This window comes from Polynucleobacter sp. MG-28-Ekke-A2 (assembly GCF_035012985.1).
Taxonomy (GTDB): Bacteria; Pseudomonadota; Gammaproteobacteria; order Burkholderiales; family Burkholderiaceae; genus Polynucleobacter.
In genome coordinates this window covers 1-57,671 of sequence record NZ_JAYGQU010000011.1, presented here as the reverse complement: position 1 = coordinate 57,671, position 57,671 = coordinate 1, and the positions used below count along the sequence as shown (strand labels likewise).

Genomic DNA, 57,671 nt, shown 5'->3' with positions numbered 1-57,671 from the left:
TTGACTTAATGTTTCATCCGTAAGCGCCTTCCCTAGCAATAATTCTTCAGCCTTGGTTGCACGAATAGCAGTATCTGCAACATTGGTTAAACCAATGCGAACCATCGAAACCTTACCTTGACTCATCTGAAGTACGACAGCTGCTGCGGCCGTAGCCCAATCACCTGTTTTGCGCTTTAGTTTGACATACGCACAACCAGTATTTTTGGCTAAGGGAGCAAACTGAATTTCTGTCAGTATTTCATTGGCCGCCATATCAGTCATGTAGGTACCTTGGAAAAAGTCTACTGCTTTAACTTTTCGTTCACCCTCTGGACCATGAAGCACGAATGTCGCATCCAAAGCCATAGCTATTGCAGGATGATCATTAGCAGGATCACCATGAGCAATATCACCACCGATAGTTCCGCGGTTACGAACCTGGGGATCGGCAATCCATTTGACAGCCTTAGGCAATAAAGATGCCTTTTCTTTTAAAAGGTCTGAATCCAAGATAGCATTCTCTACCGTCATTGCGCCTATCTTGATTAGACCGGCCTCCTCACGAATACCCCTAAGCTGTGGAATGCGATTAAGGTCAACTAAATGAGCTGGCTCGGCAAATCGTAACTTCATCATCGGCAGAAGACTGTGTCCACCAGCCAAAATTTTTGCATCGTCACCCAACTGCGCAAGTAATGCAACCGCATCATTCAAAGTAGTGGGTGCATGGTAATCAAACTCTGGAGGAATCATTTTGTCTCCTGTTTAAAGTCTATTTATAAAAATGGTTTTAAATCAAGTATGTTTATAAACTAAAAAATAATTCTATGTTTTTTAATGCATTGCAGCATTAAAGTTAATCGAATTCTCATTACTAATAACCCTTATAAAACCTAGAGCAAGGTTTAATTTTTTGAAACATAATCCATCAGATATTAATTAAAAACTTGATCAATCTTGAAAAATACTCTTCTAGATAAAAATATCAACTTGTTAGTTGCTCTCGGCTTAGTGGTGGCCGTGGGAATTACTCTGATGTTGATCACCATTAATTCTGCAGAAAATATTTGGTCCTTGCAGTGGCTCTCTTTGATTGGCATAGCATTAGGGTGTCTGGCGCTATCCAAATTAAGGCCACAACGTCTTGGCCTTTCTCCGCCAAGCGTGATGCTCTCGCTGGGTTTTGGGGGGATGCTAATTGGCTTATTTATCGATACACGTGTGACACCCATCTACACAATTGCTACTATTTGCACATCGAGTCATAGTCTCTCAGCACTGTCTTCCCTTAAGTTCCATATGCTATTGATGCCCTATATGTATATTGGCATGTTATTAGGGGGAATGGCTGCCATTCCAAGTCTGAGATACTTAAGACCCCAATGTAGGAAGCTATGTTCAATGCTGACTCAAAATCTTCTATGTTCTGGTTGGATGTTGCTTGGAATGACTTTAGGTGCAGTCATCTTCACTCAGGCGTTACAAAGCAGTGATGTTATATCGCTCAACTTTAGCCTAATGCTTGCCGGCATGTTCACCGGCATGGTTTGGGGAATGGTTATTAGTGTGTATATATACCGCCAATATTTTAACTGGCGGGATCGTTTACAAACTATTCAAGTGGGGTCACAAGAGAGGCCTTAGACTAACTTAATGACATCACAGTTAAAGTACTAAATCTAGTTTTGGTAAAAATCTACCTCTTATCTAACTTTCGCTTATTGGCCGGTATCTGCCACTTCATCAAATCCTAAACTACCCTCTCAAAGTGCGGCACATCCACGAATCCCTTGAAATTTCCACCCCATCTATTCTTCGATCCTAGGCTTTCCCAGTATTCGCCCACTGTACGAATGAGTTCTTTATCCCAAACTAGCCTTCCATTCCAAAAGAAGTTCAGATCAACAGTGCAGCGCCTTAGATGATTGCTATTCATGGTCTTTGATCTACCACTTTTGAAATAGATCTCCTGCTGCTCTGGGGAGCGCCAAAGTTCCCCTCCTGTGACTACCCACCCTTCTGCTGCGGCAAACTGAATGAGACGACTGACATCGATTAAGAATGCTGCTTGCTCTGCAACCAAACCGCTCATTCTTGGGCTTCCTTTTGACGTGGCCCATGCATGCGCATCTCAAAGATCTTCTCGACTGATCTTCCGCCAAAGTAAGCCAGCATGACTAGTTGACCCCATTCGCCAAGAAGCCTTACATAGGCTTCATTAATATCTATACCCATGGCTGAAAGAAGTGCGAATAAAAGATAAGCAGTCAGAATATAAACGAGCGTTCCTGGTCTAATGTTCTTTGATAACTTGGAATCGCTACCCATATCGAATTGCCAGCGGTGTGTAGCATTCTCTTGGGATGCGCGACTCATCTCCGCTAGAAGTTTGGATTCCTCTATCTCTAGTTCCTTTTGCTTGAGTGTGTATTGCAACAGGAGTTGCTCTTGTTCGATCTCTAGTTGCTTGAGTTTGATGAGATCCTCATGACTGGGATTCTCCGGAATACGCGCACCAATCTTGCCTTCAATGAATTCCTTGCCTTTAGCTTGGACTGCGCCCGCAAGTAAGCCAAGGCCATTGACGGCCAAGGTTTGTACTAGAGAGGTGATGATTGGAAGCATGTCATTAGCTCTTTTCTTGATGCTTGGAATATGGAAGTCCACCGCCCCACTACCGCCTAGGCTTTTCTTTGGTGTTGGCAGTGGGGCGCAGTTAGTCGTGAATGCATCCCTGCGCACTACCGCCTCCACCTCTTTAATTTGGAAGTCGCTATGAATGAGTTCTTTATTTGTCATATGATCTTCCTTTATTGAATCGCCAATACCGCATGGGCATTGGCACGTGAGATGGATAAGGCGCAGCGTAGATTCACCATGGCGTACATCGCTAAGGTATCGTGCGGACGAATTGGGGCAACGATATCTAAATCATCGTCACGCAACTTCATAAAGCGCGTGTTGAGGAAATAGCAGCGCTTGCTCCACTCCACCGTACGATTAGCCATGGCATCTAACTCATCAAACTGCGGATCCCAGATGATCTCTACTCCTTTGAAGGCAAGGCTTCATTAAACGCCTTGCCTCTGAAAAAGATGGACGAGAACAGGAAATTCACCCTACCCCCAGCGCTGTAAAGATCAAAGTAGATCTCAATGCTGCTAGTGGCACAGTTACCAAACGCATGAAGAAGTTACTTGGAACCAATGAATTTGAATCAGTCGTAACGCAAATGAGGTCTATTACAACAGCCCTGAAGTAAGTATTGATTTGTGAGCTTTTTTATTTAAGTAATAGTTGCATAGCTAATTACTTTTAATCAACCAAGGAGAAAAATATGCCAATCTTGAACGTAAAGGTCAGCGGGCAAAAGAATGCTGCCACCACCAAAGCAATACATGAACTACTGTTAGACCTGACTAACCGGATTCTGGGCAAGAAGAAAGAAGTAACTGCCATTGCGATTGTCTATGTAGATCCTGAATGCTGGATGGTTGGCGGGAAGCTATTGAGCGATCAAAACATGAATAGCTTTTACTTTGATATCAAGATTACCGATGAAACCAATACCAAGGATGAGAAGGCTAGATACATCAAAGAGGCATTTGAGGGGTTGGCCCGTATCTTAGGTAATTTGCATGAGGAGAGTTACATCTATGTGCAAGATGTCAGAGCTGCAAGTTACGGCTATGGCGGGAAGACCCAGGAATACAGATACCACCAGTAAGCAATCACCCCTTCGCACTAGTCTTTATGCCCAATGTGTCATTGCGCCACATTGGGCATAAAAGAGCGTTTCTTTGGTCGTGGCCATCAAGGGTTCGCAAGCCACCCCGTTGGGGTGCCCTTGACGGAATGACGTTGTTATTTAAGCGAAAAACCCTCCTTTTTATAGCTATTTGATACTTATGGGCATCAATTAAGTGTATTAATTTATACCTATAGGTTACAATTAGACATATTAATTAATACCTATAGGTATCAATATGAACAAGAAATTTGCTAACTTACAACTCCATCAAATTGACTTGGCCCTTACCAAGCTTAGGGAAGTTCGTCCTCCAACCCGTCCAGCTAGCGGCTGGGTTAAGGCTATTCGCGAATCTTTGGGCATGTCAGCCTCTGCATTGGCTCGTAAACTCGGTGTTACGCCCGCCAGTATTACCAAGCTTGAAAAGGCTGAAGCCGATGAAAAGATCACTTTAGCTAGCCTACGTAAATTGGCTAGTGCCTTAGATTGTGAGTTGCAATACACCCTCGTGCCACGCAAATCTTTAGAGGAAATCTTGGAAGATCGCGCTACTTTAGTTGCGCGTGAAAGACTGCGCCCTATTTCTCATTCGATGAGTCTTGAGGATCAGTCTGTAAACAAGTCTGCCAGTGAAAAGCAACTTCAACTACTCGCAAAAGAGATTCTGGATGGCCCTAGAAGGAATCTATGGTGATGCATTTTGAATACGCACCAGGAGCTACTCCGATTGATCCGGATGAAGCTCTTGGTCTTATCCCCAAACACATTAGCACCCAAGCTGATTTAAACGCTTGGGAAGAGATGAATATTGTCGAGGGTGCAGATTGGATTGCGCGTCAAAAGATCATTCAAGGTTTGAATGAGGGATTGGTACGTGAATTGCATAACCGCATGTTTAATCAAACATGGCAATGGGCTGGCACATTCAGGAAGAGCGCCAAGAGTATCGGCATTGATTGGACTCAGATTGCCGTTGCCCTCAAGAATCTTTTAGATAACACTGCCTATCAAATTGAAAACAAGGCGATGCACATTGATGAGATTGTTGTGCGCTTTCATCATCAGCTAGTGTTGATTCATGCGTTTCCAAATGGCAATGGTCGTCATGCGCGCTTGATGGCTGATGCTTTGATTGTGAGCCTTGGTGGTAAAAGATTTTCTTGGGGCGGCAATACTTCAATCGCCACCCCGGGCACTACACGTCAAAACTACCTACTAGCCCTGCGCGCCGCAGATAAAGGCGATATCGCGCCCTTAATGTTATTTGCTAGGCAATAGACTAGATACCCATATTGCCTAGGTGTTGGGCTATACGATCCATGGGTTGCTCAGAGCTTGCAACAGGTGATCCCAAGGTCGCTGTTCTAGCTCTAATCGGTTGCGGTGCATGGCTCGTACCGTATCTGCATCGCTAATTTCTTTGATTAGATCATCGGATTGACTAGCAAGTACTTTTTGCTCACTAGTACGCTGCTCAGGCGGCGTAATGAACGCATTAAATTGCGCGCCATTTAAATGGGGTAGTGGATCCCTTACTAAATCGCGACTCACGATTTTCACGCTGGAATACGTTTTTTTAATACGCTCAAGCAGTTTATTAGACAACTGTCGTGATTGGCTGCTATCACCTTGTATGCTGCAATTAAGACACAGTACGTTATTCATATTTAAGCCTATTTATATAGCCCCATTATGCAATAACAGTAGTGGACTTTAACGGACTCATTGGCAATCTGGCTGAAGATCAAGGGCAAATTAGACCAATGGCATGAGCCCGACACTCTCATTCGCAAGCTCTGCTAGAAATATCTGCATAACTGCTTTTGGCATAGCAGGAGAGACGCAATAACTTGCTCTTTTTCCTGTGGCTTTCTTTGCAATCAACTTTACCTTTTCTAGCTTTTTTAGATGAAAGCTTAAAGTACCTGAGTCAACATCAAACTCCTTAATGATATGTTTGGGTGCAACACCCTCATTTCCGGATTGAATAATGAACTTAAATATTTTTAATCTAATCTCAAAACCTAGTGCCTCAAAAATGGCGCAATACTTATTGATATTCATAAATCCTCCAAACTAATGCAACTTAACAATCGAGTGGGTCCTACGATGAATTAATCGACTCAGAGTGTCTAAAGCCACTTTTACCCAACCATGAAGTGCTAATTGGTGCATCTTATAGAGGCTAATGTACATACATTTAGCGAATAGCCCCTCCACCATAAGGCTGCCACCAATGAGACCGCCCATCATGCTGCCGACACTGCTATACTCACCAAGAGAAACCAGAGATCCAAAATCTCGATACGCATAAGGTTTCAGGGGCTCCTGCCTCATGATCCGATTAACTTGTTTGTAAATATGCGTTGCCTGTTGGTGCGCCGCTTGAGCGCGTGGTGGCACAATACCCCCCTTGCCATTATTTGCTTCGGGCCATGGGCAGGCCGCACAATCTCCAATCGCAAAGATATTTTGGTCCAGAGTAGTTTGCAATGACGACAAGACTAACAATTGATTGACGTGATTAGTTTCTAGACCGCCAATACCCTTAAGAAAATCAGGTGCCTTCACTCCGGCTGCCCAGACAATTAATTCAGCAGGTATTTCAACGCCATCTGAAAGCAACACCTTATCCGGCAGTACTTTTTGCACCTTTGCGTTGGTTATGACTTCAACACCAAGATCTAGTAATAGTTTTTGAGCAGCGGTGGAGATCCGATCAGATAGTGCTGGCAATATTTTAGGGGCTGCTTCGATCAATATCACTTTTAGATCCTTTTCCGGATCCACTCTATCCATTCCAAAAGAAATGATTGCCCTAGTAGTTCTATGTAACTCTGCAGCAAGCTCGACTCCAGTTGCTCCTGCACCAATAATTGCAACTTTGAGCTGATGAGGAGCCAAAGGTTCGGACTGTGCTTGTGCTCTCAAACAGGCATTAACTAAACGCAAATGAAAGCGCTTAGCATCGGCTAGTGATTCTAGTCTTTGTGCATATTGTGCAACGCCTTCCGTTCCAAAATCGTTTGTCAAGCTTCCTATGGAAATAATCAGCGTGTCATATGGAATCGTTTGTATTGGAGTTACCAATTCACCCGCTTCATCAACAACAGGAGCAATTTGGATTTGCTTTCGCTCTCGATCAATACTGATTAGCTCGCCCAATCGAAATTTAAAATGGTGCCAATGCGCTTGAGCAATATAGTCTAACTCTTGATCTGCAAGGTCCATAGAGCCTGCAGCTACCTCATGGAGTTTTGGTTTCCAAATATGCGTTCTATTCTTATCAACAAGAGTAATACTTGTTTTATTAGATCCAGAGTCATCGCCTAACTTGGTTGCTAACTCAAGCCCGCCTGCGCCTCCACCCACTATGACGATTCGATGCGGGCTTGACATGTATACCCTTAAACTTTGACCAGCCTAAGATCGGCCGAACATTGACGGACCTTGGAGACTAGGGCTGCTACGTTTTCTGGCGGCGTAAATTGGCTAATACCATGGCCCAGATTAAATATATGCCCGTCTAATGGACTTCCCTCCACCGTAATGACGGTAGATAAATCTTCAAAGCATTTCTGAACTCTTTTTTCAATCTCTTCTGGATTGGATAGAAGGACGGATGGATCAAGATTCCCTTGTATAGCTATATGCCGGCTACTTACTTGATTAATCAACCCACGTGCCCTTGCCAAATTGATAGTCCAGTCTATGCCTAATACATCTGCTCCTGATTTAGCAATATCGCTTAACCAAATACCCCCTCCTTTGGTAAATAAGATGATAGGTACTGCATCGTATTTTGGATTGCTGCGGATGTCTTTAATAATCTTTGACATCGGCCCAAGAGAATATTGCAAATAATCCTCTGAAGTTAATAAACCACCCCAGGTATCAAAGATCATTACAGCCTGTGCACCTGCATCTATTTGTAAGCACAAATATTCACTAACCGATTGAATATTGATATCTAGGATTTTTTGCAAAAGATCGGGGCGTTCATATAACATCTTCTTGGCTAAGGAAAAGTCGCGAGAGCCTGAACCTTCAATCATGTAGCAAGCTAAGGTCCAAGGACTTCCAGAAAATCCAATCAAAGGTACTTGCTGCTTACCATTTGAAGTTAGCGCCTTTGCTATTGAGCTAACCGCATCAAATACATACTGCAACTGCTCCATGTCGGCGCTGCGCAATTGCTTCACCTCATGCTCAGAACTTAAGGGCTTGGCAAACCGAGGCCCATCGCCATTTTCAAACGATAACTCCAATCCCATGGCATCGGGAATTGTTAAGATGTCCGAAAATAAAATTGCAGCGTCCAAGTCAAAACGATCGATTGGCTGCAGCGTTACTTCGGTGGCAAAATCCGGATTTTTAGCGAGATCTAGGAAACTTCCCGCCTTAGATCTGGTCTTTCGATACTCGGGCAAATATCTACCAGCCTGACGCATCAGCCAAACAGGCGTTCTATCAGTTTCGCGACAAAAACAGGCTCTGATGAATAAATCGTTTTCTAACTGAACCGCCATAAATGTACATTAATAATTTAGCGTAATCGCTCAACATAAAAAGTAGCTTTTTCAAGCGCATCCTCAGCATCCATGCCAACCATATCTGCCCCAAGATCTTCTATCAGCTCAGGGAATTGATTAAATACAGGGCTGCCGATGATGACACCTACATTAGGATTTTTAGACTTAGCTTTAATACTCTTAATTAATTCTTTCAACTGCGGAAATTGCTCTCGAACACTAGCTGATAAACCGACAATGTCAAACCATTCGTTTGCAGCCATAGAAACAATATCTTCTTCAGTAGCAGCCAATTCACCCCATATTCGCCATCCAGCTTTTGCAAAAAACTCGGAGACCATAAAGAGACCTAAATTATGTTGTGAACCAGGCAATGGAACCAACATAATGCTAGAGCCGGTTTTACCCTGCTCAGCATATTGCTGGAAAACAGGGCTTAAGTCATACATTAGTTGCTTGATTCGCCAGAGTGCAATTGTGACCTCTGTAAAGCTAGATTGATCTTCATCCCACATTGCCCCTAATTTTCTAGCCACTGGAGTAAGCAGGAGTAAGTAAATATCTTCTAAAGCAGTTCCAGACGCATGCATTTCTTTTACGTAGTCAACAGAAATACGCGCATCTTCTTGCAATACCAATTTAGTTAAATCCTCAACAGCTTTTTGATCGATGATTTGCTTAGCCTGCAATTGCGCAGGAATAGATGAATCTAGGTGCTGCTCAATAAGATGGGGAAGAATGTTCCCTTCAATAGTTTTAACCAGTGATTCCAGGTACTCACCTTCTGTACAAGCTTTTTCTATTGGATGAGTATTTTTATTTTGCTGGAGAGATGATTTTGTAGGCGTATTAGATACTAAGCAATCCTCCCACATGTCATTAGAGGCCTTAGTCGCTTGTTGTTGATCCAACTTGAAATCGTCACGAGTAGATTTCTTTTTAAACCCCGCAATGCTCACCAGTTTGGATAAATTCATGAACATCACTTGATCAAGACACGGTCTCAAAAGAGTTTTTTTGAAAAATACCGTGGCTGCCTAAGAGCCTCTTTATTGGAATAATTACTTTATAAATTGATTTAGATCAAATCACAAAGACTTATTTGTAGGTGCTTTCCCTAGAGCCCTTTGTTTCATCATATTGAGGCTCTAAACCGTAGCTCTTCGTTAGCTTCCATATGTAGTCAGGGACCATATTTTTAATTTTGTGCGGTGCAGTATTCCGTAAATGAATAACAGATTCAATTGCCTTCATCTCAATTCTTGCTTTTGCAAACTCCAGGCCTCGAGGTCCAAACCTAGGCATTACCCAAGCAAATATTCCTCTTAAAAAATTCGGCATTCTTTGAAGCGGCAGCCCACCCGCAGCTAATTCCACATTCTTCATAAAACCCTTAACAGGACTTAAGCGATTGCCAGATGAAGATAAAGGCTCCAAAATGAGCTCCGCCGCAAGTAAGCTTGCTAAACCTTTTCCTTTTTCATTGCGAATAATCACCCACTGCTCACCTGTGCCCGCCATGTACCCAACTGTAATATCAGAAAGTGAATTGACATAGTCAACACAGGTCTTACAGGTTGTAGGGAAAAAATCTGCTGGCAAATTAGAGAGAGGCAGCTTTAAAAAGGGTATTTCTTGCTTTTGACCATTTTCAAAACGAATCTCAACGTGATAGTCAGCCCTAAATTCTAGATAAGAAATCGTTTCCGGCTTTTCAGAAAGCAGACTCAAGAACTGATGAAAATGCTCGGTAGTAGTGTTATCCGAACAGGGGGAGCCAATAATAAATAATTTCTCAAAGCCAAACTCTTGTTCTAGAGCTCTAGCGGCATAGACCTGACATGGAATACCCACCATAGCTACTTTTTTATACCCAAGATCTTTTGCTTGCTCAAGATATTGAATGATTGGGGCATAACCCATCTTCATTCCCCTGCATTGCGCCATATCCTGAGATCTTGTTACGATTATTGGAACAGGCTTCCATCGGTCATTAGCGTCAGAGCGCATAGTAATGACGGCATCTACAACGCCCTGCTCTAGTAACACCTCACAAAGTCTCGTGATGATTCCGGTCCACTGAGCACCTTTTAATGGAGCGCTTAATCTAGCCCTAAACATCTCTAAATAAGGTCCAAAAAAAACCTCATCAGATTGATCTATAGTACGCTCTCTGCCGTGAACTAATGTTTCAAATTTTGGGTAATTAGGCTGAATAAACTGACAGGCAGTTGCGCAACGTTTGGGCTGCGTAGTTCGAGATACTCCGCAATCGGTGCATAAATCACGAAATGGGGCAATCTTGATTGACTCCACTCTTTATCAAACCCTAAACAAAACGCTCTAAAACTCTTTGCTTAATCTTTTCCTTAGACAGTCCATACCTAGCTAAAAGCATACTAAGCTCACCATGCTCTACATACTCATCAGGCAGACCTAGCAATAAAGTTTGAATATGAATATTGTTATCTGACAGTACTTCTAAGCAAGCACTACCAGCACCGCCCTTAGAAGCACTATCTTCAACAAAAACTAACCCATCGTGACTATCAGCGATGTCTAAGAGTAATTTTTCATCTAAAGGCTTCACAAAGCGCATATCTACAACTGTGGCATTGATTTCATGGGCTACGGAAAGAGCGCTATAAAGCAATGGCCCAAAACAAACAAAAGCAATTTTTTTCTTTTGGAGTGCAGCTCTATCCATTGAGCGCACTACGAGCCCTTTACCTATTGGATATGGCTCTAATGGGGACCCCGATGTTTCCAGACCGATTCCAGCACCGCGTGGATAGCGCACAGCCGCAGGACCATCATGCCTAAAAGCAGTTGTTAGCATTGCTCTGCATTCCTGCTCATTTGATGGTGTCATCAACACTAAATTTGGTAAGCAGCGTAGAAAAGCAATGTCAAATACACCGGCATGTGTTGCCCCATCAGCACCGACCATACCAGCTCGATCAATAGCAAAAACGATTGGCAAATTTTGCAAGGTCACATCATGTATCAGCTGATCGTAGCCACGCTGCAAGAAGGTTGAATAAATCGCAACTACTGGCTTTAGCCCCTCGCAAGCAATTCCAGCCGCAAATGTAACCGCATGTTGCTCTGCTATTCCTACATCGTAATATCGATCAGGAAAGCGCCTTTCAAAATCCACCAGTCCCGAGCCCTCACGCATAGCAGGAGTAATCGCAATCAAGCGTTCATCTGCCTGAGCCATATCGCATAACCACTCTCCGAATACCTGGGTATAGGCCTTCTTAGACACGGGCTTTTCCTCAATGCCTACTATCGGATCAAATGCGCTAGGGCCATGATAGGCAATAGGATCAAGCTCTGCTAATGAATATCCCTTACCCTTTTTTGTAATAATATGAAGAAACTGAGGGCCCTCAGTTTGAGCAAGCGTTTTAACGTTTTCTAGAGTTGAAATTAGCACCTCTAAATTATGGCCATCTATTGGGCCGTAATAGTCAAACCCAAACTCCTCAAAAATCGTTGCAGGGCCGACCATTCCCTTTGCATGCCCTTCCAATCTTTTTGCAAATTCACGGATGGGTGGCGCTACAGAGAGTACTTTATCGATACCCCTTTTAGTAGCCGCATACATAGAACCAGAGATCAATTTCACTAAGTAGCGGTTGAGCGCTCCTACCGCCGGTGAAATTGACATCTCGTTATCGTTCAGAATCACAATTAGGGGTACTTTTTTATTCACGCCAGCGTTATTCATTGCCTCAAAAGCCATACCTGCACTCATTGCGCCATCGCCAATAATTGCCACTACATTGCGATTCTCATTTTTGGTTTTGGCAGCCACTGCCATTCCTAAGGCCGCTGAAATACTTGTAGATGAATGGGCTGTTCCAAACGCATCATATTCACTCTCACTGCGTTTAGGAAACCCTGAAATACCACCAAACTGTCTTAGACCAGACATCGCCTCCCTGCGTCCAGTGAGTATTTTATGAGCATAGCTTTGATGACCCACATCCCAGATCAGGCGATCATAAGGGGTATCAAAAACATAATGAAGTGCTATTGCGAGCTCTACTGTCCCCAGGTTTGAAGAAAGATGACCGCCCGTACTTGAAACAGAGCTCAATATAAAATTTCTAAGCTCTCTCGCTATTTGAGGGAGCTTAGAAATTTCATAGGCCCGTAATTCTTCTGGGTTTGATATGGTTTCGAGTAGGTTAGTCATTTTTAGCATAACCAACTCATTTAGAAGAATATATTTTAGAAATAATTTGTTTATATTCTTCCAGATTCGCATCGGAAGATTGCTTTAATGCATGAATTGGTGCGTGCATAAATTTATTAGCAAGTGCTATCGCCATATGTGAAAGGACAACCATAGGGTCATCACCGTTAGCAATCCTTCTACTTGCTTTTTCCAATTCAATCTTTTGATATTGCTCGCCTACGTTTTGAATTGACTTAATAATTGGTACAACGGCTCTTTTTTCTAAGGTTTCATAAAACTCTACGACACCTCTTTCGATAATCTTTTCAGCATCGCCAATAGAATCCAAACGATTTGCTTTTCCTGCGCTTACTATTTCACCGAGATCATCAATAGAGTAAAGATAGGCATTTTTAAGAGTCTTAATTTCCGGCTCAAAATCTCTTGGTACCGCTAAATCTATCAGAACAATGGGGCGTGATTGCCTAGCTTTAAGAGCTGTTTTAATCATTCCCATGCCAATGATTGGAAGCGAACTAGCAGTACAAGAAACAACAACATCGTATTCATGTAACTGCTTTGGTAGCTCAACTAAAGGGAATACATCCGTTCTTAAATTCTTATCGGAAAAAGTTTTAATTAACTCGCTACCCCGATCAACAGTTCTATTTGAAATTGCAATCTTTTTTGGGGCTTTATCTGCAAAATGATTAGCGCAAAGCCCGATCATCTCCCCAGCGCCAATAAATAAAATATTGCAATCACTGACTTGTCCAAAAATACGCTCAACCAACTTAATAGAGGCGCCCGCTATTGATATGGAGTGCGCTCCAATTTGGGTGTTGCCTCGAACAACTTTTGCCACTGAAAAAGTTTTATTAAATAAGGGCTTTAAGTAAGCTCCCAAAGTCCCAACCTGATTAGCATTCTCTATAGCTTTTTTCATTTGCCCTAGGATTTGTGTTTCTCCCAGAACCATTGAATCCAAACCACTTCCGACTCTAAATGCGTGTTTTACAGCATCGCTTTCTTTTGCTGAATAGATGTAAGGACGTAACTCATCTTTTTGGACATTATTTTGAGCTGCCAACCATTCAAAAGCCCGATCTTCCAAATGGTTCTCGGTATATTCAACATCATTTGCTGCACAATAAATTTCCATGCGATTACATGTAGACAATATAGCTACCTCTGGTTTATGTCCCGAGCTATTTCCCTGTAAATATTTACGTAAATCGATAAGTGAGTCCTGCAAAACCTCAGGCGAGACAGCAACACTTTCTCGAATGTCGACTGGCGCTGTGTGGTGATTAACACCGAGGTTTAAGAGCTTCATGCCTGACATACTTTTAATAGGCCCCTGGGTTTAAGACCATCGTTTCCCAATTCAAACGCATGGCGATGCTTACCCATATTAAGTATGGAACCATTAGTAATGCAGCTAACTTTCTAATCGGCCACATCACTAGAATAATTGCCAATACAGAGCCCCATAGGAAGCATGCTTCTATTAAGGACCAGTCTGGATGGTGCATCCTGAAATAGAAAATACTCCAAAGCACATTTAAAAAAAATCCATTCAAGAAAAATAAAGTAATAATTTTATTTTTCTGAGATGGAGATGGATTGCTATTAAATGCAATCATCCAGGCGATTGCTGATAAAACAAAAATAATGGTCCAGATGACACCAAAAGCCCAATCTGGCGGTTTCCAGCCCGGCTGCTTTAATGAAAAGTACCAAGGGCCTATTTCTGTTGCAAGACCTCCCATTATTGATGTGCCAACCATCCAAATGGCAATCAGCAAAAGGTACTTATGTTGAAAGAAAATTTTCATACCTTTGCTAGCCCTAGCAGATGTCCCATATCTTTAATAAAGATTTTGAAATGTGCAAGAGGTTTTTTGCGAACCAACTTTTTGTTCATGTAAGATTCAAAGGTGAGTCTTTGCACATCTTTGTCCTCACACATTTTTACAAAACTCTCGCGACGTTTATCAGTTGAATACCAAAAATATTGCATGATTCCAAGCACCAAAAACGTCATGCGATGCTCTTTCATAAATCTTTTTCTCGCGAGTTGCAGTTTTGCCGGGTTTTGCGTCTCTACAAATTCAGCAATTGCCTCGCCTGCTAATTGACCACCAAGCATGGCGTAATAAATCCCCTCACCAGATGCTGGGGCCACTACTCCTGCAGCATCACCAGCCAGTACAACCTGCTTTCCGTCATCCCACTTTTTTAAGGGCTTCATAGGCAGTGGTGCACCCTCATGTCGAACTAGCTCAGCATGCTCTAATCCAATATCCTTCCTCAATTTCCCTACTGCATTGCGGAGAGAGAAACCCTTATCAGCACTGCCAGTTCCAATACTGATCGTATCGCCATGGGGGAACACCCAACCATAAAAGTCAGGAGATACCGGTTGTTGATAGAGAACATCGCATCGACTTGCGTCAAATGAGCTTGGGCTGTCCTTAGGGGTTTTAATAATCTCGTGATAAGCAAATACATAATTTGCCTCTGCGCACCCCTTAACCCCGGCACTTCTACCTACTTGGGATTTTGCACCATCGGCGCCAATAACTGATTTGGCTAAAACGCTCTTTATAGAACCATGATCGCCATCACGGGCGCCCCTAGTTCGATAATGAATACGGACGTGAGAATTCTCCCTTGTCAGGGTTTCAAATAAACCATCTTCTCTTTCGGCGCCCGCATTTACGGCACGCTTTCTTAACCATTCATCAAATTGTGCTCGATCCACCATTCCTACAAAACCATTTTCAATCGGAATGTCTACTGATTTCCCACTAGGTGAAACCATGCGTGCTGATTTTGCTCGAGCAACCAGTAATTCATCAGGAATCTGAAAATCTTTAATTAATCTGGGGGGAATGGCGCCTCCACATGGCTTAATTCTTCCCCGTTTGTCCAGCAAGAGAACTTTCATCCCCTTTAGCGCTAGAGTATGTGCAGCGGTAGCGCCGGCTGGTCCACCACCAACAACTACTGCGTCATAAATCAATTCTGATGACATTGTTCACCCCGCCTTGAATTCATTAGTGGATTTGCGTTCAACCAAAGATGCCATGTAGGCAGAAGCAACAAATAAAATTGCCTCTATAAAAAATACACTTGCATAGGCCCAGGCAGGATTCGTGAATATTGAACGGGCTAGATCACTTGCGCCTGCCCCCAATAGGCCTCCAAGACCAAACGCTATTGCTTGAGCGCCACCCCAAAGGCCAATTCTGACCCCCTCTTTCCCGCCACCCCCAACTACTGCCAATCGCATCATTGATGCGATTGCCGCAATTGAAAACGCTCCATTAGCCAGACCCAAAACATATACATTGAGCTTTAGAGGCCATTCGCCTTCTAATATTCCGGCCATTACCAATCCAAACATTGCCAATGCTGATGCGAGGCAACCATAAATCATCCATGACCTTAAAGACCCAAAGTAGCGCCTCAATCTACTTGAGCCACAAACGGCAACTAACAGCATTCCAGTTAAAACGCCAGAATGTTGAATTCCTGAAAGACTAGTCGTTTCTCCAAGTGTGTACTTGAAAATGATTCCCGCAAAAGGCTCCAAAATTAAGTCTTGGGCACTAAAAGCAAGCATCGATAAAAAGATAAAAATGGTGAATCTTTTAGTATCAGGATCGGATAGGATCTCCCTAAGAGCGCTCTTGAAAGGGATTTTTTCTTTGGTCTTGGATATCTTATTTTCAAGGTCAGAGCCTTCTAGCCTGTATAGAGCTAATGATGTAAGTGCAATAGCAACTAGCGAGATGATCCCTGAAATGAGAATTATCTTTTCAGGAGCATAGGGATCTAAAAATTTCCCTGCTAATCCACTAGTCAATGCAAACCCAAAAATCATCATCAGCCAAACGGTTGTTGCTGCAGCCGCCCTACGATCGTCACTCACACCTTTTGCCAACAAGGCAAGCAATGATGTACCGCTCATACTGACGCCAATGCCAATTAAGAAGAAGGCTACTATTGCAGCCAAAATTCCGATAATTAAATTAACGCCCATCAATGTCGTAGCAATAGCCGCGCCAAATCCACCTAATGCTAGCAATGCAACACCGCCGATAATCCAAGGCGTTTTCTTCGAGCCACTATCGGATTCAAAACCCATCCGCGGCCTAATAACCTGCACGAAATAATGAATAGCAACCAAAAGCCCAGGAAGGCTAGCAGGTAAAGCCAATTCAACCACCATAATGCGGTTTAGTGTTGAGGTTGTCATGACGACAATGGCACCAATTGAAGCTTGGACAAGACCCAATCGCACAATACTGAGCCATCCAAATGTAGAGTGACGAGCGACAGCTTGAGCAATTGCAATACTCATGATCCCATCTCCATGCTGTTGACTGCAAATGCTGCGACCATCATCCCCGACACCAATAATGGAACACCAAAGCCACTATAAAAAAGTGCTTTTTGTATAGGTCTTTTTAGGAAATCAACTAATAGGAAAACCTGCCCTATCATTAATGCCCCAATAACGATGGCATAACCCTGCTTATCCCAATACGACAATAAGATCATTACCAAGATCTGTGGGATTAACATAAATGCTGCAGAAAATTGAGCTGCTCTTTTTGCTCCCAGCTGAACAGGTAATGAGCGCACGCCCATTTGTCTATCGCCCTCAATCGCCTTGAAATCATTCAGGGTCATAATGCCGTGGGCACTTGCGCTATATAAACCTGCGAGCAATAGCGATGGCTTATTTGGAATAGATCCACCTGATAACAATGTTGCGCCTGTTATCCAAGCCAAGCCTTCATAGCTCACTCCACAAGCAAGGTTTCCAATCCAACCATTATTTTTAAATCGTATCGGTGGCATGCTGTATAGCCATGCCAAGACTAAAGCTAAAACAGTCGCCAAAAATCCAATCACACCTAAGTAGCTAGCAGCATAAAGCGAAATCAGAGACCAAATAATGGCTATATATAATCCCCAACTTCCAGGAATTCTGCCTGATGGTATTGGTCTATCAGGCTCATTGATTGCATCAACATGACGGTCGTACCAGTCGTTTACAGCCTGACTTGAAGCGCAAACAAGGGGGCCAGTTAAAAGTAAACCCAAGAAAAATATTGGGAGATGTTGTTTGATTGTTTCACTGCCAGTGATGGAGCCGCAAGCAAACGCCCACATTGGAGGAAACCATGTGATCGGCTTCAAAAGCGTCAAAATTGCTCTAGGTTCTGGCAGATTCATGTAAATGATTTTGTCATTGACATTTTAAAGTGTCAATTAAATTTGACACTTTTATAGCCTGTTTTTACCAGTGAAAACCCTTATATATCAATAAGAAAGGCAATTTTAGGGGTTTATGCAGCCTGCAATAAGGCTTTTGGTAAAGAGAAATTGACGTTCTCTTCAATGCCGTCTAGAGCCAGTATTTTGGCCTGACAGATAACGCCAACCGCCTCAATAATTTTGGCGGTTAATGCCTCGGGAGCAGATGCGCCAGCGGTAATTCCAATATTCGCTACCCCTCTAAACCATTTATTTTGGATTTGGCTTGGTTCATCAACCAAATAAGCCGGGATATGCAAACTGGTAGCTAATTCTTGAAGTCGTTTGGAATTTGAACTATTTTGACTTCCGACAACAATAATTAAGTCGACTTGAGGTGCCATCGCCTTAACGGCATCCTGGCGGTTTTGTGTTGCATAACAAATGTCTTGTCGCTTAGGCGCGTGTATCTGCGGATATCTTCGAACTAATGCAGCAGTAATCTCATGAGTCTCATCAATGGATAAAGTAGTTTGAGTTACGTAAGCCAATAAATTACTCTCACTAAATTTTAATTTGGCTACATCAGATAAGCACTCAATAAGATGAATGGATGCATCAACTTGCCCCATAGTCCCCTCTACCTCAGGATGGCCATGGTGACCAATCATAATAATTTGATAACCACGCTCTTTTAAGCGGACTACTTCAGCGTGAACCTTGGCTACCAATGGGCAAGTAGCGTCAAAAACTGTAAGTTCATGCTCATCAGCCTCAAACCTCACTGCCTTAGATACACCATGCGCACTAAATATAAGAATAGCCCCCTTAGGGACGAGAGACAAGTCGTTTACAAAAACAACTCCCCTACTTTCAAAATCTTTTACTACATAAGCATTATGAATAATTTCATGCCTTACATAGATTGGGGCACCGAATCTCTTAAGGGCCTCCTCCACGATGAGGATTGCCCTTTCGACGCCTGCACAAAATCCTCGCGGTTGAGCAAGATAAATGGTTTTAGATGAGATCATATAAATTCTCTCTAGCGATTATTCTTATAGCCCCACTTCCATAACCACTCATTTGGAAATGGAAGTATGAGAAATAAATGCTCCAACAGACCAAGCCCTAATAAGGTCCCCAAAAGTGCAGAAGATGTTGTTTCAAATAGGGAAGATTCAGAGGCTGCATGAGACCAGATTGGAATAAGAATAAGCAAAGACACGAGAATAGAGAAAGGCATCAATAAATTCATAGCCCTACGTCTAAAGTATGTAATTAGATATTTCAAATGCTGAGGCAAAAATGCTTCATTGAAATTCAAGACTCCCAAAAAGATATTTACCTTAGTGCTCTGTCTCATCCCCCACAAAATAACGTAGGTCCAAAAGCCAGTTTGATTGGCAGAGTCAAGATTAATCAAAAATAGGGCGAGGCCCAAGCCCAATAGAGTTAGTTCGTGATAATTGATTGTTTGAAATGCGTACCATGCACGCTGTAAGCCACCTGAATCCTTAGGGCAATCTGATCGCCGTGATCCCGTGATGTAGCCGAGTAAAAATGCAAGCTCTTGCCAACCCCAAATAATAATGGCGCATGTAAATGAACAATAAGCCCCGGCAATAGTTGCTTCCCGACTAGATATTTGTAGGCCCCAAAATGCAAAAATCAGGGTCACAATCGAAATAACAAATATTGCTTTGTAAAAGCGTCTTGGAAGGCTATTAATTTTTAAAATAAGTCCTGTACTAAACCACCATATAAAAATGGTAAAAATTAAAGGGCTTATCCAAAAATACATGAGTAGTTACCAAACAGGGGCAAGACGAATGTCTTGAGGAAGCTCATTTGGAACAACAGGCATGGTATAAATTTTCACAAATGTAACCATTGCGCAGGCTGCTAGGTATCCACGCTTGATTAGGGACAAAGGCCCTCCTATTAGCTTTAACTCCTCAACCTCATCGGAAATCCTTCTTAATTTGTCGAATCCTTCCCAGAGTCGTGGATTGTCTAAATCAATAGTGAAAGGAAATACTTGCTTAGTAATATCTGAAGTAATTTGCAAGACTTTACGGTCATAGTCTGATGGGGAAACACCGAGCGCCTTATGAAACTCTGGACGGGAATGATCTCTAACATACATCGTGGCATATACCGCCAATAAGAAGAAACGAATCCAGAGCTTATTAACACCGCTTAGCAGATTTGGGTTTGAGCGCATCAGTAAAGCAAATGCTTCGCCATGGCGAAACTCGTCGTTACACCACTTTTCAAACCAGAGAAATATTGGATGAAAACGTAATTCAGGCTTGTTTTGAATTATTCGGTAAATCGTAATATATCTTGCATATCCGATCTTTTCCGATAGGTAGGTTGCATAGAAAATAAATTTCGGCTTAAAGAAGGTGTATTTTTTAGTTCTTGCCAAGAAACCCAAATCTACGCCAATACCGAAATCCTTCAGCCATTGGTTAATAAATCCAGCATGCCTACTTTCATCTCGAGCCATATAAGAAAAAAGACTTTTAAGATCTGGATTGTTAATCGATTTTTTAATCTCAGAATAAAGAACGCAACCTGAAAATTCGGATGTAATCGAGCTAATTAAGAAATCTAAAAATTCCTGATATAGGCCATCTGGCAAATGCGAATAATCCTTGGACATATCTTCAGGACGTTGAAAATGCGCCTGATTAATATCCTGATCAAATTCCTGCATTAATTTATCCCATTCAGGCTTTACAGAAGAAATGTCAAATCGATCCATTTCATCAAAATCAGTTGTATAAAAGCGTGGGCTAAGAATGGTATTTTCTAAGGCCCTATCAGTTGATTCATTAATTGGACGAACAGAATCCATGCTGGTAGTGGATGCGCTCATGCCTTTACTCCTTCTTGCAAAATTAATGGGCTAATTTCTTGCTTCTCGCTTGGCCTTGGGTATCTTTTGGCTTTACTGAATCGAGTTGTAGAAAAACTGACCTCGTACAACATAGTAATTTCTAGTCTTGCAGTAAGGTAGACCCACAGGCGCGAAAAAATCCCAGCCTTTGAAACCGTCGCTGTTCCGCTGTAGCTGAGAATTTCTCCATATTCAATATCCACGATTGGGTTATGTACTAAAACTGCATCGCCTGGCCCCACCTTGACACCATTAAGATCAACGTGTGCATACAAAAATTCAGATGTATTGGACATATCAATATGACAATTCACTAGCTGTTTTGACATCTCTACCTCGGACTATTTAAAAATGCAGCAAACTCAGCTGCGTTATCTTTTCCAAATGACTCTAAATCAATTCGATTCTGAGTAGCCGGATCTACTAAAGTTAGCCTACCGTCAGAGTGACTAATCAATAAAAAAGCTTCATCACTTGTAATTTGACGAATGCGGCGTTCACGCGCCATTGCCCTGAGAATCCCCCTCACAAATCCAGCTTGCCCTGTTACTTGCGCAATTACTTCTCCATTATTAGCTGAAATAACCCCAACCGATCCATCCGGTAGATCCCTAAAATAGAGATCTTTTTGAACCAATACACTAGCATCTGCCTGGCGCTCTAATGCTCCAGCCTTCATGAAACTTCCCACACCGATAACTACCATCACCAAAGCAGCAAAAATTACCAATCCAATGTAATTTTGTATGCGTGCAGTAGTCATCTGAAGAATCATGCTGTTTCAACCCCTGTGAAATGACGCTTTGACTCATCTGATATGTTATTGCTGATCTGAACAGAACGCGAAATCACATTATTTTGCACAGACCAGGCATCAACCAAAATTTGCGCAACTTCAGCACAATTCTTGATACACCTTAAGCTAGGTTGCGGAACAGCCCATTTAGTCGGTCTTGAATGGGGCCAAAGATGAAAAATAGCGATCTTAGTTCCCTTAATTAACTTCATGTAGATATCGCCACAACCATCTTTAGTAAGCCCGCAATCGGCTGACTCGATCTGTTTAAGTGGAAAGTTAAAAGTCATATTGAGCACAATCCCAATCCGCATCACCACCCTTTTATTAGTGATCGTATACACAGCTGTAGATGCCATGAGGTAGCCTAATAAGCCAATTAAGCCAAGCCCCAAACTTGAAAAAATAATTATTTGCAATATTGAGAGAAGCATGGGGTATAGGGCTTCACTATCTAGCACGCCACTAATAACTCGATAGGCTAGCAATAAACCAAAATATAGGACAAGTCCCTTCATATGAAAAACTTTTAGTAATAAAGTTTTCAGATCTGGAGAGCCTTGCCATAATACTTTCTCCCCTTCCGGCAGCTTTTCTGGAAGCCCTAGTTCCGGCTCAAACTCATGCTCCGGACTGCTGTGGATATTCAAACTCATATCAGCGGTTCCTGACGACCTGGAGTGGCATATAAAGTGCCCGCACCAAAGTAGGCCATGATTTTTTCTTCCTCTAGCAGAGTAACTTCTTCAGGATGCTTAGTCTTAGGGACCTGATTAAATTGTTCAGCAAGAATTGACTGAACTTTGATGTCCCTCTTGCCTATCCGTGAAAAATTGATTGGTAGCAGCGTCCTATTGCCAGCAACATCTACCTCTAGATAGCGAATCAACATTTCCATATGATCTACCCAGACATCCGTTACAGTTCCGGCTTTTTGGCCATCTGCCCCAATAACGCTTAAGCCAATTGGGTTGGTATCAATCTTAGATATTGAAATTTCGTGTAATTTTCGCAATGGACGGATACGCGCGTGGCCCTCTAAATCATAATCAACATGATCAGCTCTATTGGCATATGAACCAGGACCGACACCGGCCAGGAGAGGGTTTCCAACTGGTGCTAAGGGTGCACCATTCCATGGATGAATAGGCACTGCTGAAACTTTTTCAGTATCAGGAGGACTTGCCAATGGGGCTAGATAAGTCTCGCCAAATTCTGTAACAAACTTTTTAATACGCGGCATACCAAGAATTCCATACTCGCGACGAATCTTTCCAAAACGCTCCGTCTCCAATGGAAATCCTTCTCTTTTGCTTTCCAATGTTAGATAGACAACCAATCCAACAAAGAAAAACAAAAAAAGGTAAACCACAACTTGAGCTACATCAACATATTGTGTAATTGCACCTGTACCCATTTTTCTCTCCTTCTTTAAAAAAACTAGCCTGGAAAATCAGCTAGACCAAACTTACTCATTTTTGAACCAACCTTATTGGATCCTTTGTTTACCAACGGACCTAAAGCAATCAAAGTAATAAACAACAAATAAATTTCAATGTGATAGACGAAGCTATAGCCAGTTGCAGGACTTATTAGCGCAGAACCTATCACTCCATTCATCGCCAGATCGGCTACTACATCGCGCACCACACCACCCAATGACATGCCAATACCGGAACATGTTGCTGTAACAGCCCCCCAAGCGCCTATTACCATTCCACTCATATTTTCTTTATCCATGCTCATTGCAATGGTCAGCGTACTGATCGCAAATAAGCCGCCACTAAAGCCGATCAACAAAGCCCCTGCCCTGAATAAATTCGGCGAATCCATAGGTTCAGAAAAAATGACTAATGTGAATGCAATCAAACCTAGCAATAGACCAACAGAAGCTATTCTGTATGCGTTATATCCTCGACTTAACCATCGCGCAGAGAGAGAAAATGCTGTTAATGATCCACAGGCAATTAAAGCAGTTAGGAAACTAGTTGCAGATACATCGAGTTTTAAGATTTCACCGCCATAAGGCTCCAAAATGATGTCTTGCATACTAAAAGCAGTGGTACCTAGCCCCAACATAATTAAAAAACGGCGTACATTGGGTGCTTTAATAAAGTCTTGCCAACTTTGGCTAAATGTAGGCTGCGGAATGGAGGGGGATGTATTTTTTGGTTGCCTTGCCTCCTGCTTCCAAAGTGCGAAAATATTTAGCAATAAGGTAACTAAAGCTACACCCTGGATTACTTTAACAAGTTGTAATGGGCTAAACGGCTTCAGAAATACACTAAATAAAATTCCGCTTACTACCATACCCACTAGCAACATCACATACATCATTGCTACTACTCGGGGTCTATTTTTTTCATCGGCTAAATCCGTTGCAAGAGCCAAACCAGCTGTTTGAGTTGTCTGCATCCCAGCACCAACTAACAGAAAGGCAAATCCGGCTCCTAAATAACTAAACCAAATCGGCCAATGGGTATCCCCAGAGAGAATGATTAAGGCAAAAGGCATGATGGCAAGACCGCCAAATTGCAGCCAAGTTCCAATCCAAATATACGGAACTCTTCTCCAGCCTAATATTGACCGATGAACGTCGGACTTATGGCCAATCAGCGCTCTAAATGGGGCAAAAATGAGAGGGAGCGCTACCATCAAAGCAACTAGCCATGCCTCCATTCCTAATTCAACAATCATGACACGGTTCAAAGTACCAACCAATAATGAAGTGGCCATACCAACTGTGACCTGGAATAAAGACAGTCGAAAGAGTCTACTCAAAGGCAAATTAGGGGTGGCTACATCTGCAAAAGGCAAAAAGCGAGGATGAATCCTCGTCCAAGCTTTTACCAGTTTAGGCATGCTCATCATGATTGTTTTTGTAACTCCATGAGTTGTGATTTATAAAAACCACTGGATACTAAATGCGTAAAAGGTGTTTCCCAATCTACAAACCAAGGTGATTGATTGATCGCTTGATGTAACTTCGCATGACTAATAGGCTCAATGAATGGTGCTCGATCTTTTCTTGGGAACAGGCGACCAACTCGAATCATCACCTCAAGAGGCAAAGTACTAGGAGCAAAAGTAAAAAGTATTTTTTCACTTACCCGCGAAGATAACTTCTCCAATACAACCAACATATCTTTTGCGCAGTAATGAATCATCGAATCCATGCCGATGACGTAATCGAAGTCACCGTAAGCTTCATCCAGCATATCGCCAGAGTAGAACTCAATGTTGCGACGATCGCTCTCGGGAATCCTACTTTTAGCCAGCTCGATTAAATTTGGTGAGAGATCAACTGCAGTGACTAAAGCCCCTTTGTTAGCTAACTCCAAAGCTAGGGCGCCGGTACCACAACCTGCATCTAAAACTCTTTTACCAGAAAGTTGCTCTGGCAATCGACTAATGATGGTATTGCGCATTTGATCGCGCCCTGCTCTTACAGTTGCCCGGATACCGCTTACCGGAGCATCGGATGTTAATTTTGCCCAAGCATCGTTAGCAGTGCGATCAAAATAGTCCTGCAACTTACTGCGTCTATCCAAATAAGAAATCGCATCCATGATTAATCAAATCCTAGTAAGTCAAAGATTTCACGATCTTTTAGAGATTCCATCAACAATGGGTCATCATCTAAAAGCAAGCTTGCTGCCAAGCGGAGGTACTCTTCTTTTACTGCCTCAATTTCAGGCGTTGATTCCATTTCAAAAATGGTGCATTTCTTTAAACGGCTCTTACGAATAGCATCTAAGTCTGGAAAATGGGCCATTTTCTTCAAGCCAACTCGATCATTGAATTTATCGATCTGATCGGTATCTTGACTGCGATTAGCAATCACACCACCTAGACGGACGTTGTAATTTTTAGCTTTTGCACTAATCGCCTGAACAATTCGATTCATTGCAAAGATGGAATCAAAATCATTGGCAGCAACAATCAGGGCCCGGTCTGCATGCTGTAAGGGGGCTGCAAAACCGCCGCACACTACGTCGCCCAACACATCAAAAATCACGATGTCTGTATCTTCCAGCAAATGATGCTCTTTTAAGAGCTTCACTGTTTGACCTACCACATAGCCACCACAGCCAGTTCCTGCAGGAGGTCCGCCTGCTTCAACGCACATTACTCCGTTAAAGCCCTCATAAACAAAGTCTTCTACCCGCAACTCCTCGGAATGAAAATCTACTGACTCCAAAATATCAATCACTGTAGGCACTAGCTTCTTGGTTAAGGTAAACGTAGAGTCATGTTTAGGATCACAACCAATCTGAATAACTCGCTTACCTAAAAGAGAAAAGGCTGCAGATAGATTGGAAGAGGTTGTACTCTTTCCAATCCCCCCTTTGCCATATATAGCAAATACTTTGGCATTGCCAATTTTCTCGTTTGGATCAAGGTGAACTTGCAAGCTACCCTCACCATCTAACGGCTTAGTCCTAGAACTGATTGAAGCAATTGGTACGTTAACCGTTTCCATTAAATAGGTACTCCTTCATAAACACCTTCAAGTCGATCTTCAAAGTCATTGGCAACGCGACGCAATGTTTCCAATACCGATGGCTCTGGCTTCCAATAATTTCTTTCTGACGCCTCTAATAAGCGACTAGCCACTTTCGCTGATGACGCAGGGTTGAGACTCATTAAACGCTCGCGCATTTCGGGATCCAATATGAATGTTTGTGTAAGGTGCTGATATACCCATGGCTCAACTTGACCAGTGGTAGCAGACCAACCTACTGTATTTGTGAGGTGGCTCTCGAGTTGACGAACACCTTCATAACCATGCTTGAGCATGCCCTCATACCATTTAGGATTGAGCATGCGTGAGCGTGTTTCTAAGGAGACTTGCTCGTTTAAGGTTCTTACTACTGCATCACCCTTAGTTTGATCGCCAATGTAAACCGGTGCGGCTTTACCGCCTTTAGCTCTTCGCACGGCGCGGCTCACGCCACCTAAAGTATCAAAGTAAGTGTCAATCGTAGTTACTCCAAGCTCAACAGAATCGAGATTTTGGTAAGTGAGTTCAACATCACTCAAGATGTTATTGAGTAACTCACTTTGCAGTTTTGGTATACCAGTTCTTCCGTATGCAAAGCTTTTGCGACGGGTATATGTTTCAGCTAATTCGTTTTCATCTTTCCACAAGCCGTTATCAATCATTAAGTTGACATTGGCACCATAGGCACTCTCAGCATTGCCAAAGACGCGAAGTGCTGCAGTTTCAAGATCGCAAGCATTTTGTGCCTGATAGGCTAAGGTATGTTTTTTGATAAAGTTTTGATCTAGCGGCTCATCTGCGGAGGCCGCTAAGTAAGCTGCCTCTGCAAGCATACGAATCTGTAAGGGCATCAGATCTCTAAATATCCCTGAAATCGACACCATGACATCAATCCTAGGTCTACCCAACTCTTCCAAAGAAACTAGTTGGGCGCCAGCTAATCTGCCAAAGCTATCAAAGCGTGGCAACGCTCCCATGAGCGCTAAAATCTGAGCAATTGGCCCACCTTCAGTTTTTAGGTTGTCAGTACCCCACAACACCATCGCAATTGATTCCGGAAGAGGATTGCCATCAGCTTGGTATCTTTCCAAGATCATATTTGCCTGAGCCAAGCCATCCTTCATTGCAAATTTGCTTGGGATGCGGAATGGATCGAAACCATGAAGATTTCTTCCAGTCGGCAGGACCTGTGGATTTCTCAGTACATCGCCGCCAGGTGCAGGGCGGATATAGCGCCCTTCTAATGCCTTCAGAATACCCTGCATTTCACTATCAGTTTGTAACTCGTTATACATGGCAAGCAATTCTTCTAGCTCAGTACGCAGTGCTGGAGTCAGATTCAATTTCTGAGCTTTTGCAAACTGCTCTACACCATCACTATTAATTAGCTTTTCAATACCTACTCGACCAATATTTTTAAGCTCGCCATCTTGGACGGATAAAAAGCACATCAACATATCTAAGCTTTGCTCCATACTGAGCGGACTACCAAGAATATGAAGGCCATTAGGGATCAGTGTGTATTCCAACTCCAGAATTTTTTCACTCAGATCCAAAACAATTTGATTTACCTTGCTAGCGCTTAAGCCTTTCCAGACAGGCTCTATAGCAGAAAATTCCAGCTCAACTGCCTGAGCCTGCATCGAATCGAGTAGATCTTGCTCGCTTACACTCCAAGATTGTGCTGCTTCGTCTGGAACCAACTTACGCCAGTGATCAACCGCCTCTTTAAATTCCAGCAAACCTTGGTAAAGGCCAGACTGTGAAACAGGTGGTGTTAAGTAGCTAATTAAGGTTGCACCAGCACGACGCTTGGCAATCGCACCTTCTGATGGATTGTTTGAAGCATAAATATAGAGATTTGGTAAATCATGAATCAAGCGATCAGGCCAACAGGCACCTGACATACCCGATTGCTTGCCTGGCATGAACTCTAATGCGCCATGGGTCCCAAAATGCAATACAGCGGATGCTGCAAAGTCTTCACGAATGTAACGATAAAAGGCGGAGAAGGCATGAGTTGGTGCAAAACCCTTCTCATACAACAAGCGCATTGGATCGCCTTCGTAACCAAACCCAGGCTGCAGCGCTACAAATACATTGCCAAACTGTTTACCCAATACAAAGATAGATGATCCATTGCTCAGGAGATTTCCAGGTGCTGGGCCCCACTGCGCTTCAATTTCTTTTAACCAGGGCTCACGGCGAATATGGTCTGCCGCACTGATCTGGGCATGCACATTGGCATCTGTACCATGTTCTTTCGCATTACCAATCAGAATCATGTCCCGAAATTCATCTACTGATACTGGGACATCAACGCTATAACCCTCTGCTTTGAGGCCTTTTAAAGTATTAAAGGCGGATTCAAAAACGCTTAAGTAGGCTGCAGTACCAACTCTTCCCGCATTCGGCGGAAAGTTAAATATTACGAGAGCTACCTTACGGTCTGCGCGCTCAAACTTACGTAATGCAATCAATTTAGATACGCGCGCAGCTAGCATGGCTGTACGCTCGATGCAGGTATGCATATCATGACGATTGATACTAGCCTCAAATACGCAGCCCTTATGGCAACCTTTGCACTGCACATCTGCATCACCTGCTCTACCACCAAATACCATCGGGACAATCGCGCCATCGAGCTCAGGTATGGCGATCATCAGAGTGTTTTCTACTGGTAATAGTCCTCGGTCAGAGCTGCCCCAATCATTGAGGGTCTGAAACTCGAGAGGTTGTGCTGCTAGGTAAGGTACATCTAAAGAAGCGAGTACCTCTTCAGCCGCTTTTGCATCGTTATAGGCAGGCCCGCCTACCAAGGAGAAGCCAGTAAGCGATACAACAGCATCCACTACTTTCTCGCCATTCTGATAAAAGAATTGGTCAATTGCCGGTCTTGCATCCAAACCCACTGCGAATATGGGCAGAACTTGTAGTCCTTGCGCCTCAATTGCGGCGATAACTGAGTCATAGTGCAAAGTATTGCCAGCCAAAATATAGGATCTGAGCAACAGCAAACCAACGCGACCCTTAGATTTCTTATCAGAAACCAATTTAGGTAAATCGTTAATAGACTCACTCATGCGGCCTTTGAGCCGTGGATGATAAATACCGTTATCAGGGTAAATAACAGGCTCAACGAGCTTTTCTTTAGTCTTTAAAACTACTCTCTCACCAGCGGCATAGCGATTGACTAAATTGGTCACCATATGGAAGAGGTTCTCTTCGGAACCACCTAACCAATATTGCAGTGTTAAGAAATAGGCTCTGACATCTTGCGCATTTCCAGGAATAAATCGGAGAATTTTTGGCAGGCGGCGCAACATGCGCATTTGAGCTGCACCACCAGTTTGAGCTTTCTCTTTATTTCCACGCAAACGCTTTAACAAAGCCATCAGGCCAGTTGCTGGCTTACCCATATCAAACCCGCCCATGCGAGTCAGGGAAACTACTTCACCTGCTGACATTGCGCAAATCATGGCATCACAGTGATCACGGCGCGCTTTTAAGGCCTCAATCACTGGTTTGTAGTGATCTTCCATAAAGAGCATGGTCACAATCAGAATGTCTGCAGACTCAATATCGGTAATGCAGTTTTCTAGAGCTTTAGCATCCACAGTCCAACTAGAAGCCGCATGAATACTTAACTCAAGACTGGGTAGCTTTTTCTTGAGGGCATAACGAGCTCTCTCTGTCGCGCTACTCAAGTGCGTATCCATCGTAATGATAGAGACTCTCATGGGGATTTTTTTATCTGCCATAGTGAGCCTTTGCGTCGTAGAGCGTTTCAATAGTGATATGGCTAATGCCATGCTCAACTGCGAACTTCTCGGTATTGCGTCGTGCTTTACCTCTAACAAAGAATGGAATTTTTCCCAATTCTTTTTCCGCTTCTGCATCCCATAATTTTGCTGGCTCTGTACCACTAAATGTCTCAGCGTTTACCAGAGTGTGGCTAACTACTGGAGCGGCCTCATTGGATTGAGGCGCTGGTGAGTGCAAGTTTTCTTTAACAGCTGCTGAATGCCCTAGATGGGAAGGTGCAGCCTTAGCACTAAATTCAAAATCATCGCGGAACATCATAATCAGATGCTCTTCTAGACCCATCATCAGAGGATGAATCCAGGTATCAAATAAGACATTAGCGCCTTCAAAACCCATCTGAGGGGAATAGCGCGCAGGGAAATCTTGAACGTGTACTGGTGCAGAAATGACTGCGCAAGGAACTCCCAATCTCTTAGCGATATGACGCTCCATCTGAGTTCCCAAAACTAAGTCTGGGCTTAACTCAGCAACTTTTTGCTCAACCTCGAGGTAGTCATCAGTAATTAGCGCCTCTACATCGTAAGACTTGGCAGCCTCACGTACTTCACGCGCAAATTCGCGACTATAGGTTCCTAAACCAACCACCTTAAAGCCAATTTCTTCTGCGGCAACTTTAGCTGCAGCAATAGCATGGCTTCCATCACCGAAAATAAAGACCCGTTTGTCGGTTAAATAGGTTGAGTCAACTGATTTGGCATACCAGCGCGCCCGCTCTTCTTGCGCAGCCAAGATAGCTTCTGGATCAAGGCTGGCTAACTGCGCTACTTCACGAACAAAGGCCTTGGTGGCCTTAGTGCCAATTGGAATTGTTTTTGTAAATGGCTGGCCAAAAGTTTTATTCAACCAAGTACAAGTCAGTTGGCTAATCTCAGGATAGAGTGACACATTGAAATCAGCTGCTGGGATCTTAGCTAGATCAGATACTGATGCATTTAAAGGAGCCACTACTCTCACTTCAATACCCATAGATTCCAATAAGCCGGCAATCTCCTGGACATCATCACGATTTCTAAAACCTAAAGCTGTTGGTCCTAGAATATTGCAAGTAGGTTTCTGACCTTCTTGCTTACTAGCAGAGCGATTCTCTTGATACTGTTGTGCTGAAATAGATTTATCTACAGCCACCAAACCACGCACAATGTGATAAAAAGTTTCCGAGGCACCCCAGTTTTCTTTTTTCTGATACGAAGGTAACTCGAGAGCAATCACTGGGATCGGCAGAGTAAGTGCCCTAGCTAAGCCACCTGGATCATCCTGAATTAACTCGGCTGTACAAGACGCCCCAACAATCATCGCCTTAGGTTGAAAACGCTGATATGCGTTATTCACAGAATCCTGAAATAGCTGGGCAGTATCCCCTCCTAGATCTCTTGCCTGAAAGGTCGTATAGGTAACTGGAGGACGCTTACGAGACCTGCCAATCATCGTAAACAGTAAATCTGCGTAAGTATCTCCCTGGGGAGAATGCAAAACATAATGTAAGTCAGTCATTGATGCAGCAATTCGCATTGCACCAATATGTGGAGGGCCTTCATATGTCCATAGCGTTAGTTGCATAGCCCTATTCCTTATGCCGCTAACTTCATACTGCGATTTAAAGGACGCGCAAAAAGCTCTGCCAAATCAGCGGCCTGCTCATATCCATGCACGGGACTAAATACCAGCTCAATTGACCACTTTGTAGTAATTCCCTCTGCCTCTAAGGGATTGGCCAATCCCAAACCACAAACCACGATGTCTGGCTTATCTGCACGACATCTATCTAGTTGCTTTTCAACGTCCTGACCTTCAACAATGCGAGAGTTTTCAGGAAGCAAGTCCAACTCGACCTCCAAGTGCTGCTTATGTAGGTATGGAGTGCCTATTTCTAGGACTTTCATACCGCACTCTTGAGAAAGGAAGCGCGCCAATGGAATCTCTAGTTGGGAATCTGGGAAAAACGAGATGCGTTTGCTTTCTAACATTGGTATGTAACGTGCCAAGGCCTTCTGAGCTCGCTCAATTTTGGGCTGTGTTACCTCATCAAATTTCTGAGCGCTCACCCCCCATTGATTAGCCGCTGCTTTGAGCCAAGCGCTTGTGCCCTCAATGCCAAACGGGAATGGTGCTGAGATTCTTTTGGCGCCGCGCTCCTCAATCAGCCTTGCTGTTTCAGCTAAAAATGGTTGCGCAAGTAGATATTGGGTATTGCTATGAATTTCTATCTTTTGTTGAGAATTTTTTGGCGGGAAAAATGAAACTCGAGCAATCCCTAGCTCATTAAAGAGACGCTGAAATTGATCTTCAACCACATCTGGTAAACAACCCACAACCAGTAGATTTTTTTCCTCAGCCATCACTGGTTTAGGAATTTCATTTACTAATGAGGCAAGACAAGCATCCTCACCCTGGGTGAAGGTAGTTTCAATACCGCTTCCTGAATAACTCAAGATACGACATTGATTTAAAAATTCTTTATTTAATCTTTGTGCAGCTCTTGAAAGATCAAGCTTGATGACTTCTGAAGGGCATGAGCCAACCAAAAATAGCATTTTGATATCTGGGCGACGGGTCAGCAGTGATTTCACGACACGATCTAGCTCCTCATGCGCATCAGCAATCCCCGCAAGATCACGATCATCAATGATGGCAGTGGCAAAGCGTGGCTCTGCAAAGATCATCACGCCGGCAGCTGATTGGACCAAGTGGGCACAGGTGCGGGAGCCCACTACCAAGAAGAAGGCATCTTGAATTTTGCGATGCAGCCAAATAATGCCTGTTAGACCACAAAATACTTCTCTTTGGCCGCGCTCTTTATAGATAGGAATATTTTTCCCTACGCTACTGAGGTGATCTTTAGGTAAGTCTACGACGGCATTCATGCAGCCACCCCATTATTCATTTGCAGGCGGGCCATTCTGAGCTTGTAAATGAATTGCCCTGCATTGATAAAGTAAGAGGTGTAAGCAGCTAATGCAACATACATTAAGCCCTGCTTACTTATTCCTCCAACAATGAGGAAATACAGGTACAAAGTATGCAAAGAAATCACGAGCATACTAAATACATCCTCCCAAAAGAAGCTTTCAGCAAAGAGGTATTTACCAAAAACAACCTTCTCCCAAATACTCCCAGTCAACATGATCAGATAAAGGAAGATCGTTTTTATGATGACTGAGATAGTTGCTATTTCATATCCCTCGCCACTAATGAGGTAGCGGAGTACTAAAGAGAGGCTAATTAAGCAAACTAGGAATTGAATTGGCGCCAAGATTCCCTGAACCAAGGTCCACACAGTCGCATCGCGTTTTGCACGCTGCTCTTGGCTGTAAAGTGGCTTACTAATCTTCATTTTTTGGCGTTGCCTTATTGGCTTTGTGTAAACAAAACTTTACGCCAAATATGTCTTACTAGAACTAGTATTTACCCTTAATATGATAAGTAATTACCCTTAATTATCTAAAATAATTGCATTATTGAGGACATAAATGTAATATTTATTTTACATATAAGTAATGTTGATAAGCAACTTTTATCCTCGGGGGCATTGATGGACACCTTAGTCAAAAAAGAACTCATCAGGGAAGTTTTCAGCACTCAATTACCCCGACTAATTGAAGAGATTGAACGCAAGGTTGATAAGTCAACCCTTAACGCACCATCCAATGAAAGCTGGATTCAAGCTCCAGCAGCTCAACATAAAAACCAAAAAGCGTTAAATGAAGAGCAGGTATGCAAAATTACTGAGTTATTACTTGATACAGAAGAAGGCGCATTCGAGCTTGCAATCACTGTATTAAAAACTCATGGAGCATCAATTAACTACATTGTTTTAGAGCTTATTCCTGAAATCGCCAAGAAACTGGGGAAGCAATGGGAAGAAGATACATTAAGTTTTACCGAGGTATCCATTGGGGTTGGAAAGCTAGAGCGCGCAATACATAAGCTTGATTACTTATTCCAGGCTACTCAATTAGAAAAGCGACAAGACAAATCAATTCTGATCTCTCTCTTTCCGGACTCGCAGCACTCTCTTGGAGCATTAATCCTATCTAACTTCTTTACCTATTCGGGCTGGCAGGTTTATCGGCCAGCTAATAATGGGCTGAATGCAATAATTCATGAAATTGAATCAAAACATCACCATGTATTAGGGATATCTATCTCTACTTATGAACAACTTCAGGAGCTTCCACACTTAATTAAGTTGCTCAAGGGGAAATCTAATAACCCTCAAATCCTTGTTCTAATAGGAGGTCCGCTCTATAATAAATCGCCTGAAAAATTTAATCATATTCAGGCAGATGTCAAAGCTTTTACTCCTGAAGAATCTGTGCAAAAGTTAGACCAGCATCTCAGCCTAATAGAAAATAACACTTAGATGCATAAGTAGAAAAAATATTGTGACCAAAATTGTGAATTTAGCCACACCCGAACTAAATACATTAAATGTAAATCAAGCAGCTTCTCTGCTTGCGCATTCTGTAGATCTCGTTTTAGTCATCGATCAGTCTGGAATGATTGAGAAAGTCATCGACGGCTCAAAACCAGTTCACACCAAGACACAGTCATTGCTTGGGAAAAAATGGATAGATACTGTTGCGATTGATAGCCAGCCGAAGGTAAACGCACTACTTAAAACAATCAGCAATAGTGAAGAGCAGAATTGGCGTCAAGTAAATCAAGAGATGGGTGACTCTTCATCGATTCTGATTCAATTTAGTACGCTTTTTTTTGAAAAGCAAAACAAACTGATTGCGATTGGAAAAGATCTTAGCAGCCTCTCTACTCTGCAGCAAAAATTGGTTCAATCCCAACAAGAAATTGAGCGAGACTATGCCAGTCTTCATGCAATAGAAAATCGCTATCTACAATTATTTAATAGCATTGATCAGGCCTATTTAATTATTGATAGCTTGACGCTGAAAATTTTAGAAGTAAATAAATCCGCCGGGTTTTTAGTAGGTGATCTTAAAAAGATTCAGGGCAAGCTATTTACAAATCTTTTTCCGACCAAGGATCATGTCGCTATACAAGAATACCTTACTGGATCTAAGTCGGGGATCATGCAATCCTCTATTCATTCGACCCTAGAGAACCTTCAGGAAGATGTAGAAATTTCCAGCGTACTTTTACGCGAAGGTAATCACAATATCTGCCTAGTTACGGTAAAGCCTAAAGCTAGCGGCATTCAAATTGGTAATGCAAGTGATCAAAGTGTTTTAGTGTCACAGGCAGTTGAAGATTTTCAAGATGGCTTCATCATTTGTAGCGCAAATGGGGTTATCTTGACCGCGAATAACGCCTTTCTTACGATGTCACAATCTACTCAGAAAGATAATATTCTTGGTAAATCTTTTGAGCTATGGCTTGGTCGAACTAGTATTGATTTAAAAATTATTCTTGGCACTGTTCGTGAGCATGGGGTAATTAAAGACTATGCAACTACGATCACTACAGATGATGGCAGCTCACCACTAAATGTGGCAATCTCGGCAACACACTTTAATGCTGGAAAATTATCAGCCGTAGCTATTGGCATCCATCAACTATCAAAAACTGCTCGAGAGCCAGCTAGCAAATCAGATAGCTTGGGCAAAAATGCAAAAGAGCTTACTCAATTAGTTGGCAAAGTACCACTGAAGCAAATTGTTACTGAAACAACTGACATTATTGAAAAACTTTGCATCCTAGCAGCCCTTGATCTCACTATGTCCAATAGAGCTTCAGCAGCTGAGTTACTGGGATTATCACGCCAAGGGCTTTATATCAAGATGAGACGCTTTGGTATTGTCGATAGCAACGCTAGCGATGATTTAGATTCATAAGATTTTATGAGTGTGCAGACGGCAGTATTGGTTTTAATAGATATTGCGCCTGGATCTCGATTGTGGGGCTTTAGCCGCTATATTCTTGGCAAATTTCCTTTTAGAAATATTCCCGGATTAATCTTTTGCAAGGTTCTGGGATCTGGTTTTGAAGGTGGATTTAGCACAAAGCCAAGCCTTACAAAACAAGGGTTCTTCTGCGTCTTTGATACAAAACAAAATGCTGAGACTTTTCAACAATCAGCCCCCATCGTAAAAGCTTATAGCTCCCATGCCAATGAGTTCTTTGTGGCCACGCTTTATCCATATTCCAGTCGAGGATCTTGGTCTGGTTTTTCGATGAACAACTTAAGCTCCCCCCCCGCAAATGAGCCGATAGCATCTCTTACCAGAGCATCAATCAGACCTTTTAAGGCTATGCAATTTTGGGCCAAAGCAAAACCAGCAGAACAAGCTATCAAAGCAGCGTCGGGATCTATTTTGACAGCCGGACTAGGAGAGGCGCCTTACTTTCGTCAGGCCACATTTACTATTTGGGAAAATCTGAAGTCTATTGATGAGTATGCTCAATCAGGCGCACATCTCTCTGCTATAAAAGCGGCGTATGGCGAGGATTACTTTTCAGAGTCTATGTTTACTCGCTTTAAGGTCAGCTCAGCCAGCGGGGTTTGGCAAGGAAAACATGTCCAAATCCCCTAAAGTCATCATTGTTGGCGCCGGAATTGCAGGCCTTACCGCAGCCTTGGAGCTAGCTCATCATGGTCTTGATGTCACAGTCCTTGAAAAGAATACTTACCCTGGCGGGAAAATTCGTCAAATCGATGTTGATGGCGCGCTCATAGACTCTGGACCCACCGTATTTACAATGCGCTGGATTTTTGAGAAATTATTTGATGATTGCGATGAAAATTTTGCCTCTGAATTTGAGTTAGAAACTTTAGATATCCTTGCCCGGCACAGTTGGGGTGATAACTACCTCGATTTATATGCTGACAAGAAAAAGAGTGCGGATGCTATTGCTCAGTTTTCTAATCCCCAGCAAGCACAATTATTTTTGAAGTTTTGCAATACTGCTAAAAAGGTTTACGAATCCTTAAGAAAGCCTTTTATAGAATCTCGACGCCCTGGCATGCTTGGAATGATGAGTGCACTAGGGATTGAGAAAAGTAAAATATTATGGGATATCGGTCCATTTAGTAGCCTCTGGTCTGCCCTAGAAAAATACTTCCCAGATCCACGCATGCACCAACTCTTTGGACGTTATGCAACCTACTGCGGTTCATCACCCTATTTGGCACCAGCAACCTTAATGCTGATTGCCCAAGTAGAAATGGATGGGGTTTGGTCGATTCAGGGTGGGATGGCAAAAATACCTGAAGTAATAGCCAGACTGGCGCAAAAAAAGGGTTGCCAATTCCGCTACGAATCAGAGGTTAATTCTCTTCAAATAAACGGCTCGAAAATTAGTGGTGTTCATCTGAAAAGTGGCGAATCTCTAGAATGCGATTACCTCATTTTTAATGGTGATGTAAATGCTCTCAAGAATCATTTACTAGGCGAGAAGGCGAGCACAGCAATACCCGCCAATCTAAAACAAGCAGATTCCCTTTCAGCGGTGACCTGGTCAATGAAGGTAAAAACTTCTGGCTTTCCTCTAGTGCGACATAACGTGTTTTTTAATCAACCCTATCAGAGCGAATTTTCTGATATTTTTGAAAAGCAGCGCCTGCCCCTTAACCCGACCGTCTATATCTGCGCTCAAGATAGAAATGATTTAGGGCTTGAGGATCAGCAGTTTGAAAGACTGCTGTGTTTAGTGAATGCCCCTGCGAATGGCTCAAATAAACCTTATAACAATGAGGAAATCGATCAATGCGAACAAAAAGCATTTTTACTCATGCAGCAATATGGACTCCATCTAGAGGATGCTCAGATTACCCGAACGACCCCTCAGGATTTTTCGACACTATTTCCGGGTCGAGGGGGCGCACTTTACGGCCAGGCAACCCATGGATGGATGAGCTCATTTCACAGACTAGGTTCTCAATCGCAAATCAACAATCTTCTGCTAGCGGGAGGCAGCACTCATCCGGGACCGGGAGTTCCAATGGCAGCAATGTCAGGACGGTTGGCGGCCGCAACCCTGATGGATCACCTCGGTTTGACCAAGCAGTAGATCCAGGAAACTATCTCTGGTGGTATGTAGATGGTCTTAGCGATGATGGGCTATATGGATTTAGCATCATTGCTTTTGTTGGTAGTGTCTTCTCGCCCTATTACGCTTGGGCTAATAAAAGTGAACCTGCACAAGCTGATAACTTTTGCGCTATTAATGTAGCGCTTTATACCCCTACTAAAAAATATTGGACGATGACTGAGCGAGGCAGAAATGCTATTCATCGCACAGCCAACCAGTTCACTATCGGCCCCAGTCAATTGAGCTGGCAGGATAACACCCTGACGATCACTATTAATGAAAGAGTTCCTTTGCTTGGTCAAAGAGTTCAAGGAAGCATCAAAGTACATACGGAACAACTTTTTAATCATGTAGCAAGCCTTGATGATCAACAGAAGCATCGCTGGGGTCCAATTGCTGCGTCTTCTAGAGTCGAAGTATCCTTCAATAAACCCGATCTGCATTGGCAAGGCAATGCTTACTTTGACTCTAATGAGGGAGACGAGGCGATCAATAAACCCTTTAGCGAGTGGGATTGGTCGCGCTCTCACTTAAAGGATGGAAGCACTGCCGTAATTTATGATGTGCGGCAAAAAAACGGAGTAGAAAAAGTATTGGCAACCAAATTTAATGTAGACGGTAGCACTGAAGATTTTTTAGCACCAAAGAGGGTTGAACTTCGCAAAACGGGCTGGAGAATTCAGCGCAATATGCGTTCTGATCTAGATCAGGAGGTTTCAGTAATTAATACTTTGGAAGATACACCCTTTTATGCTCGCTCGATGATTGCATCAAAGCTACTTGGGGAAGATGTTGTTTCGATGCATGAGACATTGAATATAAAACGCCTTGAATCTGGCATTGTGCAATGCATGCTACCTTGGAGAATGCCTAGAAATCCAACGCGTATTTATTAATGTCGAGCCAAAGAGTGATATGCGTCTATCTTTCTATGCTCTACCTTCTCTAAAAGACTAACAACCCAAATGAGCCTATCCTCTACTGATCCGCTGTAATGAGCGTACTGCTCTTCTGGCTCGACTGCATCAACTAAAAACTGAACCGCAGGAATAGTGTCCAATTTTTGTATTGGCTTTACGCTATAAATAGCTGCTCCTAGAGATTTCAGTAACAATAGAACTTTTCTTTTCTTGGATACAACAGCTCTTTTGCTGATCGAATCCATCCCTTGCCGCTCAATTTGTCTGCCGATTTCTGAATAAATCAAACTAGCAGCGGCTATGGCTGATCGACAATTTCTTGGTAAACCAGAGAATCCAAATGCCGAACGAGCATATAAATCATCGGCGTACTGAATAAGCTTTTGATTCACTCGCAAGATACCATCATTAAAAATAGGATTTTTTAGCCATTGATCAGGGTCTATATTTTCTTCTTTAAGCCAATCCCTAGGAAGATAGAGGCGCTGGTTTCTGGCATCCTCTCCTACATCCCGCGCAATATTAGTCAACTGCATTGCCAAGCCAAGCTCGCATGCACGTTCTAATACAGCCCGATCCCGTATACCCATAATCAGAGTCATCATGACACCAACTGTGGAAGCAACTCTCGCAGCATAGTCACATAACTCTTCTATGGTTTGATATTGGCGACCAGTACGATCCCACTTAAATCCCTCTACCAGCGCCTCCAGAAGACTTCGAGGAATTAAAAATCGCTCAACTACAAGAGCTAAAGCTCTATCCGCGGGTATATCTAGTGGATTTTTTGAATAGATACGATCTAATCGATATTCAATCTGCTCGATAACATTATCAGACGCATTTTGGTCATCCACCATGTCGTCCAATAAACGACAAAAAGCATATAACGCTATAGCAGAATCACGAATATTAGAAGGCAGTATCCTGGATGCAGAAAAAAAGGACTTGGAGCCATCTCTCATCAAGCTCTCGCAAGAGAGTAGATCAAGCTGAAAACCGTATTCAGAGGTAATAGCCCTATCGTGCATTTTGAGAAAATATTTTAGCGGGTTCAATCAACGAATCTAAGGCTTTGGCTGATGACAAAACTCCAGGAATCCCCGCACCCGGATGAGTGCTTGCCCCAACCATATAAAGACCCTCGATATCCTCGCTACGGTTATGTGGCCTGAACCAAGCGCTTTGAGTAAGCAAGGGCTCCAAACCAAAAGCAGCCCCCTTATAAGAAAGCAGCCTGTCCTTAAAATCTTCCGGAGTCATTACAAATGATTCCACTAAATTCTCTTGCAAGCCCGGCAAAACAGTTTCTTCAAGCATCTTTGCAATGGCTTTTCTATAAGGCTCAGCCTCTTGCTTCCAATCGGTTCCACTGTCCAGATGAGGAACGGGAGAGAGTACGTAAAAGGTATCGCAACCTGAGGGTGCTAAGCTAGGATCTGTTGCTGTAGGACGATGCAAATATAGACTAAAGTCTTTAGCAAGATGATGGCGTTTAAAAATATCTTCTAAAAGTGCTTTATAACGCTTACCTAACAGCATCATATGGTGTGGGATTTTTGGGTATTGTTTTTTAGTTCCAAAATACCAGACAAATAGACTCATTGAGTACTTACCATTCTCAATTTTTTTATCAGTCCATATTTTTCGATGCTCTGGATCAATCAAATTTTTGTAAGTCCATGCTGTATCAGCATTACAGACTACCTTATTGGCAAATAAAACCTCACCATTTTCCAATGTTACGCCCGTTACTTTATTGTCAATGATATTAATTTTCTTAACGGTACTTGCATAACGGATTCTTACGCCAAGGCCATTTAGCAAACCAACAAGTCCTTTAATAATTGATCCCGTTCCACCCATTGCGGAATGAACGCCCCATTTGCGCTCTAAGGAATTAATTAATGCATAAACAGAGGTAACCGAAAAAGGATTACCGCCAATGAGCAATGGATGAAAGCTCATCACTTCTCTAAGCTGTGGGTCTTTGATATGTTTCGCAACTAAGCTATAGAGATTATTCCAAGCCCTCATCTTCACGAGGCTTGGAAATGCTTTGACTAAATCTTTTAAGCTGTCAAATGCAACATCTCCCAGCTCTTCAAACCCTAGTTTGTAGCAATACTCTGCCTCTTCTAAAAAACGTAGGTAACCCGGTAAATCACTAGGACTAAATTTGGCAACTTCTTGCTTCATTCGCTCCAGATCACCGGTGTAATTAAATATGCGGCCATCTGCAAATCGGATTTGATAAAACGGATCCATTGCGCGTAAATCAACATCATTGGACATTTTTTTGCCGCACAAGCTCCATAACTCTTCTAGTAAAAAAGGTGCAGTGATAATAGTAGGGCCGGCATCAAACGTAAAGCCATTTCTTCTATGTACATAAGCCCTACCTCCAGCGTCTCCCAATCTTTCCAATACCTGGACGTCATATCCTTTTATGGCTAGCCGTATTGCTGCAGCAAGACCACCAAACCCTGCACCGATTACAAGAGCGCGTTCAGAAGCATTTACATTTCCAACTGTGGCTATGTTTTCGGGGATCTTAAATTGATCGACCTGTTGGTCCATCAGACTTCCTTTGTTTAAAAACCCCTTTGATATTTACCATCAAAGGGGTTGGTATGACTATTTTGCTGCGCTATGGTTGCTATCTTTTGGCATATCTCTATTTGGAGCAAGATACGGATAATCCTTAAGCATACTTTGACCTAAGAGTGGTTTATTTACACCTTGATGACAGGTAGCGCAGTTTGCTTTAGCAACGTCGCCAGTGGGCCCGAGTCGATTTGGTGGAAATACACCATCTAAGGATGTCAAAAAGTTTGTATTAACATCTTTGAGCATCTGTATTCCATACCAAGCCTGTACCCGCTGTGGCGTACTTTGCTCCCAACTAGAGAAGTTCTGAGAGTTATGGCAGTAAGTACAGTTAACCCCCAGAGAATGGGACATGTGGGTCATCATTCCATATACATTTTCTGTACTTTGCAGGGTTGCTTTGTTACCCGTAGGAAGTGCCGTTTTGCCAACAATCCTTGCTGGGCCACCTTTTTCTACCAAATAGTCTGCAAATGGCTTATTCGGGAGGGCTGTATAGGCAACGGCAGATGCTGGATCATTTTGTCCGTTAGCATTACCTAGCATATTTCCGCCACGCTTTTCTTCTGGATTAAACCAAACATTTTGAGGAATATTATTACCTCTATGGCAGGTATAACAAGTTACGCCCGTTTGTTTTACGTGATCAGTCCAATTGCTATTAATTTGCTGATTCATCTGAATCATTCTTCTGGCGACAGTTTTAGTGTAGAGAGAATCATCTGCAAAATTCTGAACATTGTGACAATAAGAGCAGCCCTCTTTGGGGGCCACCCATGAGGTCATGGAGACCATAAAAGCACCAAACTGTGCAGTGCTTAAATTATTTAAAACTTTGACGTTCTTATACACGGCACCAGCCTTTGGTCCATCCGGGGATGCAGGAACCCCGGCTGGCATTTCATTAATCTTAGCTAGCTGTTCTTGTGTTCTAGGATTGTTAATCTGATCCATACCAGTGCCGCGGTATCCAGTTTGCTTTGACTCAACTGGTGGTCGCTCACACGCCGTAAGCGTAAGGATTGCCAAAACACTAAATGCAATGGCAATTTTTTGGCGAACGTTTTTCATTTTTTCTCCCCTATTGCTACTGGAGCTGAAGGTGCCTTTAAAGCAGGATCAGACACGGTCCCATAAATTGCCGGATAAGTTGGCGCCATATTATGCTTAACAGCCCATAGATACCAGTTATCCACAACGGTGCCGGTTAGCAAAATTCCAATGCCACCTGTTAATGGAGTAAGTACAGCAAACCACCAGGCCCAACGGTGAATGGATTCCATCGTAGCGTTAAAGCCCATAGTCCATCTCCAGAATAAAGCCGCCCTTTCAGATGCGGTTCCGCGATCGACAATTTGCTCAATTTCTCTTTCACCGCCAAATCGACTCACTGCCAGAATAGTTGCGCCGTGCATAGCAAACAAAAGGACTGATCCATAAAGGAACACAATGGAGAGCATGTGGAATGGGTTGTAAAACAAGTTGCCATAGCGAATTGAAAAGGCGGACACCCAATCTAGGTGAGAAAAGATACCAAATGGCACCGCTTCGCTCCAACTGCCCATCAGCACCGGACGAATAAGGCCCAACACCAAGAACAACCAAATTGCTGATGCGAATGCCCAAGGTACATGAGTACCCATTCCAAGAGCCTGAGCCCTACGGAAGGTTCTTAGCCACCAAAGCATGATTGAAATCGTTGAAAATAGACCAACAATCAACCACCAACCACCTTCATTCATAGGCGGAAAGGTCAATCCATACTTAGGTGCCGGGGCATCTAAAGAAAGCCAAAATAATTTCCTCACAAACTGCAAAGGATTCCAACCTACTTGGGCCAGCATATTCATCCCAATAATGAAAAATGCTGTCATACCAAATATTAACGATGCAACCCCTAATCTCCCAAGGTATACAGGACCGAGCTGCGCATTACCAATGCGCCCCATAAAATGACTAAATCCAATAGAGCGAGTTCGCTCACGCATATCGTAGGCGTTGATCGGAACGCCATGACTTGCAGGACCAGTTACTTGTGTTTGTGTAAATAGATTTTGATATTCCATAATGCTCTCCGCATTTTCAATTTAGCTGAAAACTAACCCCAGATTGGCAAATTCAACCACCATGTCCACCATTCAGGCCAACCCTTTGTCCAGAAGGGGCCACTAATAACAATACAAACAGCACTCCAAAATACCGCCGCTAAGGCTAGGAATAATCCAAGACGATGAATGCCCAATGTTCCAACGGAATATCCAATAATGTCTCTAAAGAAAGTATCCTCGTGCTCAGGAGTTTTGACCGGCTGTCCAGGCTGTGGATTTGTGGAAGATAGAATCAAAGCTCCATGAAGTGCAAGCGCTAAGGTAGTAGTAAAAAATAGCGTTACCGCAATCATGTGGGCTGGGTTGTAATGAAAGTGCAGATACTGATACCCAGTATTCGACACCCAATCTAAATGACTCAATATTCCATAAGGAAAACCGTAGCCCCATGCACCCATTAACACTGGGCGAATTACAACCAAAGTGAAATACGCAAAGATGGCCATACTAAAAGCAACTGGTACATGAAGGCCCATTCCCAATTTTCGAGAAATTTCCACCTCACGCATTGCCCAAGAACCAAATGCTCCTAAGGCGCAGATAGTAATGATTTGCCATAATCCACCCTCCATCAAAGGAGCTACGCCTAACCCATATTTCAGATCCGGAGGGGCAATATTTATTTGCCAAGGATTGAAAACGCCCGCCTGAGATGTGCCCCAAAGAATCATTGCAGTCCCAAGGAATGCAAAGAATATAGTGGTTACCCCAAAGAATCCGACGTAGAAAGGGCCTACCCAGAAATCAAAAAGATCTCCTCCTATTAGAGTCCCACCGCGCACGCGGTATTTTTTTTCAAAGTTGAGCATGGCCATTTTGCGCTCCTTACACAGTGAGAATTCTTCTCACATTAAATTAATCTTGCGTAGACGAATCACTATTTCTAGAAATTCGCCTACGGTTTGCACATCTAATTACTTCTTCGCTGCTGATATAGCTGCTTTGTACTGCTCTTGACTCATACCATCCAGCCATTTGTATTGAACTGTGCTCAATAAAATGAGATGAATCATTGCTGCCAAAGCAAAGAGAAAAACGCCCTGTGCAACCATCGCACGTAGTGGGTCGTATAGTTTCCAAATTCTCCACATAATATTTCTCCTAATTTAAGTAAGACATAAAGCCGTAAACACCTGTTTCAACTGACTTGAAGAATGAACCTCCGTCAGCACCAGAAAATAACCAACTTTTCTGTGATGCAGGTAAGACAATTAAAAAAAGTGCTACAACAAAGAGCACCACGTAACTAATCAAAAAAATAATTTTGAATGACCAGGTGTCATGCAAAACATGTTTATGCATTAAATCCGTATTGATCTTCATAAAAACACTCCCTCTAATTGACTACGTTTACTATGTACTTACTACTGCATCAAAAGAACCATGGACGCCATGCCCATACAAGTATGTGCGCGACGACAGCGATTGCAGTAAATCCAAGAAGACCTTGCATATAAAATGTATGGAATTCTTTAGCTTCTGCATCGGTAAGCCCAGATATAGATCTGTTTTCACTCATGATGACTACTCCTTGAAACTGACCTTGCGGTCTTTTCTACATCACCCCTGTAGATTTGAGGATATGGCTTAACAACACCATATTGGTTTAGCTCTTTACTAGAGCAATATCTTTGAATGCCTGTCATACAGCCTCCCCTTCAACCAAGGAGAAGGATGACTTCTGTAAACAAGCTACAGTTACTTTTTCAATTTTTTGTTTACGTGCCTCTAACTCAGCCTCATCACGGATTTTTTTCGCTGCCGATATTTGAGTGAGCACTGGTTGTTTACTAATTAACTTGTTTAATAACTCCTGGGCCCCCTGCTCCCATGGCATTGCCTGAATGGAGCTTTGTAATTTCGCAGGGGTTGGATCAACCTTATCCATTTCAGTGCCTAGTGGCAAAATATTGAATAAAGCATCAAACAGTGAATTGCAAACTTCCTGAATTAAATAGACTGATCCGGAATATCCCATATAAGGAGTGCCGGTATGCCTACGGATAATTGCCCCAGGAAATGAAGCGGGTATGAAAGAAAACCGTGCGCTGATTTCACTACCGTACATCCGCTCGTTATAACTTCCAAACATCACTAGAGGAGTTTTCTTTTGAACTAACTCTCTGATTTCAACGTTATTTGTCTTGTTTCCAGGCAATCTAGAGACTGCAAAATTACACGGAAGACCCATTTCTTCTTCGAGGAAATTTCTAACGCCTCGTGTATAGGTTTCACTTGCTACGATGGCAAAGCTAGCTGTGCCAAAAAAATCTTGCGTGACAGAACGCCATAAATCCCAGATTGGCTTTAATGTTGTGTGCTTCTCTTTTTCAACGAAAGGTTCCACGTCAAGACCACACAACTCGCCCAGCTTTCGTAAAAAAGCAGTGGTAGATTGCATTCCAATGGGGGCTTGCAAGTAAGGTCTCTCAAGCGTCTCACATAGGAGTCGTCCATACTCTCGATACATGCAGATATTGACATCCGCATCAATTAATTTTGGAATATCTGCAAGGTGGGTTCCCAAGGGGAATACTAAATTTACTTCCGCACCAATACCTTCGACTAAACGCCTAATTTCAGCTAAGTCACTATATAAATTGAAGCTGCCATAAGAAGGTCCAATAATATTGACCCTAGGTTTTGTATCTGCATCTCTTTTGCGTGGAGGAATCTTTTTAAGTCCATATTCGGTCCAAAGCCAATTCATTGCCCTATTTGCGCATTGCCATTGATCTTCGTCAATTGTTCTTGGCAAGAAGCGCTTAATACCAGTTCCCTCAGGTGTTACACCACCACCAATCATCTCCGCAATAGAACCCGTTACTACTACTGCAGGTAAATCAGGATCAAGCACTTTATGAGCGCGCTTCATTGACTCTTCTGTACCTTCTCTGCCTAACTGCTCTTCAGCTAAACCAGTCACTACTATTGGCAATTCATGAGGGGGCAAGGCATCGGTGTAATGGAGCACTGATGTCACCGGCAAGTTTTCACAGCCAACTGGACCGTCAATAACAACTTGAAGCCCCTTTACAGCTGTAAATACATATACAGCCCCCCAATATCCTCCAGCGCGATCGTGATCTAGGACTAGCATTAGCCCATCTCCTCAGCTTTTTGCTTGGCTCGAGCTTTTTCCATGCGACGCCTTACATCAGCTTTAAATTCAGGACGATCAACAGGCACTGATTCCCAAACACCAGCTGCATGATCTTTACCCACACCCTCAAAGAATGAGTTCATAGCATCAAAACGATCTTGGTTTGCTAATGCTGCATTGATGACTTGAGCCAAAGAACCTGCACCAGCAGCCCCCATTAGTGGTCGTGCTGAAATTAAATTCGTGAAATACAAGGATGGGATAGCCAATTCTTTGGCTTTTTGAACTACTGGCGTTGTGCCAATCACTAAATCTGGCTCGAACTCTTTCATTGCGGCGAGATCTTGCTCCAAAGAAGCGCGATACTCAACATGAACGCCGTGTTGCTCAAGCCAATCTAAGTCGCCGCTGCTCCAAATTGTCTTTGGACAAGCAGTGCCAACATAACGTACATCCGCCCCACTCTCTACCAATAAACGTGCCACTAGTAATTCCGAACCCTCATACCCACTAAGAGTGATTCTTCCTTTGATTGGTTTTGCTTTGAGTGCGGCTTGAATCATTGGCAAAAACTTGGCTTTAGCATTACCAATTTTTTCTGCGCTGACACCAGAGGCTACTCCAATGTTTTCTAGCCATTGAGCTGTGCCATCGTAACCAATCGGAGCAGAGCCCACAATGGTTCTTCCAGCACTTTCAAATTCACGAATACTTGCGGTATAAAACGGGTGAATTGCTGCGACTACCTTAGAGTCGAACGCCTGATATAGCTCGCGCCATTCTCTAGTTGGCACAACTGGTCCAACACCCATACCCATTGGCTCTAACATCATTCCAATGCTGATTGGATCTACCGGGAACATTTCACCTAACAAGGTAACTGTAGGCTTATCAGAAAGGCCATTCCGTGGTGCAGACACTGGGCCATTTTCGATTTCAGTACGTGCATAACGCAACATTGCGCTTGCTAGAACATCTTTGGCCTCTGCATGGGTAGGCACCCCAAATCCCGGAACATCAATGCCAATAATACGAACACCATTGATTTCTTTTGGCAATAATTGCAACGGCACGCCACTAGCAGTTGGAACACATAAATTGATAATGACTATGGCGTCATAGAGGTCGGGATTAGCTTCTTTATAAACCGCATCCCGTATATCTTCGAATAACTTTCCAGTAACCAAGGACTCAGAGTTAAATGGTACATATCCGACGCTACGTCGCGCACCATAAAAGTGGGAGGTAAAAGTAAGGCCGTATACACAACAGGCCGAACCTGACAGAATCGTCGCTGTCCTACGCATTCTCAAGCCTACTCGCAAAGAACCAAATGCAGGGCACATACTTTGTGGTTGATCATGAGGGCCCTTAGGGTAATCTTTTGCGTACTGACCCAAGATCTCACTTTTATTGGCAGACTTAGCAGCTGCTAATAATTCTTCTGCGCCTGAATGACAGGTTATTCCAGTCTCAGAAGTGTTCTGAGCTTGTATCGGAATAACTTTAGATGATTTCACGATGGCTCCGGTCTCTAGGCTTTGTCGTAAATCACTTCAAGCGTTGGCTTAATTACTTCATTCTTGCCAACCATATCGAAAATAGTCGCTGGCTCAAGAACGATATCTCTACCAACCTGACTTGCTGAAAATAAGCCTAGTAAATCATCTGGAGCCATTGGCTTTGGTCGCACTGGAGGCGCTTCGGCAACATTACTTGCTAAACCCTCAAAGAGCGGACCCCATTGTGAATCTGGCTTACCAATGATTTCATAGCTAGCACTTTTCCTTCTGATATCGTCATTCGCTGGAATAACCGAAAGTACAGGAATACCTACATGCTCAGCAAAAGCTGTTGCTTCGCCAGTGCCATCATCTCTATTGATAACCATGCCAGCTACACCAACATTACCACCTAATTTACGGAAGTATTCGACTGCAGAGCACACGTTATTGGCAACATAGAGTGACTGGAGATCATTGCTTGCTACAACAATAACCTTCTGACACATATCTCTAGCGATTGGTAATCCAAAACCTCCGCAGACTACGTCGCCTAAAAAGTCTAGCAATACGTAATCAAACCCCCAGTCATGAAAACCAAGCTTCTCCAGTGTTTCAAAGCCATGAATGATTCCCCTGCCACCGCACCCTCTACCGACCTCAGGGCCACCCAATTCCATGGCATATACGCCATCACGCTTAAAACAAACATCGCCAATCTTGACTTCTTCACCGGCTAACTTCTTTTTGGAAGAAGTTTCAATAATGGTAGGACAAGCTTTACCTCCAAATAGCAATGAAGTGGTGTCGCTTTTTGGGTCGCAGCCAATCAGCAATACCTTTTTGCCCTGCTGCGCCATCATGTAGGACAGGTTGGCTAATGTGAAGCTTTTCCCAATTCCGCCTTTGCCATAAATTGCAATGATCTGAGTTTCTTTTTTAATCTCACCTGTATGGACCTGATCAGGCTCAATAGCGGCCTCTTTTTTCAATTGCGTAAATTGAATTGTTATTTCTTTTGGGACACTTGGGGCATTCATAGTGCTTCTCTCCAATCAACTACCATTTTGAGACAGTTAGGATCTTCAAATGCGGTGCGATATACATCACCAATTGAAGAGGGCTTACGATGATGCGTTATTAATCCATTCAGATTTAATCTGCCATTCGATAAGAGCTGCTTCACATCCTTCAAATCCTGAGGCGCCCACTGTGCAGCAATCCGCAATTTAGCTTCCTTCATAAATGCACTGGGGAAATTAAACTGAATGTCTTTGTCATAAAAACCAGCAAGGGTAATTTCTCCGCCAAACTGGAGTTGACTAATTAATTTATTTAATACACTCACTTGCCCACTTGCATCGCAGATATTTTTATATTTGTTATCTTGGTCATCACAAGGATGAAGAACTGTATAGCCCTCAGCTCCACTCATACGATCTGTATCAATCTCCCAGACAACTGGCTGGTGGCCAAACATGACTGCAATTCGAGCGATCAGTCTTCCTAATACGCCATGGCCCACAATCAAATCGGGTTGTAATGATTTTTTTCCTTGAGTAACGTGATAGGCGGTGGCTGCTAAGGCAAGCAAAACACCCTCTTCGCCAATTTCTTCATTTAGTTCGATAACCCTATCGGAAGGAACAACAACATGCGAGGCAGCCCCTCCAAACAAACCCTTCACATCACCAAAACACTTTGCGCCGGGCACAAATACTCTTTGGTTAAGACTTAGGTGAGATGACTTTCCTACCCGAGTAACTCTGCCAACAGATTCGTATCCAGGCACAAGCGGATATCCCATTCCAGGAAAATCTGGCATAGTTCCATTCCAAAGTAGCTTTTCAGTTCCAGTGCTGATGCCGCTCCACTCAATTTGCACCACAACATCCGAGTCATTGGGCTCATCAAGCAAAAGTCGTTTCAACCTGAGTTCTCTTGGAGACTCCAGCAGTACTGCTGTGGAATGAAGTTGACTTTGCATGTGTCTATTTAAATTTACTTTCTTATATGTAAAGTAATTTATACACTATTCAAATACTTTCTATTAGTACTTACCCTTAATTAGGTGCTCAGTAGCAAAACTTGGGCATTTATAGGCATATCCGAGTGCAATATGTCGATATTTTTAAAGCCAACATGAAGAGCTAAATGACTTATCTCTTCAACTGTTCTTGGCCGACCCCTACCCATCGCCAATAAATAAAAACCAAAATAGGCATGTCCCATTGGGGGGTGTTCAGGCGTTTTCGCCATAGGCTCAGCAATTAATAACTTTCCACCTGAAGGAAGTGCTCTATAAATTGAACTCAGCAAAATTTTTACTCTCTCATCGTCGTGATCGAAAATGACACGAATAAGAGTAATTAAATCTGCTCCACTAGGAAGCTCATCCTTGAAGAAATCACCACCAAAAACTTTAATAGATTGATCTTCTGAATTGGCCAAGAAATTTTCTGCGGCAAGATTCACAACACCCGGCAAGTCGAAAAGCATTCTTTCTAACTGGGGAGATTGAAGGTGCACTCTTTTTAAAAAAGTACCCTGCCCTCCTCCAACATCTAACAAGCAGCGATGCTTAGAAAAGTCATATGCGCTTACGACTTGATCTGCCACCAATGGTAGGGATGTAGACATTAAATCTGAGTAGCCCTTAACTCGATCTTGATCTTTAAGAGACTCTTGATCCTCAAGATCATTAGAAACGTAAGGCCAAAATTTTTCTAATTTCCTACTCTTTAATTTGCCAGATAGTAAAAGAAGAGGATCTCTCAAATCTTCATACAAAACAGTATGGTGCTCAATCATTGCCGCTAAAGCAGAATTCTCCACTAGCGGCGCGCCTAACTTTCCTAAACCAAATTTTTGATTGCTCCGAATTTCTAATAAATCAATTGATACTGCGGCGTCTAATAATTGTTTTAAAGGTGCTTGCTCTAAACCACATTCATTTTTTATGGCCTCTAAAGTTAATGGGCCATTTTTTAAATGATTAAAAAGATTTAGGCGTATACAAGCTAGAAGAATTTGGGAATATACAAAACCCGCCATTACATCAAATAATTGATTGGCTCTTTTTTTTGCGATACCTTTTAGGAATGGAATTTTTGCGACTGTGTTTTGGAACCGAGAATTTGCTATTAGCCTATCTTTGTAGATAAATAACCTATCCCACAGACCATACTCACTTCGGTCTTGTTCAATCGGAACTATTCGGGCTTGAGACACTCTAATTAGGCGCGCTATGCAGCCTGACGAAGGGTTTCAATAGCAATGTGTCTTTCACCACGCTCAAACCATGATGAAGGCAGTAATCTCTCGGCCTCAAATGCGACTAATTTTTTTAGCGCCTTATCACCTACGCAACTTGGGATGGATGCCACTGCCTTACCGACCAACAAATCAAAATGCTCAACAGCTCCATTTAATCCCAATTCTTTTGCAGAGCTAGGGCGATGATGTTCCTGGTCTTGCCCTGCAGGCTTACCCAAAAATTGCGCATCACCTAATACATCTCGAATATCATCTGCAATTTGATATGCTTCGCCAAGCCATTCACCCAAACCCCTCCATGTCTCGGCATCAGCTCCAGCAGCCTGTGCACCGCTTGAGGTTGCCGCAGCAAACAACGCGCCAGTTTTAGCTCTCTGATAGTCACTAAGGTTGGCTTGTGTCTCACACTCCCAAGACTGTCCTGCAATAATTCCAAATGGCGCTCCAACGCCCTGTGAAATCGTTTTGATAATTGGTGCTAAGCGATGAGAGGATCTTCTTGAAGCAGCTGCAACTGTTTCATAAGCCATAACAATCAGCGCATCGCCAGTTAAGACGGCCAACCTTTCGCCATATTCTTTATGAACTGATGTCTGACCGCGCCGCATATCTGCATTATCAAAACAAGGTAAATCATCATGAACTAAGGAGGCGCAGTGAATCATTTCAATGGAAATTGCACTAGCCATCGATAATTGGGGGTCATCATTTCCACAGGCTTGAGCCACTGCCAAAGTCAACTGAGGCCTAATCCGTGCACCACCAGGAAAAACAGCATGTCTAATAGCCTTGCTTAGCGAAGGAGGTCCCTTCATAGACTCGTGCGATTTCAACGCCTGCTCTAATGCCCGATCCAAATGCTTAATTGGTGACATGATCTTGCCCCTATAAAGGAAATAGCTTTGTCTAAATTAAAATACAATTTAATATGTAAAAAAATATAGACACAATTGATCGAGCTGTCAAACTTATTTATTCGGGTTTACCCTTAATTAGAGTGAAGTTTTAGAACAAATGAAAAACATCCCAAAGGATTGGCCTAATCAATCCTTCAGTAGAGAGATAAAGACTGAGGACCTATCTTGGCATGTACAAGTTGGGGGTAATTCGCCAAAACACATTCTCATGCTTCATGGAACTGGTTCATCAGCACACACCTGGGGAACAATCTTTACAGAGTTAGCAAAGAATTACACCGTGATTGCACCTGACTTGCCGGGCCATGGTTTTACAACGAGTGTTACGAAAAAGTCCTTCAGCTTAGATGAGCTTACAACCCAGCTCACAAGGTTAAGGGAGGGTTTAGGTATTCAATATTTTGATTACATTATTGGTCATTCAGCTGGTGCAACACTTGGATTAAGTTACGCACTCACCAATGAGCAGCCCAAAGAAATCATTGGGCTAAACCCATCCCTGATTACCTTACCTAGCTTTTATCAAAACTTTATAGCCCCACTATTAAATCCAATTGTTACTTCGTCATTCTTCACTTCCATATTAAGTGACCTATTACCTCACACCAAGATTATTGATGGACTTTTAAACTCAACGAAAACAAAGTTAAGCCCTGATAAAAGAGAGAAATATAAGACTTTATTTAATAGCGCAGAACATCTTAATGGCTCTATGAGCTTCATGGCAGGAACAGACATAGCGATTTTGCTAAAGAAATGCAAATTAATAAAATCAAAATTGACCTTCATCCTCTCAGAAGATGATGGTTGGATACCAATTAAAAATTTACGTGACGTAATTAGGGAATATTTTGATAAAGCAAAAGTGATTGAGCTAAAAGGTGGCCACTTATTTCACGAAGGCGATGAAGAAATGGCTCTGAACTTAATTCAGAACGCCCTAAATAAGGAGGAAGAGGAGAATGTCAACCCTTAACAATGTATTGATAATTGTCTGCATTGCCCTTGGTCTTGGGATGTTTTTAAATGCTTACATCAAAGGCAAAAAGGTTCTCCGAAAAATTCGAGAGCAAGCCTATATTAGAAATTTGCCAATTGAATAGCTGCCGATGTAATTTTTTTTCTGGACCCGGTATATGGAAGGGGGAAATATTGTGCAGCCATTATCCCAGCAAGCTCTTGGGCTAATTTTTCGGGTTGAGGTGAAGTGTCTACGAATAAAATTCGATGACTCTTCATGCTTAACTCTTTTGCGGCTGTAATTGCATCATTGTGAGCCCCCGCTCTTCCGCCTACGCCATTCAAATTAACATTTGCCTTACCATCGGTCATGATTACGATGATTGGCGTCAAGCCTTTACGCTCTGATGAACTTGCCATTTCATTAGCGGAACGAAGTCCTAATGCAAGGGGAGTGCCACCACCCCCGGGTAAGGAAGCTAAATTTCTTTTTGCTCTAACTAGCGACCTAGTTGGCGGCAAAACAATATCTACCTTAGAACCTCTCATAGACAGCATTGCTACTTCATCGCGTCGAATGTAGCATTGACTCAATAATTCTTCTAAAGCGCCTTTAGCCTCCGATAATCGTTGAGTTGCTGATGAGCCAGAGGCGTCCACCAAAAATATAGTTATCGTGCCTCGGCGTTTCAAATATTGTTTGGTATGCAAATCCTCTGCTCTAAAGTGAACTTTGCTTCCATTATCTGATTTTAAGAAAGCGTTCTTCTGTTGAGCGCGCAATCTTTGCCATGGGATAGCAGATCGAATACTTTTTAAGATATCAAGGCGCCTTCCATTTCCAGGAAGCCCTTTTCTCGTACCATGAGGTCTCCCGCTGGCAAAGCTTTTCTCAATTGATCCAGATTTACCAGCAATACTCGCTTTAGTCTTAGTGGGCCTTAGAGTCTGATTCATCCGCATCATAAATTTTGGGGGTAAAGAAGCCTGTACAGCTTCAACCACTAACTCCTCTAATTCATCAGTAGAAGATGGAGGATCTGTATTTTCTAAATCTGAGGTTTCTTCATCCTTTGAAAGTTCATTGTCTGAGTTATGTTGACTTTCCTGATTACCCTCAACATCTTCGCTGTCATCTGTTTTATTGTCTGCCCCCTCTTCGGGCGGCGATTGCATACTTTTAAGATGGGTGTAGACAAGTCGTGCAGCATCAATCACCTCTTCTTGGCCCACCCTAATTAATCCCCTCAGTGCAGCTAGCGACTTGGCAACCTCTAATGCAAATTGATTGGCTCTTAATGAGGAAATTCCAAGGCTCAGACCAGCTTTTATGAGTACCTCCATCAAATCTTGGGGGCAAGTTACAGATGGTAGCAATGCTATAGCGTCCTTAATATCGGACGGAGTAACTTCTAGATATTTCTTAGTATCGTTAATTGAAAAACGATCGAGATAAATCCCAAACGCAAGCCTATCTAACAATCGTAGGTTAGCGCCCTCCTCTTGGAATTCGGACTCATCAAAGACAATTATTCCAAAGTGGTCATTGTTGGCCGCATGAGGATGATTGAAAAGATTTTTTTCATCCAAAGCCTGAGATATATGAGTTATCGCCTGTAAATTCATTTTCTCAGCCATGGGCAAAAGAAGATATTGTCCGCCCAGTCTTTCTAGAAGCCCCTGGCTAACCTTAAATTTTCCAGACAAAAGAGCGCTTTCAATATCTAATGATCCAAATAATTGCTCAGAGGATAAATTTGCCGGAGCTTTAATAACTTTACTGTCTGCGGGCAATAGATTTATAAAATAATTAAGCCAGGAATCTCTAATGGGCCCAAACTGGCTCTTTATCGATACTCCTTTTAAGCCACGCGGGTTAATAGCCAAAAGAATGGCGATTAAGTTTGCATCAAACCAAGCTTGTTGTACTGGATTCACTTTTCAGTACTAGCAAAGAATTCCTGCATGGCACGCTCAATACGAATTTTTGAATTGCTATCGTCAAGTGGATTACGACGCAATCTATGCCCAAGCGCTATTGGCGCAATTTTCTTTAAATGGTTCAGATTCGCTTTTTTCTTACCCTCAAAAGCAGCTAATGCTCTGACACCTCTCAGCAAGGTAAGCTCGCCTCTTAGGCCGTCAGTGCCAAGATGAGCGCAAAGCTTAGTGGCAGACTCAAGCAATTGATCATCTACCTCCACTTTATCCAGAAGCTTCTTCGACTTAATGATCTGCTTCTTAAAGTCTTCTTCTGACCCTTCCCACTTGGCAATAAATTTTTCTGGATTCCGCTCGAACTCATCTCGTCTTTTTATAATCTCAATCCGTTCTTTAAAATCAGTAGGTGTTTTTACCTCTATAGATAGTCCAAAACGGTCAAGCATTTGCGGTCGCAACTCCCCCTCCTCCGGATTACCGCTTCCAATAAGAACGAACCTAGCCGGATGTCGAATACTCAATCCCTCACGTTCAATAATATTTTCACCAGAAGCAGCTACATCAATTAGCAAATCAACTAAGTGATCTTCAAGTAAATTGACCTCATCGATATAAAGATATCCTCGATTAGCCTTTGCAAGCAGGCCAGGCTCGAAGGATTTGATGCCTTGGGTCAAGGCTTTCTCAATATCCAAAGCGCCTACAACTCTATCTTCTGTAGCCCCAAGCGGCAAATCTACTACTGGAACAGAAATATTTTCGGACCTTAGCTTATGTCCCGCACTCTTTTTGAGCTCACATTCAGGGCAAAGGCTTTTAGCATCTGGATCGCAATGATAGTTACAGCCAACCACTGATTTCATCGTAGGAAGCAAGGAGGCTAAGGATCTAATGGTGGTGGACTTACCTGTTCCACGATCTCCAAAAATAAGAACACCGCCTAACGAAGGGTCAATCGTGCAAAGGGCGATTGCCAGCTTCATTTCTGATTGCGCAACAATGGCGGTAAAGGGGAAGGTGATAGTCATTGACGTCCTACATAAATCATTCAAATTAAAATATAGGTTAAATTTAGCTCAGTTTAACCAGATGTTAATAACGCTTTGAGCAGATTGCCATGTCGCAAACCCTGAGTTTTAACCCTATCTCTTCATCTTTGGCAGCCCCAAAGCGCCTTGTTATTGCCTCCCGGGAAAGTCGCCTGGCTATGTGGCAGGCAGAACACGTGCGAGATTGCCTTAAAAAGCTCTATCCAAGCTGTGATGTCCAGATTTTGGGAATGACTACCCGCGGTGACCAGATTTTGGATAGAGCCCTCTCTAAAGTGGGCGGTAAGGGTCTTTTTGTAAAAGAGCTAGAAACCGCCCTAGAGGATGGTCGTGCAGATTTGGCTGTGCATTCCTTAAAGGATGTCCCTATGGTGATGCCAGAGGGTTTTGACCTTTCCTGCGTGATGGCAAGAGAGGATGCAAGAGACGCTTTTGTTTCTAATGATTACGCTAGCCTGGAAGATCTTCCAACTGGAGCGATTGTTGGGACATCTAGCTTGCGACGCGAATCTGTTTTGCGTGCCAAGTTTCCGCATCTCGAGATTCAACCCTTACGCGGAAATTTAGATACTCGTATGGGTAAATTAGATAAAGGCGAGTACCAAGCAATTATTTTGGCCGCTGCTGGCTTAAAACGTTTAGGTTTGGAGTCACGCATCCGTGCATTTTTGCCATATGATCCTTATACGCCTGCTGCAGGTCAGGGCGCTTTGGGTATCGAAACTTTAAGCAAGCATCCCAATATCAAGCAATGGCTTGCTCCATTAAATGATTTGCCAACTCTGTTCGCTGTTTCTGCTGAGCGCATGGTGTCACGTCAGTTGGGCGGCTCATGCGAAGTGCCGCTCGCTGCACACGCTGTCTGGGATCAAAATCAAATGCAGATTCGCTCATTTGTCGCAAGCACCGATGGCAAAGCTATCTGTCTTGCTAATGGTAGTGCGCAAGTGAAATCAGTTGAGGATGCAGAAGCCCTAGGCCTTTCAGTTGCAAAAGATCTGCTGTCACAGGGCGCGGCGGACTTAATTCCCAATGTGAGCAAGTAAAGCGCTTGCCTAATTAGAGATCTGCGTGGCTACCGTCGCAATAAGGCGGTGTTTTGGTGTGCTTACATCCACACAAGTAGACGGTTTTGCTTTGCATCTCTGAAAACTCAATAGGCTGAGCTGTATCACTTGCATGAGAGCCATTGCACAGAGGTTGTGCATCGCTCAAACCGCAGGCACACCAGTAATATTTTTTTTCTGCATCCACCAATAGCGGATAAGGAAAATTATCAGACTTCTTTTTTCTCATAAAAATGCCTCTGAATTACTGGATCTATGTAAGATAACTTCTGCAAGGTCATTACATAACAGCTATATTTAATAGTCAAGCACCCCCTTTAAAATAAGGTGGATTCAACTACGAAGTGCAACTTTGAACAACTAGTTAAGGAGGCTAAGGATGTTTTAGTATCCAAAGCTTCTAGACCTGCAAGTCAAAGTAGCCATGACCTATCAACACCTTAGCCAAACTGA

58 protein-coding genes (1 of these 58 running past the window's edge) are annotated in these 57,671 nt (G+C 42.9%); 11 read left to right on the top strand and 47 right to left on the bottom strand.

Annotation, left to right across the window (positions count from 1 at the left end; translation table 11 throughout):
* A protein-coding gene (locus VC188_RS08180; RefSeq protein WP_277540715.1) for an FAD binding domain-containing protein crosses the window boundary here: on the bottom strand, window positions 1-735 show its 5' portion. 129 nt of this gene lie to the left of the window's left edge; 735 of the gene's 864 nt are visible here — the first part of the coding sequence; it begins with the start codon at window positions 733-735; its stop codon lies off the left edge, out of view.
* Window positions 736-939: 204 nt separating this feature from the next.
* On the opposite strand from VC188_RS08180, the gene VC188_RS08175 reads away from it, so the two are divergent.
* A complete protein-coding gene (locus VC188_RS08175) occupies window positions 940-1,626 on the top strand; it encodes a hypothetical protein (RefSeq protein WP_215314602.1) in 687 nt (228 codons plus the stop codon).
* Window positions 1,627-1,732: 106 nt separating this feature from the next.
* Here VC188_RS08175 and VC188_RS08170 read toward each other — a convergent pair whose 3' ends face one another.
* The 3 genes from VC188_RS08170 to VC188_RS08160 are packed head-to-tail and all read right to left on the bottom strand — an operon-like array spanning window position 1,733 to window position 2,990.
* On the bottom strand, window positions 1,733-2,074 hold the full coding sequence (locus VC188_RS08170; RefSeq protein WP_323483618.1) for a M15 family metallopeptidase: 342 nt from the start codon (window positions 2,072-2,074) through the stop codon (window positions 1,733-1,735).
* Window positions 2,071-2,781: a hypothetical protein gene (locus tag VC188_RS08165; protein ID WP_323483617.1), complete on the bottom strand. Its 711-nt coding sequence runs from the start codon at window positions 2,779-2,781 to the stop codon at window positions 2,071-2,073. Before VC188_RS08165 ends, VC188_RS08170 begins: the two co-directional genes overlap by 4 nt.
* A gap of 11 nt (window positions 2,782-2,792) precedes the next feature.
* On the bottom strand, window positions 2,793-2,990 hold the full coding sequence (locus VC188_RS08160; protein WP_323483616.1) for a hypothetical protein: 198 nt from the start codon (window positions 2,988-2,990) through the stop codon (window positions 2,793-2,795).
* 329 nt (window positions 2,991-3,319) lie between these two features.
* Between VC188_RS08160 and VC188_RS08155 the strand changes: the two genes are divergently transcribed.
* From VC188_RS08155 to VC188_RS08145, 3 genes are all read left to right on the top strand, one after another.
* On the top strand, window positions 3,320-3,709 hold the full coding sequence (locus tag VC188_RS08155; RefSeq protein ID WP_323483615.1) for a 4-oxalocrotonate tautomerase: 390 nt from the start codon (window positions 3,320-3,322) through the stop codon (window positions 3,707-3,709).
* A 259-nt stretch (window positions 3,710-3,968) separates the two neighbouring features.
* Window positions 3,969-4,427, top strand: coding sequence for a mobile mystery protein A (locus VC188_RS08150; RefSeq protein WP_323483614.1), 459 nt, complete (start codon window positions 3,969-3,971; stop codon window positions 4,425-4,427).
* Window positions 4,421-5,011: a mobile mystery protein B gene (locus tag VC188_RS08145; protein ID WP_323483613.1), complete on the top strand. Its 591-nt coding sequence runs from the start codon at window positions 4,421-4,423 to the stop codon at window positions 5,009-5,011. Before VC188_RS08150 ends, VC188_RS08145 begins: the two co-directional genes overlap by 7 nt.
* Before the next feature lie 30 nt (window positions 5,012-5,041).
* Here the strand turns inward: VC188_RS08145 and VC188_RS08140 are convergent, their stop codons facing one another.
* The 26 genes from VC188_RS08140 to bchF form a co-directional block, all read right to left on the bottom strand.
* Entirely contained in the window at window positions 5,042-5,398 is a 357-nt protein-coding gene (locus tag VC188_RS08140; protein ID WP_323483612.1) for an NAD(P)H-dependent oxidoreductase, read from the bottom strand.
* Between the two features lie 90 nt (window positions 5,399-5,488).
* Window positions 5,489-5,797 carry a winged helix-turn-helix domain-containing protein gene (locus VC188_RS08135; protein ID WP_072583881.1) on the bottom strand — a complete coding sequence of 103 codons (309 nt, stop codon included), beginning with the start codon at window positions 5,795-5,797 and terminating at the stop codon, window positions 5,489-5,491.
* 12 nt (window positions 5,798-5,809) lie between these two features.
* The gene (locus tag VC188_RS08130; RefSeq protein ID WP_323483611.1) at window positions 5,810-7,132 is read right to left on the bottom strand and encodes an NAD(P)/FAD-dependent oxidoreductase; all 1,323 of its coding nucleotides are present in this window, start codon (window positions 7,130-7,132) and stop codon (window positions 5,810-5,812) included.
* A gap of 8 nt (window positions 7,133-7,140) precedes the next feature.
* Window positions 7,141-8,262, bottom strand: coding sequence for a uroporphyrinogen decarboxylase (gene hemE / locus VC188_RS08125; RefSeq protein WP_323483610.1), 1,122 nt, complete (start codon window positions 8,260-8,262; stop codon window positions 7,141-7,143).
* Window positions 8,263-8,279: 17 nt separating this feature from the next.
* A complete protein-coding gene (locus VC188_RS08120; protein WP_323483609.1) occupies window positions 8,280-9,242 on the bottom strand; it encodes a cobalamin B12-binding domain-containing protein in 963 nt (320 codons plus the stop codon).
* A 121-nt stretch (window positions 9,243-9,363) separates the two neighbouring features.
* Complete coding sequence (locus VC188_RS08115; protein ID WP_323483608.1) at window positions 9,364-10,581, bottom strand: Coenzyme F420 hydrogenase/dehydrogenase, beta subunit C-terminal domain; 1,218 nt, start codon at window positions 10,579-10,581, stop codon at window positions 9,364-9,366.
* A gap of 13 nt (window positions 10,582-10,594) precedes the next feature.
* Window positions 10,595-12,472 carry a 1-deoxy-D-xylulose-5-phosphate synthase gene (gene dxs, locus VC188_RS08110; protein ID WP_323483623.1) on the bottom strand — a complete coding sequence of 626 codons (1,878 nt, stop codon included), beginning with the start codon at window positions 12,470-12,472 and terminating at the stop codon, window positions 10,595-10,597.
* 16 nt (window positions 12,473-12,488) lie between these two features.
* Window positions 12,489-13,790, bottom strand: coding sequence for a glutamyl-tRNA reductase (gene hemA, locus VC188_RS08105; protein WP_323483622.1), 1,302 nt, complete (start codon window positions 13,788-13,790; stop codon window positions 12,489-12,491).
* 13 nt (window positions 13,791-13,803) lie between these two features.
* Window positions 13,804-14,292, bottom strand: coding sequence for a TspO/MBR family protein (locus VC188_RS08100; RefSeq protein WP_323483607.1), 489 nt, complete (start codon window positions 14,290-14,292; stop codon window positions 13,804-13,806).
* The gene (locus VC188_RS08095) at window positions 14,289-15,494 is read right to left on the bottom strand and encodes a geranylgeranyl diphosphate reductase (RefSeq protein WP_323483606.1); all 1,206 of its coding nucleotides are present in this window, start codon (window positions 15,492-15,494) and stop codon (window positions 14,289-14,291) included. The genes VC188_RS08100 and VC188_RS08095 overlap by 4 nt, the downstream gene beginning before the upstream one ends.
* 3 nt (window positions 15,495-15,497) lie before the next feature.
* Window positions 15,498-16,826 (bottom strand): BCD family MFS transporter, encoded by a 1,329-nt coding sequence (locus tag VC188_RS08090; RefSeq protein ID WP_323483605.1) that lies wholly within the window; start codon window positions 16,824-16,826, stop codon window positions 15,498-15,500.
* The gene (gene chlG, locus VC188_RS08085; RefSeq protein WP_216234984.1) at window positions 16,823-17,707 is read right to left on the bottom strand and encodes a chlorophyll synthase ChlG; all 885 of its coding nucleotides are present in this window, start codon (window positions 17,705-17,707) and stop codon (window positions 16,823-16,825) included. The genes VC188_RS08090 and chlG overlap by 4 nt, the downstream gene beginning before the upstream one ends.
* A 113-nt stretch (window positions 17,708-17,820) precedes the next feature.
* Complete coding sequence (gene ispH, locus VC188_RS08080; protein ID WP_323483604.1) at window positions 17,821-18,762, bottom strand: 4-hydroxy-3-methylbut-2-enyl diphosphate reductase; 942 nt, start codon at window positions 18,760-18,762, stop codon at window positions 17,821-17,823.
* An 11-nt stretch (window positions 18,763-18,773) separates the two neighbouring features.
* A complete protein-coding gene (gene puhE, locus VC188_RS12055; protein WP_416350502.1) occupies window positions 18,774-19,532 on the bottom strand; it encodes a putative photosynthetic complex assembly protein PuhE in 759 nt (252 codons plus the stop codon).
* 6 nt (window positions 19,533-19,538) lie between these two features.
* Window positions 19,539-20,615, bottom strand: a complete 1,077-nt coding sequence (gene acsF / locus VC188_RS08075) for a magnesium-protoporphyrin IX monomethyl ester (oxidative) cyclase (RefSeq protein ID WP_068949108.1) — start codon at window positions 20,613-20,615, stop codon at window positions 19,539-19,541.
* Window positions 20,612-20,965: a hypothetical protein gene (locus tag VC188_RS08070; RefSeq protein ID WP_323483603.1), complete on the bottom strand. Its 354-nt coding sequence runs from the start codon at window positions 20,963-20,965 to the stop codon at window positions 20,612-20,614. Before VC188_RS08070 ends, acsF begins: the two co-directional genes overlap by 4 nt.
* Window positions 20,966-20,967: 2 nt before the next feature.
* Window positions 20,968-21,411: a photosynthetic complex assembly protein PuhC gene (gene puhC, locus VC188_RS08065; RefSeq protein ID WP_068949106.1), complete on the bottom strand. Its 444-nt coding sequence runs from the start codon at window positions 21,409-21,411 to the stop codon at window positions 20,968-20,970.
* The gene (gene puhB, locus VC188_RS08060; protein ID WP_323483602.1) at window positions 21,408-22,088 is read right to left on the bottom strand and encodes a photosynthetic complex putative assembly protein PuhB; all 681 of its coding nucleotides are present in this window, start codon (window positions 22,086-22,088) and stop codon (window positions 21,408-21,410) included. The genes puhC and puhB overlap by 4 nt, the downstream gene beginning before the upstream one ends.
* Window positions 22,085-22,849 carry a photosynthetic reaction center subunit H gene (gene puhA, locus VC188_RS08055; RefSeq protein ID WP_280785828.1) on the bottom strand — a complete coding sequence of 255 codons (765 nt, stop codon included), beginning with the start codon at window positions 22,847-22,849 and terminating at the stop codon, window positions 22,085-22,087. The genes puhB and puhA overlap by 4 nt, the downstream gene beginning before the upstream one ends.
* Window positions 22,850-22,872: 23 nt before the next feature.
* Entirely contained in the window at window positions 22,873-24,303 is a 1,431-nt protein-coding gene (locus VC188_RS08050) for a BCD family MFS transporter (RefSeq protein ID WP_323483601.1), read from the bottom strand.
* The gene (gene bchM / locus VC188_RS08045) at window positions 24,300-25,001 is read right to left on the bottom strand and encodes a magnesium protoporphyrin IX methyltransferase (protein WP_323483600.1); all 702 of its coding nucleotides are present in this window, start codon (window positions 24,999-25,001) and stop codon (window positions 24,300-24,302) included. Before bchM ends, VC188_RS08050 begins: the two co-directional genes overlap by 4 nt.
* Window positions 25,002-25,003: 2 nt before the next feature.
* Window positions 25,004-25,915, bottom strand: a complete 912-nt coding sequence (bchL, locus tag VC188_RS08040; protein WP_215314578.1) for a ferredoxin:protochlorophyllide reductase (ATP-dependent) iron-sulfur ATP-binding protein — start codon at window positions 25,913-25,915, stop codon at window positions 25,004-25,006.
* The gene (locus tag VC188_RS08035) at window positions 25,915-29,676 is read right to left on the bottom strand and encodes a magnesium chelatase subunit H (protein ID WP_323483599.1); all 3,762 of its coding nucleotides are present in this window, start codon (window positions 29,674-29,676) and stop codon (window positions 25,915-25,917) included. The genes bchL and VC188_RS08035 overlap by 1 nt, the downstream gene beginning before the upstream one ends.
* Window positions 29,677-29,686: 10 nt before the next feature.
* Window positions 29,687-31,318 carry a ferredoxin:protochlorophyllide reductase (ATP-dependent) subunit B gene (bchB, locus tag VC188_RS08030; RefSeq protein WP_323483598.1) on the bottom strand — a complete coding sequence of 544 codons (1,632 nt, stop codon included), beginning with the start codon at window positions 31,316-31,318 and terminating at the stop codon, window positions 29,687-29,689.
* Window positions 31,319-31,329: 11 nt separating this feature from the next.
* Window positions 31,330-32,622: a ferredoxin:protochlorophyllide reductase (ATP-dependent) subunit N gene (locus tag VC188_RS08025; protein WP_112314156.1), complete on the bottom strand. Its 1,293-nt coding sequence runs from the start codon at window positions 32,620-32,622 to the stop codon at window positions 31,330-31,332.
* Window positions 32,619-33,092 (bottom strand): 2-vinyl bacteriochlorophyllide hydratase, encoded by a 474-nt coding sequence (gene bchF / locus VC188_RS08020; RefSeq protein WP_112204924.1) that lies wholly within the window; start codon window positions 33,090-33,092, stop codon window positions 32,619-32,621. The genes VC188_RS08025 and bchF overlap by 4 nt, the downstream gene beginning before the upstream one ends.
* Before the next feature lie 198 nt (window positions 33,093-33,290).
* Between bchF and VC188_RS08015 the strand changes: the two genes are divergently transcribed.
* The 5 genes from VC188_RS08015 (at window position 33,291) to VC188_RS07995 (ending at window position 38,661) form a co-directional block, all read left to right on the top strand.
* Window positions 33,291-34,121 (top strand): cobalamin B12-binding domain-containing protein, encoded by an 831-nt coding sequence (locus tag VC188_RS08015; RefSeq protein ID WP_323483597.1) that lies wholly within the window; start codon window positions 33,291-33,293, stop codon window positions 34,119-34,121.
* Between the two features lie 22 nt (window positions 34,122-34,143).
* Window positions 34,144-35,568: a transcriptional regulator PpsR gene (gene ppsR, locus VC188_RS08010; protein WP_323483596.1), complete on the top strand. Its 1,425-nt coding sequence runs from the start codon at window positions 34,144-34,146 to the stop codon at window positions 35,566-35,568.
* A 6-nt stretch (window positions 35,569-35,574) separates the two neighbouring features.
* Complete coding sequence (locus VC188_RS08005) at window positions 35,575-36,267, top strand: spheroidene monooxygenase (RefSeq protein ID WP_112204930.1); 693 nt, start codon at window positions 35,575-35,577, stop codon at window positions 36,265-36,267.
* Window positions 36,251-37,744, top strand: a complete 1,494-nt coding sequence (gene crtD / locus VC188_RS08000) for a 1-hydroxycarotenoid 3,4-desaturase CrtD (protein ID WP_112237367.1) — start codon at window positions 36,251-36,253, stop codon at window positions 37,742-37,744. Before VC188_RS08005 ends, crtD begins: the two co-directional genes overlap by 17 nt.
* 65 nt (window positions 37,745-37,809) lie before the next feature.
* Complete coding sequence (locus VC188_RS07995; protein ID WP_112205863.1) at window positions 37,810-38,661, top strand: carotenoid 1,2-hydratase; 852 nt, start codon at window positions 37,810-37,812, stop codon at window positions 38,659-38,661.
* On the opposite strand, the gene VC188_RS07990 is transcribed toward VC188_RS07995, so the two are convergent.
* The 14 genes from VC188_RS07990 to VC188_RS07925 form a co-directional block, all read right to left on the bottom strand.
* Window positions 38,658-39,716 (bottom strand): phytoene/squalene synthase family protein, encoded by a 1,059-nt coding sequence (locus VC188_RS07990; protein ID WP_323483595.1) that lies wholly within the window; start codon window positions 39,714-39,716, stop codon window positions 38,658-38,660. The genes VC188_RS07995 and VC188_RS07990 overlap by 4 nt on opposite strands.
* A complete protein-coding gene (crtI, locus tag VC188_RS07985; protein ID WP_323483594.1) occupies window positions 39,706-41,265 on the bottom strand; it encodes a phytoene desaturase family protein in 1,560 nt (519 codons plus the stop codon). Before crtI ends, VC188_RS07990 begins: the two co-directional genes overlap by 11 nt.
* 57 nt (window positions 41,266-41,322) lie before the next feature.
* Window positions 41,323-42,366, bottom strand: a complete 1,044-nt coding sequence (pufC, locus tag VC188_RS07980; RefSeq protein ID WP_323483593.1) for a photosynthetic reaction center cytochrome PufC — start codon at window positions 42,364-42,366, stop codon at window positions 41,323-41,325.
* The gene (gene pufM / locus VC188_RS07975) at window positions 42,363-43,361 is read right to left on the bottom strand and encodes a photosynthetic reaction center subunit M (RefSeq protein ID WP_216865872.1); all 999 of its coding nucleotides are present in this window, start codon (window positions 43,359-43,361) and stop codon (window positions 42,363-42,365) included. Before pufM ends, pufC begins: the two co-directional genes overlap by 4 nt.
* Before the next feature lie 32 nt (window positions 43,362-43,393).
* A complete protein-coding gene (gene pufL / locus VC188_RS07970) occupies window positions 43,394-44,218 on the bottom strand; it encodes a photosynthetic reaction center subunit L (RefSeq protein WP_068949089.1) in 825 nt (274 codons plus the stop codon).
* A 99-nt stretch (window positions 44,219-44,317) separates the two neighbouring features.
* Window positions 44,318-44,494, bottom strand: coding sequence for a light-harvesting antenna LH1, alpha subunit (gene pufA, locus VC188_RS07965; RefSeq protein ID WP_071608677.1), 177 nt, complete (start codon window positions 44,492-44,494; stop codon window positions 44,318-44,320).
* Between the two features lie 10 nt (window positions 44,495-44,504).
* Window positions 44,505-44,726 (bottom strand): hypothetical protein, encoded by a 222-nt coding sequence (locus VC188_RS07960; RefSeq protein ID WP_072583908.1) that lies wholly within the window; start codon window positions 44,724-44,726, stop codon window positions 44,505-44,507.
* Between the two features lie 49 nt (window positions 44,727-44,775).
* A complete protein-coding gene (gene pufB / locus VC188_RS07955) occupies window positions 44,776-44,922 on the bottom strand; it encodes a light-harvesting antenna LH1, beta subunit (protein WP_068949087.1) in 147 nt (48 codons plus the stop codon).
* Between the two features lie 123 nt (window positions 44,923-45,045).
* Window positions 45,046-46,503: a chlorophyllide a reductase subunit Z gene (gene bchZ / locus VC188_RS07950; RefSeq protein WP_216234970.1), complete on the bottom strand. Its 1,458-nt coding sequence runs from the start codon at window positions 46,501-46,503 to the stop codon at window positions 45,046-45,048.
* The gene (gene bchY, locus VC188_RS07945; protein WP_316934916.1) at window positions 46,503-48,026 is read right to left on the bottom strand and encodes a chlorophyllide a reductase subunit Y; all 1,524 of its coding nucleotides are present in this window, start codon (window positions 48,024-48,026) and stop codon (window positions 46,503-46,505) included. The genes bchZ and bchY overlap by 1 nt, the downstream gene beginning before the upstream one ends.
* 14 nt (window positions 48,027-48,040) lie before the next feature.
* Window positions 48,041-49,048, bottom strand: a complete 1,008-nt coding sequence (locus VC188_RS07940; RefSeq protein ID WP_068949084.1) for a chlorophyllide a reductase iron protein subunit X — start codon at window positions 49,046-49,048, stop codon at window positions 48,041-48,043.
* Entirely contained in the window at window positions 49,045-49,995 is a 951-nt protein-coding gene (gene bchC / locus VC188_RS07935) for a chlorophyll synthesis pathway protein BchC (RefSeq protein ID WP_068949083.1), read from the bottom strand. The genes VC188_RS07940 and bchC overlap by 4 nt, the downstream gene beginning before the upstream one ends.
* 80 nt (window positions 49,996-50,075) lie before the next feature.
* Entirely contained in the window at window positions 50,076-51,239 is a 1,164-nt protein-coding gene (locus VC188_RS07930) for a methyltransferase (protein ID WP_323483592.1), read from the bottom strand.
* 14 nt (window positions 51,240-51,253) lie between these two features.
* Window positions 51,254-52,159 carry a polyprenyl synthetase family protein gene (locus tag VC188_RS07925; protein ID WP_216234967.1) on the bottom strand — a complete coding sequence of 302 codons (906 nt, stop codon included), beginning with the start codon at window positions 52,157-52,159 and terminating at the stop codon, window positions 51,254-51,256.
* 139 nt (window positions 52,160-52,298) lie between these two features.
* Here VC188_RS07925 and VC188_RS07920 point away from each other — a divergent pair, with 139 nt between their 5' ends.
* Window positions 52,299-53,177 carry an alpha/beta fold hydrolase gene (locus tag VC188_RS07920; protein WP_323483591.1) on the top strand — a complete coding sequence of 293 codons (879 nt, stop codon included), beginning with the start codon at window positions 52,299-52,301 and terminating at the stop codon, window positions 53,175-53,177.
* A 104-nt stretch (window positions 53,178-53,281) separates the two neighbouring features.
* Here the strand turns inward: VC188_RS07920 and VC188_RS07915 are convergent, their stop codons facing one another.
* Together VC188_RS07915 and bchI are read right to left on the bottom strand one after the other, a co-directional pair.
* Window positions 53,282-55,099 carry a VWA domain-containing protein gene (locus tag VC188_RS07915; RefSeq protein ID WP_323483590.1) on the bottom strand — a complete coding sequence of 606 codons (1,818 nt, stop codon included), beginning with the start codon at window positions 55,097-55,099 and terminating at the stop codon, window positions 53,282-53,284.
* Window positions 55,096-56,130, bottom strand: a complete 1,035-nt coding sequence (bchI, locus tag VC188_RS07910; protein ID WP_216218222.1) for a magnesium chelatase ATPase subunit I — start codon at window positions 56,128-56,130, stop codon at window positions 55,096-55,098. The genes VC188_RS07915 and bchI overlap by 4 nt, the downstream gene beginning before the upstream one ends.
* Before the next feature lie 89 nt (window positions 56,131-56,219).
* On the opposite strand from bchI, the gene hemC reads away from it, so the two are divergent.
* The gene (gene hemC / locus VC188_RS07905; protein ID WP_323483589.1) at window positions 56,220-57,197 is read left to right on the top strand and encodes a hydroxymethylbilane synthase; all 978 of its coding nucleotides are present in this window, start codon (window positions 56,220-56,222) and stop codon (window positions 57,195-57,197) included.
* Window positions 57,198-57,210: 13 nt separating this feature from the next.
* Here hemC and VC188_RS07900 read toward each other — a convergent pair whose 3' ends face one another.
* A complete protein-coding gene (locus VC188_RS07900; protein ID WP_323483588.1) occupies window positions 57,211-57,447 on the bottom strand; it encodes a CDGSH iron-sulfur domain-containing protein in 237 nt (78 codons plus the stop codon).
* Window positions 57,448-57,671 lie beyond the last annotated feature (224 nt).

Excerpts from the sequence above, each read along its gene's own strand:
- acsF (WP_068949108.1), bottom strand. The coding sequence starts at position 20,615 with ATGAGCGCATCCACTACCAGCATGGATTCTGTTCGTCCAATTAATGAA.
- VC188_RS08170 (WP_323483618.1), bottom strand. The coding sequence starts at position 2,074 with ATGAGCGGTTTGGTTGCAGAGCAAGCAGCATTCTTAATCGATGTCAGT.
- VC188_RS08145 (WP_323483613.1), top strand. The coding sequence starts at position 4,421 with ATGGTGATGCATTTTGAATACGCACCAGGAGCTACTCCGATTGATCCG.
- VC188_RS07900 (WP_323483588.1), bottom strand. The coding sequence starts at position 57,447 with ATGAGAAAAAAGAAGTCTGATAATTTTCCTTATCCGCTATTGGTGGAT.
- VC188_RS07940 (WP_068949084.1), bottom strand. The coding sequence starts at position 49,048 with ATGAATGCCCCAAGTGTCCCAAAAGAAATAACAATTCAATTTACGCAA.
- VC188_RS08015 (WP_323483597.1), top strand. The coding sequence starts at position 33,291 with ATGGACACCTTAGTCAAAAAAGAACTCATCAGGGAAGTTTTCAGCACT.
- bchF (WP_112204924.1), bottom strand. The coding sequence starts at position 33,092 with ATGAAGATTAGTAAGCCACTTTACAGCCAAGAGCAGCGTGCAAAACGC.
- VC188_RS08035 (WP_323483599.1), bottom strand. The coding sequence starts at position 29,676 with ATGAGAGTCTCTATCATTACGATGGATACGCACTTGAGTAGCGCGACA.
- ispH (WP_323483604.1), bottom strand. The coding sequence starts at position 18,762 with ATGATCTCATCTAAAACCATTTATCTTGCTCAACCGCGAGGATTTTGT.
- VC188_RS08160 (WP_323483616.1), bottom strand. The coding sequence starts at position 2,990 with ATGGCTAATCGTACGGTGGAGTGGAGCAAGCGCTGCTATTTCCTCAAC.
- VC188_RS08135 (WP_072583881.1), bottom strand. The coding sequence starts at position 5,797 with ATGAATATCAATAAGTATTGCGCCATTTTTGAGGCACTAGGTTTTGAG.
- bchB (WP_323483598.1), bottom strand. The coding sequence starts at position 31,318 with ATGCAACTAACGCTATGGACATATGAAGGCCCTCCACATATTGGTGCA.
- bchI (WP_216218222.1), bottom strand. The coding sequence starts at position 56,130 with ATGACTATCACCTTCCCCTTTACCGCCATTGTTGCGCAATCAGAAATG.
- bchC (WP_068949083.1), bottom strand. The coding sequence starts at position 49,995 with ATGCAAAGTCAACTTCATTCCACAGCAGTACTGCTGGAGTCTCCAAGA.
- VC188_RS08025 (WP_112314156.1), bottom strand. The coding sequence starts at position 32,622 with ATGAATGCCGTCGTAGACTTACCTAAAGATCACCTCAGTAGCGTAGGG.
- puhB (WP_323483602.1), bottom strand. The coding sequence starts at position 22,088 with ATGAGTTTGAATATCCACAGCAGTCCGGAGCATGAGTTTGAGCCGGAA.
- VC188_RS07960 (WP_072583908.1), bottom strand. The coding sequence starts at position 44,726 with ATGAAGATCAATACGGATTTAATGCATAAACATGTTTTGCATGACACC.
- chlG (WP_216234984.1), bottom strand. The coding sequence starts at position 17,707 with ATGAATCTGCCAGAACCTAGAGCAATTTTGACGCTTTTGAAGCCGATC.
- bchM (WP_323483600.1), bottom strand. The coding sequence starts at position 25,001 with ATGGATGCGATTTCTTATTTGGATAGACGCAGTAAGTTGCAGGACTAT.
- VC188_RS08165 (WP_323483617.1), bottom strand. The coding sequence starts at position 2,781 with ATGACAAATAAAGAACTCATTCATAGCGACTTCCAAATTAAAGAGGTG.
- VC188_RS08050 (WP_323483601.1), bottom strand. The coding sequence starts at position 24,303 with ATGATGAGCATGCCTAAACTGGTAAAAGCTTGGACGAGGATTCATCCT.
- VC188_RS08095 (WP_323483606.1), bottom strand. The coding sequence starts at position 15,494 with ATGTCATCAGAATTGATTTATGACGCAGTAGTTGTTGGTGGTGGACCA.
- VC188_RS08100 (WP_323483607.1), bottom strand. The coding sequence starts at position 14,292 with ATGAAAATTTTCTTTCAACATAAGTACCTTTTGCTGATTGCCATTTGG.
- VC188_RS07990 (WP_323483595.1), bottom strand. The coding sequence starts at position 39,716 with ATGCACGATAGGGCTATTACCTCTGAATACGGTTTTCAGCTTGATCTA.
- hemA (WP_323483622.1), bottom strand. The coding sequence starts at position 13,790 with ATGAAGCTCTTAAACCTCGGTGTTAATCACCACACAGCGCCAGTCGAC.
- pufA (WP_071608677.1), bottom strand. The coding sequence starts at position 44,494 with ATGTGGAGAATTTGGAAACTATACGACCCACTACGTGCGATGGTTGCA.
- pufM (WP_216865872.1), bottom strand. The coding sequence starts at position 43,361 with ATGGAATATCAAAATCTATTTACACAAACACAAGTAACTGGTCCTGCA.
- VC188_RS08155 (WP_323483615.1), top strand. The coding sequence starts at position 3,320 with ATGCCAATCTTGAACGTAAAGGTCAGCGGGCAAAAGAATGCTGCCACC.
- VC188_RS08150 (WP_323483614.1), top strand. The coding sequence starts at position 3,969 with ATGAACAAGAAATTTGCTAACTTACAACTCCATCAAATTGACTTGGCC.
- VC188_RS07920 (WP_323483591.1), top strand. The coding sequence starts at position 52,299 with ATGAAAAACATCCCAAAGGATTGGCCTAATCAATCCTTCAGTAGAGAG.
- bchL (WP_215314578.1), bottom strand. The coding sequence starts at position 25,915 with ATGGAAACGGTTAACGTACCAATTGCTTCAATCAGTTCTAGGACTAAG.
- crtD (WP_112237367.1), top strand. The coding sequence starts at position 36,251 with ATGTCCAAATCCCCTAAAGTCATCATTGTTGGCGCCGGAATTGCAGGC.
- VC188_RS08140 (WP_323483612.1), bottom strand. The coding sequence starts at position 5,398 with ATGAATAACGTACTGTGTCTTAATTGCAGCATACAAGGTGATAGCAGC.
- VC188_RS08090 (WP_323483605.1), bottom strand. The coding sequence starts at position 16,826 with ATGAGTATTGCAATTGCTCAAGCTGTCGCTCGTCACTCTACATTTGGA.
- VC188_RS08005 (WP_112204930.1), top strand. The coding sequence starts at position 35,575 with ATGAGTGTGCAGACGGCAGTATTGGTTTTAATAGATATTGCGCCTGGA.
- pufL (WP_068949089.1), bottom strand. The coding sequence starts at position 44,218 with ATGGCCATGCTCAACTTTGAAAAAAAATACCGCGTGCGCGGTGGGACT.
- VC188_RS08070 (WP_323483603.1), bottom strand. The coding sequence starts at position 20,965 with ATGTCAAAACAGCTAGTGAATTGTCATATTGATATGTCCAATACATCT.
- dxs (WP_323483623.1), bottom strand. The coding sequence starts at position 12,472 with ATGACTAACCTACTCGAAACCATATCAAACCCAGAAGAATTACGGGCC.
- pufC (WP_323483593.1), bottom strand. The coding sequence starts at position 42,366 with ATGAAAAACGTTCGCCAAAAAATTGCCATTGCATTTAGTGTTTTGGCA.
- VC188_RS08130 (WP_323483611.1), bottom strand. The coding sequence starts at position 7,132 with ATGTCAAGCCCGCATCGAATCGTCATAGTGGGTGGAGGCGCAGGCGGG.
- hemE (WP_323483610.1), bottom strand. The coding sequence starts at position 8,262 with ATGGCGGTTCAGTTAGAAAACGATTTATTCATCAGAGCCTGTTTTTGT.
- hemC (WP_323483589.1), top strand. The coding sequence starts at position 56,220 with ATGTCGCAAACCCTGAGTTTTAACCCTATCTCTTCATCTTTGGCAGCC.
- VC188_RS08120 (WP_323483609.1), bottom strand. The coding sequence starts at position 9,242 with ATGAATTTATCCAAACTGGTGAGCATTGCGGGGTTTAAAAAGAAATCT.
- puhE (WP_416350502.1), bottom strand. The coding sequence starts at position 19,532 with ATGTATTTTTGGATAAGCCCTTTAATTTTTACCATTTTTATATGGTGG.
- puhC (WP_068949106.1), bottom strand. The coding sequence starts at position 21,411 with ATGATTCTTCAGATGACTACTGCACGCATACAAAATTACATTGGATTG.
- pufB (WP_068949087.1), bottom strand. The coding sequence starts at position 44,922 with ATGAGTGAAAACAGATCTATATCTGGGCTTACCGATGCAGAAGCTAAA.
- bchZ (WP_216234970.1), bottom strand. The coding sequence starts at position 46,503 with ATGCTAGTCCTAGATCACGATCGCGCTGGAGGATATTGGGGGGCTGTA.
- puhA (WP_280785828.1), bottom strand. The coding sequence starts at position 22,849 with ATGGGTACAGGTGCAATTACACAATATGTTGATGTAGCTCAAGTTGTG.
- crtI (WP_323483594.1), bottom strand. The coding sequence starts at position 41,265 with ATGGACCAACAGGTCGATCAATTTAAGATCCCCGAAAACATAGCCACA.
- VC188_RS07925 (WP_216234967.1), bottom strand. The coding sequence starts at position 52,159 with ATGTCACCAATTAAGCATTTGGATCGGGCATTAGAGCAGGCGTTGAAA.